Source organism: Pseudomonas sp., assembly GCF_002796985.1.
Classification (GTDB): domain Bacteria; phylum Pseudomonadota; class Gammaproteobacteria; order Pseudomonadales; family Pseudomonadaceae; genus Pseudomonas.
The window spans coordinates 424284-478548 of the sequence record NZ_PEKX01000007.1 but is presented as its reverse complement, the minus strand read 5'-3'; the positions used below and the strand labels follow the sequence as shown (position 1 = coordinate 478548).

General features: G+C 65.6%; 58 protein-coding genes (1 of these 58 running past the window's edge). 30 read left to right on the top strand and 28 right to left on the bottom strand.

The genetic code is table 11. The features are described from left to right. From purT to CTR55_RS07725, 4 genes are all read right to left on the bottom strand, one after another. Positions 1-739: the 5' portion of a formate-dependent phosphoribosylglycinamide formyltransferase gene (gene purT / locus CTR55_RS07740; RefSeq protein ID WP_296285336.1), read on the bottom strand. Its footprint begins 443 nt before the window's first position; the window shows 739 of its 1182 coding nt (coding positions 1-739); it begins with the start codon at positions 737-739; the stop codon falls past the left edge of the window. Positions 740-805: 66 nt separating this feature from the next. Further along, positions 806-994, bottom strand: a complete 189-nt coding sequence (locus CTR55_RS07735) for a DUF1289 domain-containing protein (RefSeq protein WP_296285335.1) — start codon at positions 992-994, stop codon at positions 806-808. After that, entirely contained in the window at positions 987-1514 is a 528-nt protein-coding gene (locus tag CTR55_RS07730; RefSeq protein ID WP_296285334.1) for a gamma carbonic anhydrase family protein, read from the bottom strand. The genes CTR55_RS07735 and CTR55_RS07730 overlap by 8 nt, the downstream gene beginning before the upstream one ends. Positions 1515-1555: 41 nt before the next feature. Beyond that, the gene (locus CTR55_RS07725; protein ID WP_296285333.1) at positions 1556-2161 is read right to left on the bottom strand and encodes a CoA pyrophosphatase; all 606 of its coding nucleotides are present in this window, start codon (positions 2159-2161) and stop codon (positions 1556-1558) included. A 142-nt stretch (positions 2162-2303) separates the two neighbouring features. Here CTR55_RS07725 and CTR55_RS07720 point away from each other — a divergent pair, with 142 nt between their 5' ends. The 7 genes from CTR55_RS07720 to nagE all read left to right on the top strand — a co-directional run bounded on the left by CTR55_RS07720 (position 2304) and on the right by nagE (position 10871). After that, entirely contained in the window at positions 2304-2855 is a 552-nt protein-coding gene (locus CTR55_RS07720) for an NUDIX hydrolase (RefSeq protein ID WP_296285332.1), read from the top strand. 69 nt (positions 2856-2924) lie between these two features. After that, entirely contained in the window at positions 2925-3425 is a 501-nt protein-coding gene (locus CTR55_RS07715; protein ID WP_296285331.1) for a L,D-transpeptidase family protein, read from the top strand. A 242-nt stretch (positions 3426-3667) separates the two neighbouring features. Next, the gene (locus CTR55_RS07710) at positions 3668-4429 is read left to right on the top strand and encodes a GntR family transcriptional regulator (RefSeq protein ID WP_296285330.1); all 762 of its coding nucleotides are present in this window, start codon (positions 3668-3670) and stop codon (positions 4427-4429) included. A 17-nt stretch (positions 4430-4446) separates the two neighbouring features. Further along, positions 4447-5553: an N-acetylglucosamine-6-phosphate deacetylase gene (nagA, locus tag CTR55_RS07705; protein ID WP_296285329.1), complete on the top strand. Its 1107-nt coding sequence runs from the start codon at positions 4447-4449 to the stop codon at positions 5551-5553. Continuing rightward, positions 5534-6556, top strand: a complete 1023-nt coding sequence (locus tag CTR55_RS07700) for an SIS domain-containing protein (RefSeq protein WP_296285328.1) — start codon at positions 5534-5536, stop codon at positions 6554-6556. The genes nagA and CTR55_RS07700 overlap by 20 nt, the downstream gene beginning before the upstream one ends. Positions 6557-6567: 11 nt before the next feature. Further along, a complete protein-coding gene (gene ptsP, locus CTR55_RS07695; RefSeq protein ID WP_296285327.1) occupies positions 6568-9081 on the top strand; it encodes a phosphoenolpyruvate--protein phosphotransferase in 2514 nt (837 codons plus the stop codon). Positions 9082-9110: 29 nt separating this feature from the next. Next, positions 9111-10871, top strand: a complete 1761-nt coding sequence (gene nagE, locus CTR55_RS07690; RefSeq protein WP_296285326.1) for an N-acetylglucosamine-specific PTS transporter subunit IIBC — start codon at positions 9111-9113, stop codon at positions 10869-10871. Between the two features lie 46 nt (positions 10872-10917). Here the strand turns inward: nagE and CTR55_RS07685 are convergent, their stop codons facing one another. From CTR55_RS07685 to CTR55_RS07675, 3 genes are all read right to left on the bottom strand, one after another. Then, entirely contained in the window at positions 10918-11235 is a 318-nt protein-coding gene (locus CTR55_RS07685) for a YqfO family protein (protein WP_296285325.1), read from the bottom strand. Between the two features lie 183 nt (positions 11236-11418). Then, positions 11419-11679, bottom strand: a complete 261-nt coding sequence (locus tag CTR55_RS07680; RefSeq protein WP_296285324.1) for a CDGSH iron-sulfur domain-containing protein — start codon at positions 11677-11679, stop codon at positions 11419-11421. Between the two features lie 211 nt (positions 11680-11890). Beyond that, positions 11891-12493 (bottom strand): peroxiredoxin C, encoded by a 603-nt coding sequence (locus tag CTR55_RS07675; protein ID WP_296285323.1) that lies wholly within the window; start codon positions 12491-12493, stop codon positions 11891-11893. 278 nt (positions 12494-12771) lie between these two features. Here CTR55_RS07675 and CTR55_RS07670 point away from each other — a divergent pair, with 278 nt between their 5' ends. Beyond that, positions 12772-12987 (top strand): bacterioferritin-associated ferredoxin, encoded by a 216-nt coding sequence (locus tag CTR55_RS07670; protein ID WP_296285322.1) that lies wholly within the window; start codon positions 12772-12774, stop codon positions 12985-12987. A gap of 220 nt (positions 12988-13207) precedes the next feature. After that, on the top strand, positions 13208-13684 hold the full coding sequence (gene bfrB, locus CTR55_RS07665; RefSeq protein WP_296285321.1) for a bacterioferritin BfrB: 477 nt from the start codon (positions 13208-13210) through the stop codon (positions 13682-13684). A 47-nt stretch (positions 13685-13731) separates the two neighbouring features. Here the strand turns inward: bfrB and CTR55_RS07660 are convergent, their stop codons facing one another. The 3 genes from CTR55_RS07660 to CTR55_RS07650 all read right to left on the bottom strand — a co-directional run bounded on the left by CTR55_RS07660 (position 13732) and on the right by CTR55_RS07650 (position 17508). Beyond that, positions 13732-14895, bottom strand: coding sequence for an MFS transporter (locus tag CTR55_RS07660; RefSeq protein WP_296285320.1), 1164 nt, complete (start codon positions 14893-14895; stop codon positions 13732-13734). Positions 14896-14955: 60 nt separating this feature from the next. Continuing rightward, on the bottom strand, positions 14956-15282 hold the full coding sequence (gene grxD, locus CTR55_RS07655; protein ID WP_296285319.1) for a Grx4 family monothiol glutaredoxin: 327 nt from the start codon (positions 15280-15282) through the stop codon (positions 14956-14958). Positions 15283-15414: 132 nt separating this feature from the next. Beyond that, the gene (locus tag CTR55_RS07650; protein ID WP_296285318.1) at positions 15415-17508 is read right to left on the bottom strand and encodes a molybdopterin oxidoreductase family protein; all 2094 of its coding nucleotides are present in this window, start codon (positions 17506-17508) and stop codon (positions 15415-15417) included. A 314-nt stretch (positions 17509-17822) separates the two neighbouring features. On the opposite strand from CTR55_RS07650, the gene argF reads away from it, so the two are divergent. Further along, positions 17823-18740: an ornithine carbamoyltransferase gene (gene argF / locus CTR55_RS07645; protein ID WP_296285317.1), complete on the top strand. Its 918-nt coding sequence runs from the start codon at positions 17823-17825 to the stop codon at positions 18738-18740. 16 nt (positions 18741-18756) lie between these two features. After that, complete coding sequence (locus CTR55_RS07640; protein WP_296285316.1) at positions 18757-19818, top strand: ABC transporter ATP-binding protein; 1062 nt, start codon at positions 18757-18759, stop codon at positions 19816-19818. Here the strand turns inward: CTR55_RS07640 and CTR55_RS07635 are convergent. The 3 genes from CTR55_RS07635 to ybaK all read right to left on the bottom strand — a co-directional run bounded on the left by CTR55_RS07635 (position 19815) and on the right by ybaK (position 22302). Next, positions 19815-20771, bottom strand: coding sequence for an FAD-binding protein (locus CTR55_RS07635; RefSeq protein ID WP_296285315.1), 957 nt, complete (start codon positions 20769-20771; stop codon positions 19815-19817). The two genes, CTR55_RS07640 and CTR55_RS07635, sit on opposite strands and share 4 nt — an antisense overlap. An 86-nt stretch (positions 20772-20857) precedes the next feature. Further along, the gene (locus CTR55_RS07630; RefSeq protein ID WP_296285314.1) at positions 20858-21643 is read right to left on the bottom strand and encodes a PhzF family phenazine biosynthesis protein; all 786 of its coding nucleotides are present in this window, start codon (positions 21641-21643) and stop codon (positions 20858-20860) included. A gap of 188 nt (positions 21644-21831) precedes the next feature. Then, positions 21832-22302: a Cys-tRNA(Pro) deacylase gene (gene ybaK / locus CTR55_RS07625; RefSeq protein ID WP_296285313.1), complete on the bottom strand. Its 471-nt coding sequence runs from the start codon at positions 22300-22302 to the stop codon at positions 21832-21834. A gap of 171 nt (positions 22303-22473) precedes the next feature. On the opposite strand from ybaK, the gene glpK reads away from it, so the two are divergent. The 4 genes from glpK (at position 22474) to CTR55_RS07605 (ending at position 27137) form a co-directional block, all read left to right on the top strand. Beyond that, positions 22474-23985 (top strand): glycerol kinase GlpK, encoded by a 1512-nt coding sequence (gene glpK / locus CTR55_RS07620; RefSeq protein ID WP_296285312.1) that lies wholly within the window; start codon positions 22474-22476, stop codon positions 23983-23985. A gap of 272 nt (positions 23986-24257) precedes the next feature. Then, complete coding sequence (locus tag CTR55_RS07615) at positions 24258-25013, top strand: DeoR/GlpR family transcriptional regulator (protein WP_296285311.1); 756 nt, start codon at positions 24258-24260, stop codon at positions 25011-25013. Positions 25014-25165: 152 nt separating this feature from the next. Beyond that, on the top strand, positions 25166-26707 hold the full coding sequence (glpD, locus tag CTR55_RS07610) for a glycerol-3-phosphate dehydrogenase (protein WP_296285310.1): 1542 nt from the start codon (positions 25166-25168) through the stop codon (positions 26705-26707). 103 nt (positions 26708-26810) lie between these two features. Beyond that, positions 26811-27137 carry a GlpM family protein gene (locus tag CTR55_RS07605; protein WP_296286486.1) on the top strand — a complete coding sequence of 109 codons (327 nt, stop codon included), beginning with the start codon at positions 26811-26813 and terminating at the stop codon, positions 27135-27137. 23 nt (positions 27138-27160) lie between these two features. Here CTR55_RS07605 and CTR55_RS07600 read toward each other — a convergent pair whose 3' ends face one another. Further along, entirely contained in the window at positions 27161-28171 is a 1011-nt protein-coding gene (locus tag CTR55_RS07600) for an alpha/beta hydrolase (RefSeq protein ID WP_296285309.1), read from the bottom strand. Positions 28172-28374: 203 nt separating this feature from the next. Between CTR55_RS07600 and CTR55_RS07595 the strand changes: the two genes are divergently transcribed. The 3 genes from CTR55_RS07595 to CTR55_RS07585 all read left to right on the top strand — a co-directional run bounded on the left by CTR55_RS07595 (position 28375) and on the right by CTR55_RS07585 (position 30970). Further along, complete coding sequence (locus CTR55_RS07595) at positions 28375-28818, top strand: hypothetical protein (RefSeq protein ID WP_296285308.1); 444 nt, start codon at positions 28375-28377, stop codon at positions 28816-28818. 115 nt (positions 28819-28933) lie between these two features. Continuing rightward, a complete protein-coding gene (gene metR / locus CTR55_RS07590; RefSeq protein WP_296285307.1) occupies positions 28934-29854 on the top strand; it encodes a transcriptional regulator MetR in 921 nt (306 codons plus the stop codon). Positions 29855-29971: 117 nt separating this feature from the next. Further along, on the top strand, positions 29972-30970 hold the full coding sequence (locus CTR55_RS07585) for a tellurite resistance/C4-dicarboxylate transporter family protein (RefSeq protein ID WP_296285306.1): 999 nt from the start codon (positions 29972-29974) through the stop codon (positions 30968-30970). A 264-nt stretch (positions 30971-31234) separates the two neighbouring features. Here CTR55_RS07585 and CTR55_RS07580 read toward each other — a convergent pair whose 3' ends face one another. The 3 genes from CTR55_RS07580 to CTR55_RS07570 form a co-directional block, all read right to left on the bottom strand. After that, positions 31235-31879, bottom strand: a complete 645-nt coding sequence (locus CTR55_RS07580) for a glutathione S-transferase family protein (RefSeq protein WP_296285305.1) — start codon at positions 31877-31879, stop codon at positions 31235-31237. A gap of 57 nt (positions 31880-31936) precedes the next feature. Further along, positions 31937-33259, bottom strand: coding sequence for an APC family permease (locus tag CTR55_RS07575; protein ID WP_296285304.1), 1323 nt, complete (start codon positions 33257-33259; stop codon positions 31937-31939). A 156-nt stretch (positions 33260-33415) separates the two neighbouring features. Then, on the bottom strand, positions 33416-34234 hold the full coding sequence (locus tag CTR55_RS07570; protein WP_296285303.1) for a carbon-nitrogen hydrolase family protein: 819 nt from the start codon (positions 34232-34234) through the stop codon (positions 33416-33418). 150 nt (positions 34235-34384) lie between these two features. On the opposite strand from CTR55_RS07570, the gene CTR55_RS07565 reads away from it, so the two are divergent. From CTR55_RS07565 to CTR55_RS07545, 5 genes are all read left to right on the top strand, one after another. After that, a complete protein-coding gene (locus CTR55_RS07565) occupies positions 34385-35164 on the top strand; it encodes a helix-turn-helix transcriptional regulator (protein ID WP_296285302.1) in 780 nt (259 codons plus the stop codon). A gap of 287 nt (positions 35165-35451) precedes the next feature. Continuing rightward, the gene (locus CTR55_RS07560; RefSeq protein WP_296285301.1) at positions 35452-36831 is read left to right on the top strand and encodes an L-serine ammonia-lyase; all 1380 of its coding nucleotides are present in this window, start codon (positions 35452-35454) and stop codon (positions 36829-36831) included. Between the two features lie 344 nt (positions 36832-37175). Then, positions 37176-38786: an FMN-binding glutamate synthase family protein gene (locus tag CTR55_RS07555; protein WP_296285300.1), complete on the top strand. Its 1611-nt coding sequence runs from the start codon at positions 37176-37178 to the stop codon at positions 38784-38786. A 109-nt stretch (positions 38787-38895) separates the two neighbouring features. Then, positions 38896-39732, top strand: coding sequence for an AraC family transcriptional regulator (locus CTR55_RS07550; RefSeq protein WP_296285299.1), 837 nt, complete (start codon positions 38896-38898; stop codon positions 39730-39732). Between the two features lie 52 nt (positions 39733-39784). After that, positions 39785-40393: a LysE family translocator gene (locus CTR55_RS07545; RefSeq protein ID WP_296285298.1), complete on the top strand. Its 609-nt coding sequence runs from the start codon at positions 39785-39787 to the stop codon at positions 40391-40393. A 3-nt stretch (positions 40394-40396) separates the two neighbouring features. On the opposite strand, the gene CTR55_RS07540 is transcribed toward CTR55_RS07545, so the two are convergent. Continuing rightward, complete coding sequence (locus tag CTR55_RS07540) at positions 40397-41305, bottom strand: LysR substrate-binding domain-containing protein (RefSeq protein ID WP_296286484.1); 909 nt, start codon at positions 41303-41305, stop codon at positions 40397-40399. Positions 41306-41423: 118 nt separating this feature from the next. On the opposite strand from CTR55_RS07540, the gene CTR55_RS07535 reads away from it, so the two are divergent. Both CTR55_RS07535 and CTR55_RS07530 read left to right on the top strand, forming a co-directional pair. Beyond that, entirely contained in the window at positions 41424-43181 is a 1758-nt protein-coding gene (locus CTR55_RS07535; protein ID WP_296285297.1) for an amidohydrolase, read from the top strand. 150 nt (positions 43182-43331) lie between these two features. Beyond that, on the top strand, positions 43332-44075 hold the full coding sequence (locus CTR55_RS07530; protein ID WP_296285296.1) for a TorF family putative porin: 744 nt from the start codon (positions 43332-43334) through the stop codon (positions 44073-44075). On the opposite strand, the gene CTR55_RS07525 is transcribed toward CTR55_RS07530, so the two are convergent. From CTR55_RS07525 to CTR55_RS07495, 7 genes are all read right to left on the bottom strand, one after another. Beyond that, positions 44072-44464, bottom strand: coding sequence for a DoxX-like family protein (locus CTR55_RS07525; protein ID WP_296285295.1), 393 nt, complete (start codon positions 44462-44464; stop codon positions 44072-44074). The two genes, CTR55_RS07530 and CTR55_RS07525, sit on opposite strands and share 4 nt — an antisense overlap. Next, entirely contained in the window at positions 44457-44885 is a 429-nt protein-coding gene (locus CTR55_RS07520; RefSeq protein ID WP_296285294.1) for a thiol-disulfide oxidoreductase DCC family protein, read from the bottom strand. Before CTR55_RS07520 ends, CTR55_RS07525 begins: the two co-directional genes overlap by 8 nt. Before the next feature lie 69 nt (positions 44886-44954). Next, the gene (locus CTR55_RS07515; RefSeq protein WP_296285293.1) at positions 44955-45410 is read right to left on the bottom strand and encodes a DUF3237 domain-containing protein; all 456 of its coding nucleotides are present in this window, start codon (positions 45408-45410) and stop codon (positions 44955-44957) included. A gap of 69 nt (positions 45411-45479) precedes the next feature. Then, the gene (locus tag CTR55_RS07510) at positions 45480-46301 is read right to left on the bottom strand and encodes a class I SAM-dependent methyltransferase (RefSeq protein WP_296285292.1); all 822 of its coding nucleotides are present in this window, start codon (positions 46299-46301) and stop codon (positions 45480-45482) included. 1 nt (position 46302) lies between these two features. Continuing rightward, on the bottom strand, positions 46303-46674 hold the full coding sequence (locus tag CTR55_RS07505; RefSeq protein ID WP_296285291.1) for a nuclear transport factor 2 family protein: 372 nt from the start codon (positions 46672-46674) through the stop codon (positions 46303-46305). Between the two features lie 90 nt (positions 46675-46764). After that, positions 46765-47589, bottom strand: coding sequence for an aldo/keto reductase (locus CTR55_RS07500; protein ID WP_296285290.1), 825 nt, complete (start codon positions 47587-47589; stop codon positions 46765-46767). A gap of 100 nt (positions 47590-47689) precedes the next feature. After that, complete coding sequence (locus tag CTR55_RS07495; RefSeq protein ID WP_296285289.1) at positions 47690-48118, bottom strand: VOC family protein; 429 nt, start codon at positions 48116-48118, stop codon at positions 47690-47692. Positions 48119-48289: 171 nt separating this feature from the next. Here CTR55_RS07495 and CTR55_RS07490 point away from each other — a divergent pair, with 171 nt between their 5' ends. Continuing rightward, complete coding sequence (locus CTR55_RS07490) at positions 48290-48658, top strand: cupin domain-containing protein (protein WP_296285288.1); 369 nt, start codon at positions 48290-48292, stop codon at positions 48656-48658. A gap of 11 nt (positions 48659-48669) precedes the next feature. On the opposite strand, the gene CTR55_RS07485 is transcribed toward CTR55_RS07490, so the two are convergent. Both CTR55_RS07485 and CTR55_RS07480 read right to left on the bottom strand, forming a co-directional pair. Further along, positions 48670-48996, bottom strand: coding sequence for a helix-turn-helix transcriptional regulator (locus CTR55_RS07485; protein ID WP_296285287.1), 327 nt, complete (start codon positions 48994-48996; stop codon positions 48670-48672). Then, the gene (locus tag CTR55_RS07480) at positions 48980-49234 is read right to left on the bottom strand and encodes a type II toxin-antitoxin system RelE/ParE family toxin (protein ID WP_296285286.1); all 255 of its coding nucleotides are present in this window, start codon (positions 49232-49234) and stop codon (positions 48980-48982) included. Before CTR55_RS07480 ends, CTR55_RS07485 begins: the two co-directional genes overlap by 17 nt. Before the next feature lie 284 nt (positions 49235-49518). Between CTR55_RS07480 and CTR55_RS07475 the strand changes: the two genes are divergently transcribed. Then, positions 49519-49818 carry a DUF3303 family protein gene (locus CTR55_RS07475; RefSeq protein WP_296285285.1) on the top strand — a complete coding sequence of 100 codons (300 nt, stop codon included), beginning with the start codon at positions 49519-49521 and terminating at the stop codon, positions 49816-49818. Here CTR55_RS07475 and CTR55_RS07470 read toward each other — a convergent pair. Further along, entirely contained in the window at positions 49808-50773 is a 966-nt protein-coding gene (locus tag CTR55_RS07470; protein ID WP_296285284.1) for a GlxA family transcriptional regulator, read from the bottom strand. The two genes, CTR55_RS07475 and CTR55_RS07470, sit on opposite strands and share 11 nt — an antisense overlap. A 142-nt stretch (positions 50774-50915) precedes the next feature. On the opposite strand from CTR55_RS07470, the gene CTR55_RS07465 reads away from it, so the two are divergent. The 3 genes from CTR55_RS07465 (at position 50916) to CTR55_RS07455 (ending at position 54209) form a co-directional block, all read left to right on the top strand. Next, the gene (locus CTR55_RS07465; RefSeq protein WP_296285283.1) at positions 50916-51464 is read left to right on the top strand and encodes a cysteine hydrolase family protein; all 549 of its coding nucleotides are present in this window, start codon (positions 50916-50918) and stop codon (positions 51462-51464) included. A 216-nt stretch (positions 51465-51680) separates the two neighbouring features. Next, positions 51681-52277, top strand: coding sequence for a LemA family protein (locus tag CTR55_RS07460; protein WP_296285282.1), 597 nt, complete (start codon positions 51681-51683; stop codon positions 52275-52277). Between the two features lie 21 nt (positions 52278-52298). Next, the gene (locus CTR55_RS07455; protein WP_296285281.1) at positions 52299-54209 is read left to right on the top strand and encodes a M48 family metallopeptidase; all 1911 of its coding nucleotides are present in this window, start codon (positions 52299-52301) and stop codon (positions 54207-54209) included. Positions 54210-54265: the final 56 nt, after the last annotated feature.

The following is a 54265-nucleotide window of genomic DNA, read 5'->3' as shown; positions in this document are numbered from 1 at the left end:
ACTCGGCCAGCGCTTTCGGGCTCATGGCCTGGGGCTGCCAGGACTCATGGTAGTCACCCTTCACCTGGCGGTGACCGATGGGCGCGCAGAAGGTGGTGCCACCGATGTGACGCACGGTCAGCAGGGTGATTTCGTAGTCGAAGTCGATGAAGCCCTCGACGATGACCCGGCCCTTGCCGGCGCGGCCGCCTTCCTGGGCATAGTCCCAGGCGGTCTTCAGATCGGCATCGGACTTCAGCACGCTCTGGCCCTTGCCCGAGGAGCTCATGATCGGCTTCACCACGCACGGGTAACCCACGGCGGCGACGCCAGCAGCGTAGTCCTCGTAGGTGTCGGCGAAGTGGTAGGGCGAGGTCGGCAGGCCCAGCTCCTCGGCGGCCAGGCGACGGATGCCCTCGCGGTTCATGGTCAGCTGCGCGGCACGGGCGGTGGGAATGACGGTGTAGCCTTCGCTCTCCAGCTCGACCAGGGTCGCGGTGGCGATGGCTTCGATCTCCGGCACGATGTAGTGCGGCTTCTCCTGCTCGATCACCGCGCGCAGGGCAACACCGTCGAGCATGCTGATCACATGGCTGCGGTGCGCGACCTGCATGGCCGGTGCATCCTCGTAGCGGTCGACGGCGATGACTTCGCAGCCCAGGCGCTGCAGCTCGATCGCCACTTCCTTGCCCAGCTCACCGGAGCCACAGAGCAATACGCGGGTCGCGCTCGGCGACAGGGGAGTTCCAATACGGGGCATTGCGGGAAACCTCGGGGAAAGAAAGTTCGAAACGGGTGGTTCGTAAACGGAAAAGCTCGCGGGCGGCTAGACCAGCACGCCCTGCTCGCGGGCACGCTGTTCGCAACGCAGGAGCACCTCGCGGCGCTCGGCGTTGCCCATCAGGCCCCAGCGGGTGATTTCGGCGGCGCTGCGCTGGCAGCCCAGACAGATGTCGGCGTCGTCCAGCGCGCAAACGTGCACGCAGGGCGAGGCGACGGGGCGTTCTTCAGTCATCTTCCTGCTCGGCCAGGTCTCGGGCGTAACGCTGGGCGTTGTGCACGTAATGGGCGGCGCTGGCTTCGAGCATCTTCTTCTGCGGCTCGGTAAGTTCACGCACCACCTTGCCAGGCGAGCCCATGACCAGCGAGCCATCGGGAATTTCCTTGCCCTCGGGGATCAGCGCGTTGGCGCCGATGATGCAGTACTTGCCGATCTTCGCGCCGTTGAGGATCACCGCGTTGATGCCGATCAGGCTGTAATCGCCGACCGAGCAGCCGTGCAGCATGGCGTTGTGGCCGATGGTGACGCCCTTGCCCAGAGTCAGCGGGAAGCCCATGTCGGTGTGCATGACGGTGCCATCCTGCACGTTGCTGTGCTCGCCGATATGGATCAGCTCGTTGTCGCCGCGCAGCACGGCGTTGAACCAGACACTCGCGCTGGCGTCGAGGCGCACCTTGCCGACTACCGTGGCATTGGGGGCAATCCAGCTTTCCGGATGGGTTTCGACTCGGGACGAGCCCAGGCGGTACTTCATGGGTTTCTCCTCAGGCGGGGGCCGCTCTTTATTATCGAGTCTCAGCTCAGCTTGATGAACGTCGACGGCGGCTGGTGCAGGTCGATGCCGCTGTCGTACAGCAGGTTCAGCAGCTCGACCAGCATGATCGCGGACAGGCCCCAGATCTTGTACCCCTCGAACAGATAGCTCGGGACGTACCAGCTGCGGCCGAAATAATCGATGCGGTGGGTGGTTTCCCGCGGGTCGCCGCGGAAGAAATCCAGCGGCACCTTGAAGACGGCGGCAATCTCGCCGTCATTGGGGCGGTACTCCACGAAATCGGGGACAAAACCGACATACGGCTTGACCAGGATGCCGTGCCGCGAGACCAGGGTGCTCAATGGCCCGACGACCTCCACCAGGCCCGGCGGCAGGGCGATCTCCTCCTGGGCCTCGCGCAGGGCGGTGTGGATCAGGTCCACATCCTCCGGATCGCGGCGCCCACCCGGGAAGGCGACTTCGCCGCTGTGAGTGGAAAGCCCGGTCGCGCGCAGGGTGAGCACGAGCTCTTCCTGGGGAGTGATGGGGAGCAGGACCGCCGCTTCGGGGAAGCTGTGATCCGTTTCAAGGTCGCGTGGTGTGTGCGTCTGTATGCGTTGGCGCAGCTGGTCCAGCATGCCGAACATCCTGCGGGGGGCCGATTCTTCTAATGGAAGGATCATGGCACGAAAGACACGCCCTGCCCAACCCCCGCCCCTTGCTGGTCGCCTGGCGCTGCGCGCAAGATTGACGCACTTTCCAACCAAGAATCGATAACAAGGAAGCGGCATGAAATTCTGCAGTCAGTGCGGCGCCGGCGTCAGCCTGCGCATTCCCAGCGGCGACAATCGCCCGCGCTACGTCTGCGACCAGTGCCATGTCGTGCATTACCAGAACCCGAGGATCGTCGCCGGCTGCCTGCCGGCTTGGGAGGGCCGCATCCTCCTCTGCCGCCGCGCCATCCAGCCGCGCCAGGGCTTCTGGACGTTGCCGGCGGGCTTCATGGAGAACGGCGAGACGCTGGAACAGGCCGCCGCCCGCGAGACCCTCGAGGAGGCCAACGCCCGCGTCCACGGCCTGCAGCTTTATACGGTCTTTGATCTACCGCATATCAGCCAGGTTTATATCTTCTTCCGCGCCGAACTGGCCGACCTGGACTTCTCCGCCGGCGAGGAAAGCCTGGAGGTGCAACTCTTCGAAGAATCCGACATTCCGTGGGGCGAGCTGGCTTTCCCCACCGTGGGCCGTACCTTAGAATATTTCCTGGCGGATCGGATCGTTCAGAACTTCCCGATACGCAACGAAGGGATTCTCCCAATGCCTGTACAGAAAAAGAACTAATAAGCTCATTTACCGCCTCTAAGGCTTCAGGCCTCTAGAACTTTAGGAATTACCGGGGAACACCACTCGATGCGCTGGTTGATTGCCGTACTTTGCCTGACCTTCGCAGCGTTCTCGCATGCCAATGCGACGCCCACGCTCGACGGTCACATCGACAAGATTCTCGTGCTCAAGTCCGAGCGCAAACTGCACCTCATGAGCAACGGCAAGGTTCTCAAGAGCTATCGTGTGTCCCTGGGCAAACGCCCGCAGGGCCCGAAACTCGCCGAGGGCGACAACCGCACGCCGGAAGGCTTCTACTGGCTCGACTGGCGCAAGACCAGCGACAAGTACAACCTCTCCATGCACATCTCCTACCCCAACGCGCGCGATGTCGCCAAAGCGCGGGAAAAGAGCCTGCCGCCGGGCGGCATGATCATGATCCACGGCACGCCAATGGATGAGAACTACCCCGAGTGGTACTTCTCGACCCTGGACTGGACCAATGGCTGCATCGCCATGACCAACGCCGATATGCGCGAGGTCTGGAGCCTGGTCAAGGACGGCACGCTGATCGAGATCCGCCCCTGACACGAACCACATCGATACCAGTTCAAACGCCGCCACGGCCCTGCCCTGGCGGCGTTTTTCGTTGTGCGCCCCGGACTACTGCCGCTCCCTGCAATCCTTTTCCGTACTTACCCCCTGATTTTTGGCTATCTGCGACACCGATTACAGTTCGTCGGCTAGCGCCTGTCGATCTTATGACTGGCGTTGACGTGGTATTTAAGTGGTATTAGCGTAAATCCCACTCTATTGCCATCGAGCCAGCCATGAGCAGTCAGCGCCCCCTGATCAGCGCCGAGCAACGCCTGCAGGCCCTGCGCCCGGACGAAACCCTGTCCACCCCGCTGTACCTGCAACTGGCCCGCAGCCTGGAAAGCGCCATCCATGCCGGCCACTGGCGTGCGGAAGAAGCCTTGCCGTCGGAGCGCAACCTGAGCGAGTTCCTCGGGCTGTCGCGGGTCACCGCTCGCAAGGCGCTGGAGGTCCTGCTCGAACAGGGCCTGGTACACCGCATCCAGGGCTCCGGAACTTTCATCACGCCACGCCTGGAGCAGCCGCTGTCGCGCCTTTCCAGCTTCAGCGAGATGCTTCGCCTCAAGGGTTTCACCCCCAGTTCCACCTGGCTGGAGCGCGAAATCAGCCTGCCGACCCACGAGGAGGTCATCCGCCTGGGCCTGTCGCCCACTGAGAAGGTCGTGCGCATGAAGCGTCTGCGCAAGGCCGACGGCGTGGTCATGGCCATCGAGCAGAGCTGCCTGCCAGCCCGCCTGATGGGTGACCCCACCACCGTAGGCGACTCCCTCTACGCCCACCTGGATCGTATCGGCCGCCCGGTGGTTCGCGCCCTTCAGCACGTACAGGCAGTCAATGCCTCGGCTGAAGAGGCGGCGCTGGTGGGCATCAAGCCCGGCACCGCGATGCTGCTGATGACCCGCATTGGGTACCTCGAAGACAACACCGCCATCGAGCTGACCGACACCTACTGCCGCAACGACTACTACGACTTCGTCGCCGAACTGCGGCGCTGACTCCGGGAAGCCACCCCATGCTCGAAGGCAACATCCTCACCCCCCAGGGCTGGATCGTGGGCCGCCTGCACCTGCAGGAAGGCCGCATCCAGCGCATCGAAGGCTCGCTTGGCGACCCTTCGCACAACGACCTGCCCTACCTGCTGCCCGGCTTCATCGACCTGCATGTGCATGGCGGTGGCGGTCACGACATCATGGAAGGCGCCGATGCCTTCTCAGCCATCACCCGCACACACCTGCGCTTCGGCACCACCTCGCTGCTCGCCACCACCATGACCGCCCCAAGGGACGAGATTGCCGGCGTGCTCCGCGCGCTGGGCGAGTATTGCCAGGCACCTCGCGGTCAATCAGCGCGGGTATTGGGCGTGCATCTGGAAGGCCCGTTCATCAACTCCGGCAAGCTCGGCGCGCAGCCCAACTTCGCCCATACCGCCGCGCTCGACGAAGTGGACGGGTTCCTGCGCCTGGCGCCGATCCGGGTCATCACCATTGCCCCGGAGCTTGCCGGCCACCTGCCGCTGATCCGCTCCCTGGCCGAGCGCGGCGTACGCCTGCAGATCGGCCACAGCCTGGGCAGTTATGAAGACGGCGTGGCGGCCATGGAAGCCGGCGCCACCAGTTTCACCCACCTGTACAACGCCATGACCGGCCTGCATCACCGCGAGCCCGGCATGGTCGGCGCGGCCCTGGCCCATGCGCAGTACGCCGAACTGATCCCCGACCTGCTGCACGTACACCCCGGTGCGATCAAGGTCGCCCTGCGCTCGATTCCCTGCCTGTACTGCGTGACTGATTCCACTGCCGCCGCCGGGATGCCCGACGGCGAATACAAGCTGGGCAGCCACACCGTCACCAAATGCCTGGGCGGCGTGCGCCTGCCCGACGGCACCCTGGCCGGCAGCACCCTGACCATGGACCAGGCGCTGCGCAACCTGGTGAAAATCGGCCTGCCCATCGCCGAAGCCTCACAACGCCTCTCGCAATTCCCCGCCGACTACCTGGGCATCGCCGATCGCGGTCGCCTCACCCCCGGAGCCTGGGCCGACATCGTTCGCCTGGACCGTTCCCTGACCCTCGAGACCGTATGGGTCGAAGGAGACCTGATTGACCTCGCTGATGCTTGAAGAAGCGCTGTCCGCCGCCGATGTGGTGGCACGCCAACTGACCGTACTGGACACTCGCCTGCCCGCTCTCGGCGAGCGCCTGCGCGCCGTCGCGCCGAAGTTGGCGATGACCGTGGCCCGTGGCAGCTCCGACCACGCCGCCAGCTACTTCGCCTACCTGACCATGCAGCACGCCGGCCTGCCGGTGACCTCACTGCCGATGTCGGTGGTCACCCTGCGTCAGGCACCGCTGCAGGTGGACGGTCAAGTCGCTTTCGCCTTTTCCCAGTCCGGCCAGAGCCCGGACCTGGTCGACACCCTGAGCCGCCTGCGTGAGCGCGGCGCCTTGAGCGTCGCCCTGGTGAACGCCGAAGACTCGCCGCTGGAAGCCACCGCCGAGTTCACCGTGCCGCTTTGCGCCGGCCCGGAGCGCAGCGTCGCCGCCACCAAAAGCTTCATCGCCACCCTCAGCGCCTCCACCCGCCTGCTTGCCCACTGGCAGCGCGACCAAGCCCTGCTCGATGCCGGTGCCTGTCTCGCCGCCGACCTCAAGCGCGCCGCCGCCCTCGACTGGACGCCAGCCATTCAGTCGCTGCGCGACTGCCAGCGGCTGATGGTCATCGGCCGTGGCACCGGCTTCGCCGTGGCCCAGGAGGCCGCGCTGAAATTCAAGGAAACCTCGGCCATCCAGGCCGAAGCCTTCAGCAGTGCCGAAGTCCGTCACGGCCCGATGGCGCTGGTGGACGAACACTACCCGCTGCTCATCCTCGCTCCACGCGGCCCCGAACAGGCCGGCCTGCTGGCCCTGGCCGAGGACATGCGCCAGCGCGGCGCCCGTGTCCTGCTGGCTGCCCCCGACGACGTCGCCGGGCGCGATCTGCCGCTGGCCACCGCCGCCCACCCGGCGCTGGACCCGATCCTCGCGATCCAGAGCTTCTACGTCATGGCTGCCGGCTTGTCCGAAGCGCGCGGCATGAACCCGGACCAGCCACGGCACCTGAGCAAGGTCACCCGTACCCACTGAGCGCAGCCACCATGAACAACAACAATCTGGCCCTCAAAGCCCCCTTGAGCGGCCCCGTGATGCCACTCAGCAGCGTCCCCGATCCAGTGTTCTCCAGCGGCGCGATGGGCGATGGCATCGCCATCGACCCGCTGAACGATTGCCTGCATGCGCCCTGCAGCGGGGTGGTCATGCACCTCGCGCGGACCCGGCATGCCCTGACCCTGAAGGCCGACAACGGCGCCGAGCTGCTGCTGCACCTGGGCCTGGACACCGTCCAGTTGCAGGGCGAAGGCTTCGAAGCGCTGGTGCAGGAAGGCGCACGGGTCACTGAAGGCCAACCGCTGCTGCGCTTCGACCTGGACAAGGTAGCGCGCGGCAGCAAGAGCCTGATCACCGTACTGATCCTCACCAATGGCGAAGGCTTCCAGCTGCACCCGCTGACCACCACCTCCGTGGACGTCGGCGCGCCGCTGCTGCAACTCAGCCGAATCGGCACGGCGGCTGTGGCCAACGAACAACAGGCCAGCGGCAGCGAAGCCCGCGGCCGCGTACGGGTGGCGTTGCACGGCGGCCTGCACGCGCGCCCCGCTGCCCTGCTACGCAAGACCGCACAGGAGTTCTCCAGCCGCGTCGAACTGCACTTCGATGGCCGCTCCAGCAATGTCGACAGCCTGGTTGGCATCATGGGCCTGGGTGTCGCCGAGCAGGACGAAGTGGAAGTCACCTGCCGCGGCCAGGACAGTGAAGCGGCACTCCACGCACTACTGAAGACCCTTGGTACCGCCGATGGCGAACCGCGCCTGGTCGTTACCGCCAGTGTTCCCGTGGCCTTGCCGAACGCTGCGCAAGAACCCGGTGTCCTGAGTGGCGTCTGCGCCTCGCCCGGCCTGGCCAGCGGCCCGCTCGTACGGCTCGGCGCTATTCAACTGCCGGAACACACCAGCAACCATCAACCGGATGAACAGCACCGCGCCCTCGACCTGGCACTGGAACAGGTTCGCGGCGATGTTCGAACCACGCTGCAACAGGCCGGAAAGGCCGGTCACACGGACGAGGAAGCGATCTTCTCCGCCCACCTCGCCCTGCTGGAAGACCCTGGCTTGCTGGATGCCGCCGACCTGCTGATCGAGCAGCGCGCCAGTGCCGCCCATGCCTGGCACCGCGCCGTGCAGGCCCAGTGTGGCGTTCTCCAGGCACTGGGCAACCCGTTGCTGGCCGAACGCGCCAACGACCTGCGCGACCTGGAAAAGCGCGTGCTGCGCGTCCTGCTTGGTGCCGAAGGCGAGCAGGCAGTTCCTGCCGGCAGCCTGGTCGCCGCCGACGAAATCACCCCGTCGGATCTCGGCCCGCTGGTCCGTGCCGGCGTTGCCGGGCTGTGCATGGCCGAAGGTGGCGCCACCTCCCACGTCGCCATTCTCGCCCGCGCCAAGGGCCTGCCCTGCCTGGTGGCCCTCGGCCCGCGCCTGCTGGAGCTGGACGAAGGCCGCACGCTGGTCCTGGACGCCGACCACGGCCGACTCGAATACAGCCCCAGCGCGGAACGGGTTGCGCAGGTTGCCGCCAGCCGTGAACAACGCCAACTGACCCGTGAACGCCAACGCGTGGCAGCCCAGCAACCGGCGCTGACCCGCGACGGTCGGCACATCGAGATCGGCGCCAACGTCGCCAGTCCGCAAGAGGCCGCCGAAGCCTACGCCGCTGGCGCCGACGGCGTGGGCCTGCTGCGTACCGAATTCCTCTTCCTCGACCGCCAACAGGCGCCGAACGAGCAGGAGCAGCAGCGCGCCTACCAGGACGTACTGGATGCCATGGGCGAGCGACGCGTCATCATCCGGACCATCGATGTCGGCGGCGACAAGCACCTCGCCTACCTGCCGCTGCCCGCCGAGGAAAACCCGGCCCTGGGCCTGCGCGGTATCCGCCTGGGCCAGGCACTGCCGCACCTGCTCGACCAGCAGTTGCGCGCGCTGCTTCAGGTATCGCCAACACGCCGCTGCCGCGTGCTGCTGCCCATGGTCAGCGAGGTGGATGAACTGATCGCCATCCGCCAGCGCCTGGACCGACTGGCGCAGGAACTGGGTATCGAGGAACGCCCCGAGCTGGGTGTGATGATCGAAGTGCCCTCCGCCGCCCTGCTGGCCGACCAGCTCGCCGAGCACGCCGATTTCCTGTCCATCGGTACCAACGACCTTTCGCAGTACGCCTTGGCCATGGACCGCTGCCACGCAGGGCTGGCTGCACGCATTGATGCGCTGCACCCCGCGCTGCTGCGGCTGATCGCCCAGACCTGCGCCGGGGCCGCCCGCCATGGCCGCTGGGTCGGCGTCTGCGGGGCCCTGGCTTCCGAAGCGCTGGCCACGCCGGTGCTGATCGGCCTGGGCGTGCAGGAACTGTCGGTCAGCCCCGGACTGGTCGGTGAGATCAAGGCGCGGGTGCGCGAACTCGACGCCGAAGACTGCCGCCAACGCAGCCAGGAACTCCTGGCCCTGGGTAGCGCCCGTGCCGTGCGCGAAGCCTGCGCCCGCTTCTGGCCGCAGCCCTGATGCCCCAAGACAAGAATCGGAGTCATACCATGACCACTGAGCTGATCCAGACAGCGCAAGGCCCGCGCCAATTGCTCGCGCAGCTATACGGCGCCTTCATCGAAACCCTTCAGCGCCTGGGCCGCGCCCTGATGCTGCCGATCGCCATCCTGCCCATCGCCGGGCTGTTGCTGCGCCTGGGCGACAAGGACCTGCTGAACATCCTGCTGATCCACGATGCCGGCAACGCGATCTTCGCCAACCTGGCACTGATCTTCGCCATCGGCATCGCCGTCGGCTTCGCCCGTGACAACAACGGCACTGCCGGCCTTGCCGGGGCCATCGGCTACCTGGTCATGATGTCGACCCTGAACGCCATCGACCCGCACATCAACATGGGCGTGCTCTCGGGGATCATCAGCGGCCTGGTGGCCGGCGCGCTGTACAACCGCTTCAAGGACATCGCCCTGCCGCAGTACCTGGCCTTCTTCGGTGGCCGGCGCTTCGTACCCATCGTCACCGGCTTCGCCGCGCTGGGCCTGGGCGCGCTGTTCGGTCTGATCTGGCCGCCGGTCCAACAGGTCATCGACAACCTGGGCAACCTGCTGGTCGGCAGCGGCAGCCTCGGCGCCTTCGCCTTCGGCGTGCTCAACCGCCTGCTGATCGTCACCGGCCTGCACCACATCCTCAACAACCTGATGTGGTTCGTCTTCGGCGCCTTCTCCGACCCGGAAACCGGCCGCCAGGTCACCGGCGATCTGGCACGCTATTTCGCCGGCGACCCGAAAGGCGGCCAGTTCATGGCCGGCATGTTCCCGGTGATGATGTTCGGCCTGCCCGCCGCATGCCTGGCGATGTACCGCAACGCACGCCAGGAGCGACGCAAGCTGGTCGGCGGGCTGTTGCTGTCAATGGCGCTCACCGCCTTCCTGACCGGCGTGACCGAACCCATCGAATTCGCCTTCATGTTCCTCGCGCCGCTCCTGTACCTGGCGCACGCGCTGCTGACCGGGCTGTCGATGGCGATCACCGATCTGCTGAACATCCGCCTGGGCTTCACCTTCTCCGGCGGCGCCATCGACCTGGCGCTGGGCTGGGGCAAGTCCACCAACGGCTGGATGCTCTGGCCGCTGGGCCTGTGCTACGCCGTCGCTTACTACTTCGTGTTCGACTTCTGCATCCGGCGCTTCCAGTTGAAGACTCCCGGACGCGAGGAAATCGACGAAAGCACTGACAGCGAGACGACCGCCAGTTCGTCCGAACAGCGCGCACCGGCCTTCATCAAGGCCCTGGGCGGCACCGCCAACCTGGAAGTAGTGGACGCTTGCACCACCCGTCTGCGCCTGAAACTGGTGGACCGTAACAAGGCCTCCGACGCGCAGCTCAAGGCACTGGGCGCCATGGCCGTGGTGAGGCCTGGCAAGGCGGGCAGCCTGCAGGTCGTGGTGGGCCCGGAAGCCGACAGCATCGCCGATGAAATCCGCCGCGCCCTGCCGGCGGGAGCTCTGCAGGCTAACCTCGCCACGCCCCACGGCGAGGACTTGGTGGAACAGCCCGCCGAACTCGTCACGCCGCAGGAGGCCAGGCAATGGCTGGAAGCGCTGGGTGGCCGGGACAATCTGCGCAGTGTGGAGAGCGTGGCACTGACGCGTCTGCGGGTCGCCGTAAAGCACGGCGAGCAACTGCAGCACAGCCACCTCAGCGACTTGGGTTGCCAGGGAATCAGCCCGTTGGCGGATGGTGTCTACCACCTGCTGGTTGGGCCCCGCGCCAGTGCGCTGGGATCATCACTGAGCAGTCTGCACGGCTGATACCGAGCCATGAAAAAGGCGCCTGCGGGCGCCTTTTTCATTTCTGTCAGAACACCATGTCGGACAACCGCCAGACCTCGAAGGCCGGCGTTTCGTAAGGATGGGCCTGTTTGAGCGCCTTCACCGAGTCATGGATCAACTCGTCGGCCACCACCATCTCCACCTTCCACTCGGCAACCTGCTCGACGCTGCCGGCCTGGCCGATGAATGGATTGCTGCCCGCCAGCGGGCGGAACTGTCCCTGTCCGAGCGCCTGCCAGCAACAGCTGTCATACGCACCGATGCGTCCTGCACCGGCAGCGAACAGCGCTTTCTTGACCGGTTCCAGATGGCTTTCCGGCACGTAGAAACACAGTTTGTACATCGGAGACTCCGATCGAAACAGGGACACGACCCTGGCGTTGTATGCCACGGGGGACAAATGCTGCCATAAATAGTGGCACTTTGCCTCTTGTGACTTGCAGGTCGTCGTGGAAGTTCGACCGTCCGGTTCCGGGGTTGTTCGCCCATGACCGACTTTGTACGAAATCTGTGACGGACTTCGACTTCACCTTCCGGCGAAGCGGCGCCAGCGCCCCATCAGACCTGGCGCCACAGGGGCGTGGGATCCGTCGCAGTGCGGCAGCTTCGCCGACCGGCCGCAGCGGCACAGCAGCAGATGGCGCTCACGCCTGACCGTCAGCTCCAGCACATCGGCACAATCGGCAGCGGCATCCGGCAGGCTGGCGCACCGCCCGCAACCACACAGGCGCAGGACCTGCCCGGGCTCGACCGCGCGGACTTCCGGAAGAATCTCCTCGTCAGCCAAGACGCTCCCCTTGATGGGCTGGTAAGCATGGGTTCTAGGAAGAAGTTGCGCAGTATCTCCATAAGCCTGCGCCTGTGCCATCGCTGAACGAAGGCAGGAGTGACTGGCGAGTTTCACTTCAGACGCCCAGCCAGTTGGTAACGCTCATCCCGCTGCCCTGCCCCCATGAAAAAGCCCCGCCTAGGCGGGGCTTTTTCATGCACGAGCAGCCTTACAGCTTGCCGGCGTTCTCGGCCAGGTAGGCGGCGACGCCTTCGGGCGAGGCGGTCATGCCCTTGTCGCCCTTCTTCCAGTTGGCCGGGCAGACTTCGCCGTGCTCCTCGGTGAACTGCAGGGCGTCGACCAGCCGCAGCAGTTCGTCCATGTTGCGGCCCAGCGGCAGGTCGTTGACGATCTGCGAACGCACCACGCCGTTCAGGTCGATCAGGAAGGCACCACGGAAAGCCACGCCGCCTTCGGACTCGACGTCGTAGGCCTTGGCGATCTCGTGGGTGATGTCAGCGGCCAGGGTGTACTTGACCTGGCCGATACCACCCTTGTCCACCGGGGTGTTGCGCCAGGCGTTGTGGGTGAAGTGGGAGTCGATGGAAACACCGATCACTTCGACGTTGCGCGCCTGGAAGTCAGGGATGCGGTGGTCCAGGGCGATCAGCTCGGACGGGCAGACGAAGGTGAAGTCCAGCGGGTAGAAGAACACCAGGCCGTACTTGCCCTTGATGGCTTCGGACAGCACGAAGCTGTCGACGATCTCGCCGGTGCCCAGCACGGCGGCCACGTTGAAATCGGGGGCTTTCTTACCTACGAGTACGCTCATTTCGCATCTCCTTTCGTGAGGCCTTGATGGTGAGGCGCTTGGGAGCGAGAAGCCCACTACCCGGTCGAAACTGCCGGGCTTGAGGGGCTGCCACTCCAGTGGGGCAGCCATCATACACCCCGAGCGCAACGCCTTCATCCACGCGGCCCCGGTGCTGACTCCCCGAGCCTGTTAACCATTTATCGGGAGGCAGGGATGAGACCTCGGTAACTTTTGACAATCATTCTCATTATTATTAGTATCGCTTCCAACAACCCCACAGCGACTGTAGTGCAACCATGTACGTCTGCCTCTGCAACGGTGTTACCGATACCCAGATTCGCGATGCGATCTACGACGGCGCCTGCAACTACCGCGAGGTACGTGAATGCACCGGCGTCGGCACCCAGTGCGGCAAGTGCGCCTGCCTGGCCAAACAGGTGGTTCGCGAGACCCTTGGCGAGCTGCAAAGCGCCCAGGCGGTGAACTACAACCTGGCCTATGCGGCGGGTTGAGAAAAAAGACCGCTGATCAGTTCAGCAAGCATTCCGAAGAAACCGGGCCACAGCCCGGTTTTTTTATGCCTGAAATTCAGTGATTTACCGCCAAGTTGCGGAATGAAAACATTCGCATTCATATTCCTTTTTATAGCAGATTCAAGGGCTTACGTTTGACAGGCAGTTATAAGGGCGCGAGAATTTCAATCTCTCCCACTCCACACGGCAGGACTCCGGCATGAAAGGCGACAAGAAAGTCATCCAGCATCTGAACAAGATCCTCGGCAACGAGCTGATCGCCATCAACCAGTACTTCCTGCACTCGCGCATGTGGAACGACTGGGGCCTGAAGCGCCTCGGCGCGCACGAGTACCACGAGTCCATCGATGAGATGAAACACGCCGACAAGCTCATCGAACGCATCCTGTTCCTCGAAGGCCTGCCCAACCTGCAGGACCTGGGCAAGCTGCTGGTCGGCGAGAACACCCAGGAAATGCTGCAGTGCGACCTGAACCTGGAACTCAAGGCCTGCAAGGACCTGCGCGACGCCATCGTGCATTGCGAAAGCGTGCATGACTACGTGAGCCGCGACCTGCTCAAGAACATCCTCGAATCCGAGGAGGAGCACATCGACTACCTGGAAACCCAACTGGGCCTGATCCAGAAAGTCGGCCTGGAGAACTACCTGCAGTCGCACATGCACGAAGACGACTGATCGAAAAAAGGCACCGGCGCTGTTGTGGACGCCGGTGCCCTTCCTTCCTAGGCGTTCGCCTTCGGCGGACGGCGCACCAGCGGCGCCTTCAGCACCAGCCCGGCACACAACCCCACCACCACCAGCAATGACAGACGCAAGCCCACGTGCTCGGCGAGGAAGCCGATCAACGGCGGGCCCATCAGCAAGCCGCCATAACCGAACGACGCCACCGCCGCCACGCCGCGTGAAGGCTCTACTCCCGGACGGTTGCCCGCCGCGCCGATCAGGATCGGCACCACCACCGACAGTCCCGCACCCACCAGGGCAAAACCGGCAATCGCACCGGCGACCCAGGGGCTGAACAGCGCCAGCAGCATCCCCACGATGGCCAGCCACGCCAGGTTGCGCACCAGCACCTCGTCGGCGAAGCGTACGCGCAGACGGTCACCAAACAGCCGGCCCAGCACCATGGTCGCGGAGAACGCCGCGAAGCCCAGCGCCGCCAGGCGTTCAGAGGCACCCAGCACCTGGTGCAGCAGCAAGGCGCCCCAGTCGGCGACCGCCCCTTCGGAAACGAACGCGCACAGGGTCAGCAAACCCAGGCCGATCAAGGCCGGTGGCGGCAGGCGCCAGCCACGTTGGGCTGGCGCCTCCTCCTCCAGGGGTTCCGGCCGACCCTCGAACAGGTGGCGGGCGAAGAACGGCAGGATCGCCACCGCGATCACCGCCAGCAGACTGAAGTGCCATATCGGTGCCAGATCAGCAAAGGCTGCGGCACCAACAGCCCCCACCAATCCGCCCAGGCTGTACATGCCATGCAGGCTGGAAATGCAGGGGCGGCCGAGGCGCCGCTCCACTTCCACCGCCTGAGTATTCATCGCCACGTCCATGGTCGCGAAGGTCAGGCCGAGGGCCAGAAAAGCCGCCGCCAGCCCCCAAACATCCTGTGCCAACCCGAGCAACGGGAAGGTCGCCATCAGGGCCAACCCCGAGATGACGGTGACCGCCCGGCTGCCGTAACGGCGCACCAGGGCCCCCGCGAAAGCGAACGCCAGCAATGCGCCAAAGCCCGCGCCCAGCAGGGCCTGGCCGAGTTGCTGCTCGTCCACCCCGGTCATGCTCTTGAGCGCAGGCACCCGGCCCATCACGCTGCCATGGACCATCCCGCCCATGGCGAAGCAGTATCCGCACGCCCAGCGCGCGGCGTTGGCCCGCGTCTGTTCAGTCATTTTTTCTTCCCAAAAACAAAGCCCCGCCAAGGCGGGGCTTTGTGCGACAGCACGAAAGACTCAGGCGTTGGCCTTGCTCACGGCGTCCTTGATCAGTGGTTGCAGTTCACCCTTGTCGAACATCTCGGCCAGGATGTCGCTGCCGCCGACCAGCTCACCACCGACCCACAGTTGCGGGAAGGTCGGCCAGTTGGCGTACTTGGGCAGGTTGGCACGGATTTCCGGGTTCTGCAGGATGTCGACATAGGCGAACTTTTCGCCACAAGCCATCAGCACCTGCGCGGCGCGGGACGAGAAACCGCACTGGGGAGCATTCGGCGAACCCTTCATGTACAGCAGAACGGGGTTGCTGGAGATCTGCTCTTTGATGGTATCGATGATATCCATGAACTTCCTCGGCTTAACTATCAGACACTGACCCGGCAGTCGCCTCTGGGGGCATAGGCCGGCACGGTACCGCGCATTGTACTGCAAAGCCGAGTACAACGCTCGGCTTTGCAGGTGACGTGCGTCAGCTTGTCAGGCCGCCTCGACCTCCACCGGCACGCCGTTGAGCGCGGTGTTGCCGGAGAGCGCATCCAGATGGCGCTCATCGGTCAGATCGTTGGCACTGGCGCCGCCCTGCTCGCGGGCGATGGACAGCTGCACGCCCGGCCGGCCGTGTCCCCAGCCGTGAGGCAGGCTGACCACACCAGCCATGACTTCATCGCTGGAAGTCACCTCGATCTCGATGCTGCCGACCCGCGAACGTACGCGCACCATCTGCCCGTCCACCAGCCCGCGCGAGGCCAGGTCCTGCGGATGCATGAGCAGTTGATGGCGCGGCTTGCCCTTCACCAGGCGGTGATAGTTGTGCATCCACGAGTTGTTGCTGCGCACGTGGCGACGGCCGATCAGCAGCAGTTGATCGACGGCGGGGGACTGGGTATCGGCAAAGCGGCGCAAGTCACCGAGGAAGATGTCCGGTGCCGCCTCGATGCTGCGGCTGGCGGTTTTCAGGCGCGGCGCCAGGTTCGGCTGCAGCGGGCCCAGGTCCAGCCCGTGCGGATGTTCGCGCAGCCGCGCCAGGTTGAGCTTGTGTTCGCTGGCGTCGCCGTAGGGGCCGAAGCGCAGGCCCATCTCGATCATCTGCTCCGGCGCCAGGGTCGGCTTGAGCTCGGTGCCCAGGCGCGCGGCGTAGGCCTTGGCCAGGCCGACGAAGATTTCCCAGTCGTGCAACGCCCCGTCGGGCTTGGGCAGAATCGCCTCGTTGAAGCGGGTGACATTGCGCACCGCGAACACGTTGAAGGTGGTGTCGTAGTGATCGTGCTCCAGCGGCGCGGTGGGCGGCAGGATCAGGTCGGCATAGCGGGTGGTTTCGTTGATGTAGAGGTCGATGCTGAGCATGAACTCCAGGCCATCCAGCGCCTGCTCCAGGCGGCGGCCATTGGGCGTGGACAGCACTGGATTGCCGGCCACCGTCACCAGCGCGCGCACCTGCCCTTCCCCTTCGGTGAGCATCTCCTCGGCCAGCGCCGCCACCGGCAGTTCGCCGCCATATTCCGGCAGGCCGGACACGCGGCTCTGCCAGCGATTGAAGGCACCGCCTGCGGTCGTCGCCACCAGATCGACCGCCGGCGTGGTGCACAGGGTGCCACCCACGCGGTCGAGGTTACCGGTGACCAGGTTGATCAGCTGCACCAGCCACTGGCACAGGCTGCCGAAGACTTGCGTCGAAACACCCATGCGCCCGTAGCAGACGGCCTTGTCCGCCGCAGCAAAATCTCGCGCCAGCTGGCGGATCGCATCGGCCGGCACACCGCAGCGCGCGGCCATGGCCTCGACCTTGAACGGCGCCAGAGCCTTGCGCACCGCCTCCAGCCCGTTTACCGGCAGGGAGGTATCGCGGGTCAGCCCTTCGCCGAGCAGCGTGTCGAGGATGCCCAGCAGCAGCGCCGCATCCTCGCCGGGACGGACGAACAGGTGCTGGTCCGCCAGCACCGCTGTCTCGGTGCGGCGCGGGTCGACCACCACCAGCTTGCCGCCGCGCGCCTTCAGCGCTTTCAGGCGTTTCTCCACGTCCGGCACGGTCATGATGCTGCCGTTGGAGGCCAGCGGGTTGCCACCGAGGATCAGCATGAAATCGGTGTGATCGATGTCGGGAATCGGAATCAGCAGGCCGTGGCCGAACATCTGCTGGCTGACCAGGTGGTGTGGCAGTTGGTCTACCGAAGTCGCCGAATAGCGGTTGCGGGTCTTCAACTGACCGAGGAAGTAGTTGCTGTGGGTCATCAGCCCGTAGTTGTGCACGCTGGGGTTGCCCTGGTACACGGCCACGGCGTCATTGCCATGGCGTGAACGGATCTCCGCCAGGCGCGTGGCAACCAGCTCGAAGGCCTCGTCCCAGCCGATCGGCTGCCACTCGTTGCCGACACGGCGCACCGGTTGGCGCAGGCGGTCCGGGTCGTTCTGGATGTCCTGCAGGGCCACCGCCTTGGGGCAGACGTGACCGCGGCTGAAGCTGTCCAGGGCGTCGCCCTTGATCGAGAGGATGCGTTCATCCTCGGTCTCGATGGTCAGGCCGCAGATGGCCTCGCACAGATGGCACGCACGGTGGTGGAGGGTCTTGCTCATGGCTCGCCTCGGCAGTGTTGTCGCCGGCCATTCGGGGGGCCGGTCGCAGGGTCACAAGCACTATGAGACCTGGCCTTGCGCAGCACCACCGGCTTACGTCGGGTGAATCCTGCGGCATCAGGAACGACCATGTTGAAGCCCCGCCCGACGGGCCTTCCGGGCGAAACTTGCGTAGATCCGTCATTTCCTTATAGGATCGCGCCTTCCCCCATTTTCCGCTCCATGCGGTCCCGCCGCAGGTTCAGCCCGTTTTTTCTCACGAAAGCCGGTCGGTACCTCGGCCTGATTCTGAGAATAAGTAGTAGGTACGAACCATGAGCGCACGTCACTTCCTCTCGATGCTGGATTACACGACCGACGAACTCCTCGGTCTGATCCGCCGCGCCACCGAGCTGAAGGACCTGCGGGACCGAGGCGTGCTCTACGAACCGCTGAAGAACCGCGTGCTGGGGATGATCTTCGAGAAGGCCTCGACCCGGACGCGGATTTCCTTCGAAGCTGGCATGATCCAGCTCGGCGGCCAGGCCATCTTCCTCTCCCCGCGCGACACCCAACTGGGCCGTGGCGAGCCGATCGCCGACGCCGCACGGGTGATGTCGCGGATGGTCGATGCGGTGATGATCCGCACCTTCGCCCACAGCAACCTGATCGAATTCTCCGAGAACTCCCGCGTGCCGGTGATCAACGGCCTGTCGGATGATCTGCACCCTTGCCAGTTGCTGGCCGACATGCAGACCTTCCTTGAGCACCGCGGCAGCATCGCCGGCAAGACCGTGGCCTGGATCGGCGACGGCAACAACATGTGCAACAGCTACATCGAGGCGGCGATCCGCTTCGACTTCCAGCTGAATGTGGCGTGCCCGGAAGGCTACGAGCCCAATGCCGCTCTCATGGAACTGGCCGGCGAGCGCGTGAAGATCTTCCGCGACCCGCGCGAGGCAGTGGCTGGCGCGCACCTGGTGAGCACCGACGTCTGGGCCTCGATGGGCCAGGAAGACGAAGCGGCCGCGCGCCTGCGCCTGTTCCAGCCATATCAGGTAACACGTGCGCTGCTCGACGGCGCAGCGGCAGATGTACTATTCATGCACTGCCTGCCAGCCCACCGTGGCGAAGAGATCAGCGAAGACCTGCTGGACGACACGCGCTCGGTAGCCTGGGACCAGGCGGAAAACCGTCTCCACGCCCAGAAGGCGCTGCTCGAACTGCTGGTCGAGCACGCCCACTACGCCTGAATCCGTTCCGAGTCCGATGACCCAACCGCTGCTGCTCACCCTCGACGATCTTTCCTGTGGCTATGAACAGCAGCGCGTGGTGCAAGGCGTCAGCCTGCACCTGAACGCCGGCGACATCGGCTGCCTGCTCGGCCCCTCGGGCTGCGGCAAGACCACTACCCTGCGCGCCATCGCCGGTTTCGAGCCGGTGCAGGGCGGCCGCATCGAACTGGCCGGCGAAGTGATTTCCCGCCCCGGCTTCACCCTGTCGCCGGAGAAGCGCCGGATCGGCATGGTGTTCCAGGATTACGCGCTGTTCCCGCACCTGTCGGTGGCGGACAACATCGTCTTCGGCATCCCTAAGCACCCCGAGCGCGAGCGCATCGTCGGCGAACTGCTGGAACTGGTGAAACTCGACGGCCTCGGCCTGCGCTTCCCCCACGAACTCTCCGGCGGCCAGCAGCAACGCGTGGCGCTGGCCCGCGCGCTGGCGCCGCAACCGCAACTGCTGCTGCTCGACGAACCCTTCTCCAACCTCGACGTGGAACTGCGCCGGCAGCTCAGCCATGAGGTGCGCGACATCCTCAAGGCACGTGGCACCAGTGCGATCCTGGTCACCCACGACCAGGAAGAAGCCTTTGCCGTCAGCGATCACGTCGGTGTTTTCCGCCACGGCGTGCTGGAGCAGTGGGATACCCCGTTCAACCTCTACCACGAGCCGCAGACGCCCTTCGTCGCCAGCTTTGTCGGCCAGGGCTATTTCATTCGCGGGCAGATGCACGGTAGCGACTCCGTACAAACCGAACTGGGCCTGCTGCGCGGCAACCGTGCCTACAACCTGGCGGACGGCAGCGCAGTGGATGTATTGCTACGCCCGGACGACCTGGTCCCGGCCGCCGACGGCCCGTTGAAGGCGCGGATCATCGGCAAGTCGTTCCTCGGCGCCGCAACGCTCTATCGCCTGCAACTGCCCACCGGTACCCAGCTGGAATCGCTGTTCCCCAGCCACGCCGACCACCAGCCCGGCGACGAAGTGGGCATTGGCGTAGCCGCCGAACACCTGGTGCTGTTCCCGGCCCAGGGCAGCGTGGCGCTCTAGTCGAGCGCGCTGTCCAGCTCGCGCAGCAGTTCGGGCAGCAACTCGAACAGGTCGCCCTGCAGGCCGTAGTCAGCGATCTCGAAGATCGGTGCATCCGGGTCGAGATTGATCGCGGCGATGACCTTGGCGTCCTTCATGCCCGCCACATGCTGCACCGCACCGGAAATCCCCACCGCCAGGTAAAGCTCCGGCGCGACGATGCGCCCGGACTGGCCGATCTGCAGTTCCGCCGGCGCAAAGCCCGCATCCACCGCCGCCAGCGAAGCGCCGACCGCACCGTGCAGGCGATCCGCCAGGGGATAGAGCGCCGCGAAGCCTTCCGCAGTTTGCAGGCCGCGACCGCCGGCCACTATCACCCGCGCAGATTCCAGCGCAGGCCGCTCGAAGTCCGGATATTCCTCGCCCTGCCATGACGAGAGCGCCAGATCGCCAGCCCCGCTGACGTGCTCCAGCTCGGCGCTCCCGCCCTGAGCAGGAACGGGGTCAAAAGCCGTGGCGCGGATACCCAGCACCTTAACCGGCCCTGCGCAGCGCACCGTAGCGATGGCGTTACCGGCGTAGATCGGGCGCTGGAAAGTCTCGCTATCGATGACAGCGATCACATCGGAGACCGCATCCACATCCAGCAGCGCAGCGATTCGCGGCAGGCAATCGCGGCCCATTGCCGTGGCTGGCGCAAGGATGTGGCTGTAGCCAGAAGAAAGCCGAATGACCAGCACAGAGAGATTCTCCGCCAGCAAGTGGTCGTAGGCGGAATCGTCCACCAGCATGACCCGCGAGACGTTTTCGATGCAACGTGCCTGCTCGGCGAGTTGTGTCAGGCCGCTGCCGGCCAGCAGCAGATGCGCGTCACCGCCAATCTGCCGCGCAGCCGCCAGGGCGTTCAGGGTCGCCGGGGCGAGAACGGCGGAGCCGGTGTGGGTGTGGTAGTCAGCGATGACCAGGATTGCCATGGGCCTGCCTCCGAGCCGCGCCGGGTGCGCGGCAGCCAATGGGAAGCAAGCCTAGGCCAGGGGGCGAAAATCGCCCCGGTCACAGATCAAACAACCAGCAGACGACCGCTGGCCACCAGGTGCGCGTAACCGGCGATGCTCACGCGGTCGCCCTCCAGACGGCACCACAGCTCGCCGCCGCGCTCGGAGCACTGGAAGGCGCGCATCTGCAGCTTGTTCAGGCGAGCCGACCAGTAGGGGATCAGGTTGCAGTGAGTCGCTCCGGTGACCGGGTCCTCATTGATGCCGATTGCCGGGCAGAAGAAACGCGACACGAAATCGTAGTCGTCGCCACGCGCGGTAACGATCACCCCCAGATAAGGCATACGTGCCAACGCCGCGAAATCCGGCTTGCACTCACGCACCGCCTGCTCCGACTCCAGCAGAACCATCAGGTGCTTGGCGGTGGACAGCGCATCTACCACCGGCAACCCCAGCGCCTGCTCCAGCTCCACGGTCGCGCCCAGCTCACTGGGTGGCTGAGACGGGAAGTTCAGCGCCAACCTGCCTTCCTCGCGGGTCACGCGCAGCGGGCCGGACAGCGAATTCAGCTCCAGCACCTCGCCCGGCTCATCGAACACCTCGAACAGCACGTGGGCGCTGGCCAGGGTGGCATGGCCGCACAGCGGCACCTCGGCAGTCGGGGTGAACCAGCGGATGCGCCAGCCCTCGGGTTCCTTCACCAGGAAGGCGGTTTCCGAGAGGTTGTGCTCGGCGGCGATCTTCTGCATCAGTTCGTCGCCCAGCCAGGCGTCGAGGCGGTAGACCATGGCCGGGTTGCCGGCGAAGGGACGGTCGGTGAAGGCGTCCACCTGATGGAAGTCGAGCAGCATGGCGATCTCCTTGTAAGTGATGGCCGAGCATGACAGAAGCCGGCAGGCGGTGAACCGTACAGTGGGGAGCACACAGTGGCACTGAGATGCCCCTCGGCTAGGCCCCTCTCCCTTCAGGGAGAGGGTTAGGGAGAGGGAAATCTTCGCGCCGGGATTTCAGAAGAAGACAATTGCTCCTACCGGCAAAACTACCCACGCCCGATAGGCGCAAACTTCGCCGAGGTCAGCCCGGCCAGGGTCTCGGCGCTCAGTTCCACTTCCAGGCCGCGCCGGCCGGCGCTGACATGGATGGTCGGGAAGCCCTGGGCGGATTCGTCGATGAAAGTGCGCAGGCGCTTCTTCTGCCCCAGCGGGCTGATGCCGCCCACCAGGTAGCCGGTGGCGCGCTGCGCGGCATTGGGGTCGGCCATGTCCGCCTTCTTCACGCCCGCCGCATGGGCCAGCGCCTTGAGGTCCAGGGTGCCCACCACCGGCACCACGGCCACCAGCAGTTCGCCCTTCTCGCTCGCCGCCAGCAAGGTCTTGAATACGCGCGCCGGGTCGAGGTTGAGTTTCTCGGCGGCCTCCAGGCCGTAGGACGGCGCCTTGGGATCGTGCTCGTAGCTCAGCACATGGTGTTCGGCGCGGTTCTTCTTCAGCAGGTCGATGGCGGGGGTCATGATCGGCGGGCGTCTCGCAGGCGGCTTTCCAGCGCATAACAGTAAGCCAAGGTGTGGCGCACTGCACGGTGTTCGCTTCACCGACGCGGATGAATCCCGTATGTTCACCGCCAATCCCCACCCGGCCCTGCCGCCGGGGTTGCCGAACGGAATCCGCACAAGGCCGCCGCCATGACGAACCTTACGAACAAGAAATACGTCGTCGCCCTCGACCAGGGCACCACCAGCTCGCGCGCCATCATCTTCGACCACGATGCCAACGTGGTCTGCTCGGCCCAGCGCGAATTCGCGCAGATCTACCCGCAGCCGGGCTGGGTCGAACATGACCCGATGGAAATCTGGGCGACGCAAAGTTCGACCCTGGTGGAAGCCCTCGCCCAGGCCAGCATCAGCGTTGCCGAGGTGGCCGCCATCGGCATCACCAACCAGCGCGAAACTACCCTGGTGTGGGACAAGGCCACCGGCCGACCGATCCACAACGCCATCGTCTGGCAATGCCGGCGCAGCGCGGCGATCTGCGAGCAGCTCAAGCGCGACGGCCTGGAACAGCACATCCGCGACACCACCGGACTGGTCATCGACCCCTATTTCTCCGGCACCAAGCTGAAGTGGATCCTCGACAACGTCGAAGGCGCCCGCGAGCGCGCCCAGCGCGGCGAGCTGCTGTTCGGCACGGTCGACAGCTGGCTGATCTGGAAGCTCACCGAAGGCGAGGTGCACGTCACCGACTACACCAACGCCTCGCGCACCCTGATGTTCGACATCCACAAGCGCGACTGGGACGAACGCCTGCTCGCCGCGCTGGACGTACCGCGCGCCATGCTGCCGACGGTGCGCCCGTCTTCCGAAGTGTATGGCCATGCCAAGGTCGGCGGCCTCGGCGTACACCGCACGCCGATTGCCGGGATCGCCGGCGACCAGCAGGCCGCGCTGTTCGGCCAGATGTGCGTGGAGCCGGGCCAGGCGAAGAACACTTACGGCACCGGCTGCTTCCTGCTGATGAACACCGGTGCCAACGCGGTGAAGTCCACCCACGGCCTGCTCACCACCATCGCCTGCGGCCCGCGTGGCGAAGTGGCTTATGCGCTGGAAGGCGCGGTGTTCAACGGCGGCTCCACCGTGCAGTGGCTGCGCGACGAACTGAAAGTGATCAACGACGCCCACGATTCCGAGTACTTCGCCACCAAGGTGAAGGACAGCAACGGCGTCTACCTGGTCCCCGCGTTCACCGGCCTCGGCGCGCCCTACTGGGACCCGTACGCCCGCGGCGCGCTGTTCGGCCTGACCCGTGGGGTGAAGGCCGACCACCTGATCCGCGCCACCCTGGAATCCATCGCCTACCAGACCCGCGACGTGCTCGACGCCATGCAGCAGGATGCCGGCGAACCGCTGCGCGCCCTGCGCGTGGACGGCGGCGCGGTGGCCAACAACTTCCTCATGCAGTTCCAGGCCGACATCCTCGGCACCCCGGTGGAGCGCCCGCAGATGCGCGAAACCACCGCTCTCGGCGCCGCCGTGCTGGCGGGCCTGGCCTGCGGCTTCTGGGGCAGCCTGGCGGAGCTGAAGAACAAGGCGGTGATCGAGCGGGTGTTCCAGCCGGCTTGTGACGAGGCTGAGCGTGCGCGGTTGTATGCGGGGTGGAAGAAGGCCGTGGAGCGCACTCGGGGCTGGGCCGAAGACTGACGTATTCGGCACGGTAGGATGGCGTGGAGCGAAGCGATACCCATCGATGTTCATGCGAGCAATGCTGATGGGTATCGCAAGCTCCCCCATCCTACGGACTGGCGCCATTGAGCTTTTCGTAGGAGCGAGCTTGCTCGCGAACCTCGCTTGGCACCGCGTCATCCGGCGGTTCGCGAGCAAGCTCGCTCCTACAGGTACACCCCGCACCGCATGACAGCAAGGCCCCCACTCCGGCATCCTTGCCCCTTCGCCCGTCCGCACGAGCACAGCGCATGAACCTGCCACCCCGACAGCAAAGCATCCTCGACCTGGTCCGCGAACGCGGCTACCTGAGCATCGAAGAGCTCGCCCAGCAGTTCGCCGTGACCCCGCAGACCATCCGCCGCGACATCAACCAGCTCGCCGAACAGAACCTGTTGCGCCGCTACCACGGCGGCGCGGCCTGGGATTCGAGCATCGAGAACACCGCCTACAACACCCGCTCCGACCAGATGCGCGACGAGAAGCAGCGCATCGCCGAGGCCATCGCCGCGCACATCCCGGACAACGCCTCGCTGTTCATCAACATCGGCACCACCACCGAAGCCATCGCCCGCGCCCTGCTCGGCCACCGCAACCTCAAGGTCATCACCAACAACCTGCACGTCGCCAGCATCCTCGCCGGCAAGGACGACTTCGAAGTGCTGATCGCCGGCGGCACTGTGCGTGGCGACGGTGGAGTGGTCGGGCAAGCGGCGGTGGACTTCATCGAACAGTTTCGCGTCGACTTCGCCGTGGTCGGCATCAGCGGCATCGACGAAGACGGCAGCCTGCTGGACTTCGACTACCAGGAAGTGCGCGTCTCCCGCGCCATCATCGACAACGCCCGGCAGGTGTTCCTCGCCGCCGACTCCAGCAAGTTCGGACGCAACGCCATGGTGCGCCTGGGGCCGATCTCCCTGGTCAGCCGGGTGTTCACCGACAACCCGCCGCCCGCCGCCGTGGTGCGCCTGATGCACCAGCACAAGGTCCAGCTCGAGCTGGTCTGAGCGTAACGCCGCCCAAAATATTCATTTTCGAACATTCAGACGAAAGCCTGCGCGAAATCGCGCCGAAGGCTGGTCATATTTCATTCATTGAACTAGTATATTTTCGAAAACGAACATCAAAATATTCACATTCACTCTTCCAGGCGGCCCCCATGAACCCAACCAGCAAGCGCCACGCGCCCCTGGCCGAAGTCTATGACCTGGCCGTCGTCGGCGGTGGCATCAACGGCGCGGGGATTGCGGCGGACGCCGCCGGGCGTGGGCTGTCGGTGTTCCTTTGCGAACAGCACGACCTCGCCGCCCACACCTCCTCCGCCAGCAGCAAGCTGATCCACGGCGGCCTGCGCTACCTGGAACACTACGAATTCCGCCTGGTCCGCGAAGCCCTCGCCGAGCGCGAAGTGCTGCTGGCCAAGGCCCCGCACATCGTCCACCCGCTGCGCTTCGTGCTGCCACACCGCCCGCACCTGCGCCCGGCCTGGATGATCCGCGCCGGCCTGTTCCTCTATGACCACCTGGGCAAGCGCGAGAAGCTGCCGGCCTCCCGCGGGGTGCGCTTTGACCAGGGCAGCCCGCTGAAGGCCGAGATCACCCGCGGCTTCGAATATTCCGATTGCTCCGTGGATGACGCGCGCCTGGTGGTTCTCAACGCCATGGCTGCCCGCGAAAATGGCGCCCATGTACACCCGCGGACCCGTTGTGTCAGCGCCCGGCGCAGCAAGGGCCTGTGGCACCTGCACCTGGAACGCCGCGACGGCAGCCTGTACTCGGTGCGCGCCCGCGCCCTGGTCAACGCTGCCGGCCCCTGGGTCGACCGCTTTCTGCGCGAGGAACTGCGGCAGAAACCGCCCTATGGCATCCGCCTGATCCAGGGCAGCCACCTGATCGTGCCGCGCCTCTACGAAGGCGAGCACGCCTACATCCTGCAGAACGAAGATCGGCGCATCGTCTTCGCCATTCCCTACCTGCGCCAGTTCACCCTGATCGGCACCACCGACCGCGAATACCAGGGCGACCCGGCGAAGATCAGCATCAGCGAAGAAGAAACCGACTACCTGCTCGACGTGGTCAACGCGCACTTCAAGCATCAACTGGGCCGCGAGGACATCCTGCGCAGCTTCTCCGGCGTGCGCCCGCTGTGCGACGACGAGTCCGACGATCCCTCCGCCGTCACCCGCGACTACACCCTGGCGCTGGACAATACCCCCGGCGAAGCGCCGCTGCTGTCGGTGTTCGGCGGCAAGCTGACGACCTACCGCAAGCTCGCCGAGGCCGCGCTGGAGCAACTGGCGCCGCACTTCGCCGGCGTGATGAAAGCCAGCTGGACCGCCAGCGCCCCGCTTCCCGGTGGTGAAGCCATGACCTGCGTGGACGACCTGGCCGTCCAGCTCATGGACCGCCTGCGCCAGCTCGACCCGGCCCTCGCCCGGCGCTGGGCCAGCACTTACGGCAGCCGCATCTGGAAAGTGCTCGACGGCGCGCACAACCTCAGCGAGCTGGGCGAACACCTGGGCGCCGGACTCTATGCGCGGGAAGTGGAATACCTGGTTCACCAGGAATGGGCGCGCGACGCCGACGACATCCTCTGGCGCCGCACCAAGCTCGGCCTGTTCCTCAATGCCCGGCAGCGCGAGCGCCTGGAGCAGTTCCTCAGCAGCGAAAGCCCGCTGGAGCCCAGTACGCAAGTCGCCTGAAGGTCGACTTGGAGCCAGTAGCCACTCTTGCGGATACTCCACCGACAATCCCCCGACGCCACTGCCCCGGTGGAGTCACCGCATAGAGAAAGACGTGGACCTGATCCTCAAGGCAACTATCGGCGCCGGCGTGGTGCTGATCCTCGCCGCGCTGTCGAAGACGCGCAATTACTACATCGCAGGCCTGGTGCCGCTGTTCCCCACCTTCGCCCTGATCGCCCACTACATCGTCGGCAAGGGCCGTTCGCTGGACGACCTGAAGACCACCATCCTGTTCGGCATGTGGTCGATCATCCCCTACTTCGTCTACCTCGCCGCGCTCTACCTGATGGTGGATCGCCTACGCCTGGAACTGTCGCTGGCAATGGCTGCACTCGCCTGGCTGGTGGCCGCATCGTTGCTGGTGTTCGTCTGGGTGCGCTTGCACTGAAGCCCAGAGGGTGACGCTTCGCGTCAGAGCTGCGCGACGTGCCCGCCGCCCTGATGTTCGCGCAGGTACGGCAGCACCGCACCCAGCAGCGGCTCCTTGAAGTCTTCCTGGAAGCGGTGCGCCATGCCGGGGATCAGCTTGAGCACCGAGCCGCGCACGTGCGCCGCTACGTGCACACCATGCATGACTGGCAGCAGCGGGTCGGCGGTGCCGTGGACCACCAGGGTCGGCACGTTCAGGCGGTTGAGCAGCTCTACGCGGCTCGGTTCGGCGAGGATCGCCAGCATCTGCCGCTGCACGCCTTCGGGGTTGAAGGCGCGGTCGTAGGAGCGCGCCGCCTGCTCCAGCAATTGCTGACGGTCGTCACGCACTTCCGGGCTACCGAGCGCGGCCAGCAGGTCGGCCTGTTGCTCGATGGCCCGTTCACGGCTGGCCGCTTCGCGCCGGGCGAGCAGGCGCAGCAGCGATTCACTGGGAGCCGGCAGGCCTTCGGCGCCGGAGCTGGTCATCACCAGGGTCAGGCTGATCACCCGCGCGGGCGCCATGTCAGCCACGTGCTGGGCAATCATCCCGCCCATGCTCGCGCCCAGCACGTGGGCGCGTTCTACGTGCAAGGCATCCAGCAGGTGCAGCGCATCGCCGGCCATGTCGGTCAGGCTGTAGGGCGCACTCACGGGCAGGCCGAGGCGATAGCGAATGACTTCGTAGGTCAGGTTGCCGCTGGGCGTCGGAACCCGCCAGGACGACAGGCCGACATCGCGATTGTCGTAGCGGATCACCCGGAAGCCCTGTTGGCAGAGCGCCTCGACCACTTCGTCAGGCCAGTGGATCAGTTGCCCGCCCAGGCCCATGACCAGCAGCAGCGTCGGGTCCTGCGGACGGCCGATGCTCTGATAGGCCAGGCGCACGTCGCCCAGGTCGACCAGTTCGGTCGGCACCCGCGCATCGCAGCGATCCGCGGCAACGGCCTGATTGGCAATAGAGAGAGAGGACAGGCTGCAGCAAAGAGCGACTGCCAGCAGAAAAGCACGCATGAATGAAAATCCGGAACGCAAAACCCCAGTTGGGAGCGATTCTGATGAATTTCCGTCGTTCGCTCTGCCACAGGTCCGTGACAGTTTGATGAAAGGCGCTGAGCGGTCACCAACGGTTCTTCCCATGCTTCCCATGACAGGGATCAAGGGCAATCAGCCCCAACACTCGCGAAGATAGGAACCCCCCGCTCGGAAGTTCCGCCATGGCCTACCCCATCCTGCTGGTGCTGCACCTGTTCGCCGCGATCATGTTCGTCGGCACGGTGTTCTTCGAAGTGCTGATCCTGGAAAGCATCCACCGCCATGTGCCGGCGCGGGCGATGAAAATGGTGGAGGGTGCGCTGGGCCGTCGCCTGCGCCGGGTGATGCCCTGGGTGATCCTGACCCTGTTCGGTAGCGGCCTGAGCATGCTGCACCTGCGTTATGCGCCGCTGCTGGCCGATCCGCTGGCGTCGCCCTTCGCCACCCTGCTCAGCCTCAAGCTGCTGCTGGCCACCAGCGTCCTCGGCCATTTCATCTTCGCCATGTACTCCTTCCGTGTAGGACGCATGACCGGCCAGCGCTCCCGGCGCATCCACTACAGCGTGTTCATCCACGTGGTGCTCATCGTCCTGCTGGCCAAGGGCATGTTCTACCTGAGCTGGTGAGATTCGGGCGGATCAAGTCGCGCTGGTGAAGCGCCAGCGGCCGGCTTATCATGAACCCAGCTCAACTGATCCGTCGTTTCATCAAGATTTCCTCATACTGAGGCGAGGCCGCGCCATGCTTGAACTCCGTCACCTGAAAACCCTGCATGCCCTGCGCGAAGCCGACAGTCTGGTGGAGGCCGCCGAGCGCCTGCACCTCACGCAGTCCGCCCTGTCCCACCAGTTCAAGGAACTGGAGGAGCGCCTCGGCCTGTCGCTGTTCATCCGCAAGACCAAACCGGTGCGCTTCACCAGCGCCGGCCTGCGCCTGCTGCAACTGGCAGACGCCGTGCTGCCGCAGTTGCGCGGCGCCGAGCGCGACCTGGCGCGCCTGGCCGGCGGTACCGCCGGCCGCCTGCACATGGCCATCGAGTGCCACAGCTGCTTCCAGTGGCTGATGCCGACCATCGACCAGTTCCGCGATGCCTGGCCGGAAGTGGAGCTGGACCTCGCCTCCGGCTTCTCCTTCGCCCCGCTGCCAGCACTGGCCCGCGGTGACCTGGATCTGGTGGTGACCTCCGACCCGGTGGACATGACCGGCATCACCTACGTCCCGCTGTTCACCTATGAAGCGCTGCTGGCGGTGGACAACCACCATGCGCTGGCCGGCAAGTCCTGCATCGTCCCGGAAGACCTGGCCAACCTGACGTTGATCACCTACCCCATCGAGCGCGATCGCCTGGACATCTTCACCCGCTTCCTCGAGCCCGCCGACATCGAACCGGCACAAGTGCGCACCTCGGAGCTGACCGTGATGATGATGCAGTTGGTGGCCTCGGGGCGGGGCGTCTGCAGCCTGCCCAACTGGGCGCTGCACGAATACAGCTCGCGCGGCTACGTGACCGCCAAGCGCCTGGGCGAGAAAGGCCTGTACTGCACCCTTTTCGCCGCCATCCGCGCCGACATGCTGGATGCGCCGTTCATGCGCGATTTCCTGCTGACCGCGAAGGACACTTCCTTCGCCACCCTGGAAGGCGTGAGCGCGGCAAAACATTGATCTGACACCGGGCGCTCTTCGCAGAGTGGCCTCCGCGCAACGCCGACACCACACCAACGCTGGCGCCTGGCGAGAGCACCGCTATAAGGAAAGCCACCCAACTTCTGGAGAAGCCCGGTGCTCAAGGACTTTCCGCCAAGCTACTTTTCGCTGGTCATGGCGACCGGCATCGTATCCCTGGCCTGCCACCTGATCGGCTTGCAACCGGTAGCCCTCGGCCTGTTCTACCTCAACATCCTGCAGTACGCGCTGTGCCTCTCGTGCAGCCTTTATCGTCTGGCCCGCTATCCGCAGCTGATGTGGCAGGACCTCACCCACCACGCACGCGGGCCGGGCTTCCTCACGCTGGTCGCAGGCACCAACGTGCTCGGTGTGCAATTCATCCTGCTGGCCGACCTGCCCGTCATCGCCCACGCACTGTGGCTGTTTGCCGGGCCGCTGTGGCTGCTGTGCATGTACGCGATGCTCGCCGGCGTCACCCTTACCCAGCACAAGCCCACGCTGGAACAGGGCCTGAACGGCACCTGGCTGCTGTGCACGGTGTCCAGTGCCTCGGTCTGCGTGCTCGGCAGCTACCTGGCGCAGCGCTTTGCCGATCCGGAGCTGATCCTCTTCGTCTGCGTGGCGGCCTACATGGTCGGCATCATGCTGTACGTGCTGATCATGTCGCAGATCCTCTACCGCTGGCTGTTCCTCGACCTGGAGGCCGGGGAGCTGTCGCCGTCCTACTGGATCAACATGGGCGCCCTGGCAATCTCCACGCTGGCCGGCGCGCGCCTGCTGACCGCGGGGGCCGACAGCGCTCTGATCCAGTCGCTCGCGCCCTTCATCCTCGGCCTGTCAGTCTTCGTCGGCGCCTTCGCCTGTTGGTGGATTCCGTTTCTCGTGCTGGTGTTCGTCACCCATCGAGTGCGTTACGGCATCGGCATCCATTACGACCTGCAGAACTGGGCCGTGGTGTTCCCACTGGGGATGTTCTGCGTCGCCTCGTTCAACTTCCTGCCGCTGGTGCATCAGCAGGTGTTCCTGCCGGCCATCCAGATGATCGCCTACGTCGCCCTGGCCGCCTGGACGGCGACTTTCTTCGGCCTGGTGCGCCAGCTCGTCCGTCGTTGAAGCCCAGAAAAAAGGCCCATCCTTGCGGATGGGCCATGGGGACACGATCAAGACGTTGTGAGGATCTTATGGTTCCAGCGGCGCCGTGTGATGGGGGTACGCGGCGTTGGGGCAATCATTGACCAGCGACTTTCGCTGGGAAATAAAGCCACGCGAAGAAACGAATATTCCCACACGACATGCGACTGAATCCGCAAAACGCTCCAGAAGCACCGCGCTCGCCTGAAACCGTTCTATGGCTCTATCCCGGTACTTCGCCAGGACTCAGGGGGCTTTTTCCTCCGCCACCTTGGCGTGCTCCTCCGCCCAGTGCGTATCACGCTCCCACACACGGGTGAAGGCAGGACGCGAGGTCACCAGCTCCACATAGCGCTCGAACACCGGCAGCTTGGGTACCACGCCAAAACCAATGGTCCAGCGCAGCGCAGCCCCCCACAGGACATCGGCGGCAGTCATGCGGCTCCCCAGCAGGTAGGGGCCCGCTTCCAACTGTTCGGCGATGGCGCGCATCACGCTGTCAAAATCACCGTAGGGGCTCATGCCAGGCGGCGCGGGGTCGCGATTCAGGGCGCGGTCGACGATGGCCGGTTCGAAGCTTGAGCCATAGAACACCAGCCAGCGTAAATACGGCCCGCGCAGCGGGTCATCGAGGGCAGGGGCCAGGTTCGCTCGGGGAAAGAGATCGGCCAGGTAGATGAAGATGGCGCCCTGTTCGGTGACCAGGGATTCGCCCATGCGGATCGCCGGGACCTTGCCCAGCGGGTTGACCGCCAGGTAGGCCGGCTTGCGCTGGTCGCCGGCCTTCATGTTGATCAGTTCGAGGTCGTACTCGGCGCCCAGTTCCTCCAGCAGTACCAGGGTGCCGCTGGAGCGTGTCTGGGGCGAATGGTAGAGGGTGAGGCGGGGCATGGCGGGATCTCCTCGTGCATCACGGCTCGGAGTCCCCAGCATAGCCCCGCGCGGGGCTCACGCCTCCTCGAAATGCATCTCCGGTGGTTGCTGGCGGAAGCCGCTGGTGATCACCGCCAGGTAGATCACGCCGAGCACCAGCCAGGTAGCGCCGAGCCAGATCGCCCGGTGGTCGAGGCTGACCATCAGCCACAGGTCGGCGAGCAGGCCGATCAGCGGGAACAGCAGGAACAGCACCAGTTCGCGCAGGCCGCGGCGCTCGGCGTTCAGGTAGTAGTGGAAGATCACCGAGAGGTTCACCAGGCTGAAAGCCAGGAAGGCGCCGAAGTTGATGAACGAGGTGGAGGTGGTGACGTCCATGTGCAGCGCCAGCAGGGCCACCACGCCGCACAGCACGATGCTGTTCACCGGGGTTTCGAAGCGCTTGCTGATGCGCCCGAAGAACGGCCGTGGCAGCACGCCGTCGCGACCCATGGCAAACAGCAGGCGCGAGGCGCTGGCCTGGGCCGACAGGCCGGAGGTGAACTGGCCGACGATCAGGCCGATCAGGAAGAAGCTGACGAATACGTCACCGCCGATGTTGCGGGCAATTTCGTAGGCGGCGGAATCGGCGTTCTGGAACTCCACCGACGGGTGCGCCAGCTGTACGAAGTAGCTGGCGGCGATGAAGATGCCGCCACCGATCAGGGTGATCAGCAGGATCGCGCGCGGAATGGTCTTGCGCGGTTCGTGGGTTTCTTCGGTCAGAGTGCTGACCGCGTCGAAACCCAGGAAGGAGTAACAGGCGATGGCCGCGCCGCCCATGATCAGCGGCAGCTGGGTGCCTTCCTTGAGGAACGGCTCCAGGGTCCACAGCGGCCGGCTGCCGTCACCCATGATGTAGTGGATGGCCAGGCCGACGAAGGCAATCAGCACGAGGAACTGCACCAGCATCAACACGCCGTTGATGTTCTTCGCCAGGCGCAGGCCGACCACGTTGATTGCGGTGGTCACGCCGATGAACGCCAGCACCCACAGGGCCTGGGGCACGGCCGGGAAGGCCGAGTGCAGGTAGGCCGCGCCGATCAGCCAGATGGCCATGGGCAGGAACAGGTAGTCCAGAAGAACGGCCCAGCCGGCGAGGAAACCCAGCTTCGGGCTGATCGACTTGCGCACATAGGTGTAGGCAGAGCCGGCGACCGGGAAGGCAGCGGCCATGCGCCCATAACTGAGCGCGGTGAAGAGCATGGCCACGGAGGCGACGAGGTAGGCCGAGGGGACTACGCCGCGGGTGACGTCGGCGAGGATACCGAAGGTGCCGAGGACGATGATCGGGGTCATGTAGGCGATGCCGAACAGCACCACCGAACCCAGCGTCAGGGTTCGTTTCAATCGAGCCATTACTGCTTACTCCGCGTTGTGGTTGTTATGGCAGTGCAAAGTTGCTGGCTTGCGCTCACCCGCAAGCCTCGCGGGCGCTCAGGGCACCCGTCGTTGATGGAGAATCGCTTCGCTGGCGCGGCCCTGCGCCCCGGCTCATGGCAAGCCGGAAGGGAATCAGGCGGGAATGATCAGCTCGCGCAGGCCGCCTTCGTGCTCGCGCATCTCGCCGGGCAGGACGAAGCGGCGCTCGGCCAGGTAGCTGTAGTCGCGGCGCGATTGCGCCAGGCGCTCGAAGTCCAGCTCGACGATCTGCCGGCACTCTTCGCGGCCGGCCTCGACGATCAGTTGGCCGTAGGGGTCGACCACGGCGCTGCCGCCGGCGAACACCAAGTCGTCATCGCCTGCGCCGACGCGGTTGACCATCACCGCGTAGGCCTGGTTTTCCATGGCGCGCCCCATGATCGCGGTGCGATGCGTCGGGCCGTAGGGGTCCATGTTGCCGTTGGTCACGAGGATCAGCTCGGCACCCAGCTGACCCAGGGCGCGGGCGGATTCGGGGAACTCGATGTCGAAGCAGATCACGATGCCGACGCGGATGCCGTTCCACAGGCAAGTGACGTAGCGGTCGCCGGGGGTGAAGATGCCGCGGTCCGACGCCCACAGGTGCGTCTTGCGGTACTTCAGGGCGATACCTTCGGGAGTGATCAACAGCGTGGTGTTGTAGAAGCGCCCATCGGCGGCTTCGGCGAAGCCCACGGTGACAGCGATGTTCTTCTCCCGCGCGGCGCGCTGCACGGCCTGCACGCTGGGGCCGTCCACCGGCTCGGCGATGGCGGCGATGTTCGCCTCGGTGGGGAAGCCGGTCAGTTGAGTCTCGGGGAATACCACCAGCCGGGTGTCGTCGGCGCAGGCATGGATGGCCTCCAGGGTGCGGGCCAGGTTCCAGGCCACATCGCCATCACGGCCGGCGAGCTGGACGAGTTCTACTTTCATGAGGCTTCCTCGGATTCTTGTGTTTCAGTGACCGCGCGGCGCAAAAGAGTCAGAATGCGCACCGCGCCGGCTCAAGGCATTCACCGAGTATGCCGGGCATGCCATCACCGGGTAATTACGCCCGCGTGGTAACCCATCGGGGGTAGAGTCATGAGCCTTTCCCTTCAGGATATCGCCTGGCACCGCTCGGTCGGGCAGCTGATCGAGGCACTGGACAAGCCGACCTTCTGGACCTCGCTGGTGCGCCTGCTGGGCCAGTATGTACCCTTCGACAGCTGGGTCGTGCTGCTCTTCAGTGACGGCCGCCCGCAGGTGTTCGCCGAATGCCCGGGCGAGGACGGCGGCCCCGATTCGCTGTTCCAGGATTACCTCAAAGGCCTCTATCTGCTCGACCCTTTCTACATCGCCAGCCGCGAGGCGCCCGCCAGCGGACTGTTCCGCCTGGACGACGTGGCGCCGGAGATGTTCGAGCAGACCGACTACTACCAGCGCTACTTCAGCCTCAACGTGGTCGCCGACGAAGTGCAGATCAACGTGCAGCTCGATAGCGAACGCACCCTGTGCTGCTCGGTGGGCAGCAAGGGCCGCTTCACCCCGCAGCAGATCGCCCTGCTCGCCCTGGTGCAGCCCTGGGTCGCCGGGCTGATGCGCCAACGCATGGCCTTCGAGCGCGAAGTGCAGGAAGCGCCCCCGCCGCCGCGCTGGCAGAATCGTCTGGAATCCACCGCCCAGCAGATGGAAACCCCGCTCACCGCGCGCGAACTGGAAGTCGGCCGGTTGATGCTCAGCGGCTGCTCGAGCAAGGAAATCGCCCGCAAACTGGCAATCTCCACCGAGACGGTGAAGGTCCACCGCAAGCACATGTACGCCAAGCTGGGGATCAAATCGCAGTCGGAGCTGTTCTCGCTGTTCCTCCAGGCGCAGGGGTGACTCCACTTTCGTAGGATGGCGTGGAGCGCAGCGATACCCATCGCGGCGGATAACGCTGCGCGTTATTCGCCCTACGGGCTGACGCCGCCGGCCTCGGTGTCCGCGTCGAGCCATCGCGGATGAATCCGCTCCTACAAGAGCGATGCCTCCCGCACCGTAGGAGCGGACTTCGTCCGCGATAGGTCACCCTTCGCTCCGGTCTTCCCCATAAAAAACGCCCAGCCGTCGAGCGGCCGGTGAGCATTCGCGGCCGCGCGGGTCCATGCTGGAGGACAGGAGGAAACCCCATGAGCCTCAGCGTCTTCGACATGTTCAAGCCCGGCGTCGGGCCATCCAGCTCCCACACCGTCGGGCCGATGCGCGCCACCCGCGAGTTTGCCGACCGCCTGCGCGACGACGATCTGCTGCCGCGCACCAGCACCGTGGAGGTCCACCTCTACGGTTCCCTCAGCGCCACCGGCAAGGGCCACGCCACTGACCGCGCCTGCCTGATCGGTCTGCTCGGCATCGACCCGGCCGAAGCCGACCCCGCCGCCCTCGCCCCACAAGTGGACGACATCCTGCTGCGCCATCGTCTGCGACTGGGCGGCGTGCAGGAGATCGACTTCGACCCGGCGCGCCAACTGGTCTTCCACGACGACAGCCTGCCGGCCCACCCCAACGGCCTGCACCTGCGGGCGTTGGACGACAACGGCGAGCTGCTGGCCGAGCGCGTCTGTTATTCGGTCGGCGGCGGCTTCGTGGTAGATGCAGCGGACTTCAACACCGACCGCGCCCTGCCGGGCAGCCCCATGCCCTACCCCTTCCACAGCGCCGAGGAACTGCTGCGTCTGTGCCACGAGCAGGGCTTCCGGCGCATCAGCGACCTGATGTGGGCCAACGAACGCACGCTGCGCAGTGACGCGGAAATCCACGCGGGCCTTGCGCATATCTGGGAAGAAATGCAGGCCTGCGTGAACCGAGGCCTGGAAACCGAAGGCACGCTGCCTGGCGGCCTCAAGGTGCGACGCCGCGCGCCCATGTTGTTCCGCCGGCTCAATGAAGCGGACAGTGGCAATCTGATCGCCACCACCCTCGGCGCTCTGGATTGGGTCGACCTCTGGGCGCTGGCCGTGAACGAGGAAAACGCCGCCGGTGGACGCGTCGTCACAGCACCCACCAATGGCGCCGCCGGCATAGTCCCGGCGGTGCTGCACTACTACGCGCGCTACGACGGCAATGCCAACGCCGACGGCATCGAACGCTACCTGCTGACCGCCGCCGCCATCGGCATCCTGTGCAAGCTCAACGCCTCCATCTCCGGCGCCGAAGTCGGCTGCCAGGGGGAAGTCGGCTCGGCCTGCGCCATGGCTGCCGGCGGCCTGGCGGAAGTCCTTGGTGGCAGCCTGGAACAGGTGGAGAACGCCGCCGAGATCGGCCTGGAGCATAACCTCGGCCTGACCTGCGACCCAGTGGCCGGGCTGGTCCAGGTGCCCTGCATCGAACGCAACGCCATGGCCTCGCTCAAGGCCATCAATGCCGCCCAGCTCGCCCTGCGCGGTGATGGCCAGCACCTGGTTTCGTTGGACAAGGCCATCGACACCCTGCGCGATACCGGGCGCGACATGATGGACAAGTACAAGGAGACGGCGAAGGGCGGGCTGGCGGTCAATGTGATTGCCTGCTAGCTGGAGCGAATGCAGGTTCGCGAGCAAGGACCAGGCGTCCCCCTCGGTCCTACGAAGAGCGCACCACAGTCAGGCCTGTAGGAGCGAGCTTGCTCGCGAACATCCCAGACACGAGATTCCTTGCACCGCCCGAAACAAGCTTTCTCAGCCCCCGGGAAAATCGTTAGCTAGCTTTCTTTTCATCCCGCTTCGGGCTACCGTCGATGCCCACCACCACTAGAAAATCTTCCGAAAGTCCGCCGCATTGACGTTCGCCCGGGCACGTTCGCGCAATGCCTGCCATGCTCTGTGGCGGCCCTTTTGGCCAACCTTACCGTGATCGAAGCCCGACGACTGGAGACTCCATGAACCTGTCGCTGTTAAGTCGCTATGCCTTTTTCGCCGCCTGCGTCCTGTTCACCGTGTTCAGCCTGCCCTTCCTCGGGCATGACTGGGTGTGGCCCTTCACCCTGCTGACCTTTGCCCTGAGCGTGCTCGGGGTCCTCGACCTGCAGCAGGAGCGCCACGCCGTCAGGCGCAACTACCCGATCCTGGGCAACATCCGCTACCTGGTGGAAGCCATCCGCCCGGAAATCCGCCAGTACCTGCTCGAAGGCGACCAGGAGGCCCTGCCCTTCTCCCGCGCCCAGCGCGCCCTGGTTTACTCGCGGGCGAAGAACGAAACCGCCGACAAACCCTTCGGCACCCTGATCGATGTCTACCAGTCGGGCTTCGAGTTCATCGCCCACTCCATCCGCCCGGCGCCGGTGGCCGACCCCTGCACTTTCCGCGTCAGCGTCGGCGGCCCGGCGTGCCAGCAGCCCTACTCCATCTCGGTGTTCAACATCTCGGCGATGAGCTTCGGCTCGCTCAGCGCCAACGCCATCCGCGCGCTGAACAAGGGCGCCAAGCTGGGCGGTTTCATCCATGACACCGGCGAGGGCAGCATCAGCCCCTACCACCGCGAATACGGCGGCGACCTGACCTGGGAACTGGGCAGCGGCTACTTCGGCTGCCGCAACGACGACGGCACCTTCAGCCCCGAGCGCTTCGCCAAGCAGGCGGTCGACCCGCAGGTGAAGATGATCGAGATCAAGCTCAGCCAGGGCGCCAAGCCCGGCCACGGCGGCATCCTGCCCAAGCACAAGGTGACCCCGGAAATCGCCGCCACCCGTGGCGTGCCCATGGGCCAGGACTGCATCTCGCCCTCCTCCCACAGCGCCTTCGACTCGCCCCACGGTTTGCTCGACTTCATCGTCCAACTGCGCGAGCTTTCCGGCGGCAAGCCGGTGGGCTTCAAGCTGTGCATCGGCCACCCGTGGGAATTCATGGGCATCGCCAAGGCCATGCATGAGACCGGCATCCTCCCCGACTTCATCGTCGTCGACGGCAAGGAAGGCGGCACCGGCGCCGCGCCCCTGGAGTTCACCGACCACATGGGCCTGCCGATGCGCGAGGGCCTGCTGTTCGTGCACAACACCCTGGTCGGGCTGGGCCTGCGCGACAAGATCCGCATCGGCGCCAGCGGCAAGATCGTCAGCGCCTTCGACATTGCCAGCGTACTGGCCATGGGCGCCGACTGGGCCAACTCGGCACGCGGCTTCATGTTCGCCATCGGCTGCATCCAGAGCCAGAGTTGCCACACCAACAAATGCCCCACCGGCGTGGCCACCCAGGACCCGCTGCGCCAGCGCGCCCTGGTGGTGCCGGACAAGGCCGAGCGCGTCTACCACTTCCACCGCAACACGCTCAAAGGCCTGGCCGAGATGATCGCCGCCGCCGGCATCCAGCACCCGTCGCAGCTGGAAGCCAAGCACCTGGTGCGGCGCATCTCGGCCACCGAGATTCGTCTGTTCTCGCACCTGCACTACTTCCTCAAACCCGGTGAACTGCTCTCGGGCAACATCGAGGGCGAGTTCTACGAGCGCATGTGGCGCATGGCGCGCAGCGACAGCTTCGAGGCCGCCGCCAGCTGACCCTCCCCCGGATCGTGCGGCCATCGGCTCGATGGCTGCACGAATCTTCCAGACAGCCACCCCACGCGCGTTATGCTGGCCGACCGGGCAAGCGGTGCGGAGGCGGCCCATGCACAAAGACAACTGGATCGACCTGCTGCAGGACGCCGACACCGGCATCCAGAGCCTGCGCGCGCACTTCAAGGGCCACGCCTACGACCCGCACTGGCACGACAGCTACCTGATCGGCTACACCGAATCCGGTGTGCAGCAGTTCCGCAGCCGCAACCAGCGCTACGTCAGCACCACCGGCCAGGTGTTCTTCCTCGAGCCCGGCGACATCCACGACGGCGAAGCGCCCACCGAAGGCGGCTTCACCTACCGCACCCTGTACCTCGACGCACCCTGGCTGGAACGCGAGATCGGCACCCTCTTCGAAGAGGCACCCGGCAACTGCCAACTGGCCGTGCCCGAGTTGCTGATCGACGACCCGCGACTGGCGAGACGCATCGACAACGCCTTCCAGGCGGTGCACGGCAACGACCTGAAGATCGTCCGCCAGAGCGCCATCGACGACCTGCTCGACGGCATGACCCGCCACCTGCACTGGCGCCAGCGCAGCACCACGCCAGTACACCTGCCGCTGGTGGCGCAGCGTGCGCGGGACTACCTGCACGCCAACCTGACCGCCGACATCGGCCTCGATGACCTGGCCCAGGCCTGCGGCTGCGATCGCTTCCGCCTGACCCGCGCGTTCAAGCAGGCCTTCGGCCTGCCGCCCCACGCCTACCTGATCCAGCTGCGCCTGGCCCGCGCGCGGCAGTTGCTCGGTCGCGGCCTGGCACCGGCGGATATCGCCGCCGACCTTGGCTTCGCCGACCAGAGCCACCTCGGCCGCTGGTTTCGCCGCGCCTATGGGGTAACGCCCGCCTACTACCGCAAGCGTTGCTCAAAGCTTCCAGACTGAGCCTGCCGCGCTGGCGAAGATGGGCTCCCACGGATTCACCGGAGTTCCCGCCATGCACCTCTCGCAGCTCGGCCAATGGCTGCCCTTCCTCCTCTTCGCCTTCGTCGCCTCGATCACGCCCGGCCCGACCAACCTGCTGATCTTCAGCAACAGCGCGCGCTTCGGCTGGAGTGCCGCGTTGCCGATCATGTTCGGCGGCTGTGCTGCCGCCGCCGCGCTGGTGCTGGCCGTAGGCAGCGGGCTGGGCGAAGTGCTGACCAGCCTGCCGCGCTTACAGCAGGCGATGAGCGTAGTCGGCGTGCTCTGGCTGAGTTGGCTGGCGTGGCAGATCTTCCGCAGCCCGCCAACCGACCTTGCGCGCGATACCGACGCCGCACGCCTGGGCGCGCTCGGCGCCGCCGCACTGCAACTGGTCAACCCCAAGACCTGGATGATGGCGCTGGCGGTGATCAGCGTGTACGCCGGGCACGGCGTCGATCGGCTGGACCGCGTGCAACTGCTGTCGCTGCTGTTCTTCCTCGTGTCGATTCCCTGCACAGCGGTCTGGGCTGGCCTGGGAATCGGCAGCCAACGCCTGCTCTCGCCCCGGCAGCTGCAGCGGCTCAACCAGTTGATGGCGCTCCTGCTGCTGGTGTCAGCTTGGGCCGGGGCGTTGCTCTAGCCCTTAAAGGATGCCGTCGCGCCGCAGGTAGTCGCGCAGATGCTCGATGAACGCGTGGATCTTGCGCGTCGCCCGGCGGTTGCTCGGGTACACCGCGAGAATCTGCGCGCCGAAGGTGTCCGGCTCGAAGAAGAAACTATCCAGTACCGTCACCAGCCGTCCGCTGCGCAAATGCTCCAGCACACTCCAGCGCGGGCACGGCAGCAGGCCGTGTCCGGCCAGGCAGGCGGTGAGCAGCACGGCCTGGTTGTCGCTGTTCAGGCGGCCGTTGCGCGCAGTGGAGAAGCGCTCGCCCTCCACATCGAACCACCAGCGGTCGTCCAGCGCCGGGTGGCGGTAGACCAGGCAGTCGTGGTCGACGATCTCGCTGGGGTGCCGGGGCGTGCCGCGCCGCGCCAGGTAAGCCGGTGCTGCGCAGAGGGCGATCCGGCTCTCGGCCAGCGGTTGGGCGATCAGCCCTGGCAGGTCGCTGTTGCCCATGCGCAGGGCGAGGTCGTAGCGGCCGTCGAGCAAGTCGAGGTAGCTGTCGGAGAGGTCCACCTGCAAGCGCACGTCCGGGTGCAGATCGAGGAATTCGGCGCAGGCCTGGTCGAGGAACACCGGGCCGACGATCAGCGGCCCGGTGATGCGCAGCACGCCGCGCAGGCTGTGCTGCAGCTGGGCGATTTCCTCGGTGGTTTCGCGCATCCGCGCCAGCACCTCGCGGGCGCCATCGAGGTAGAGCTGGCCGGCTTCGGTGAGCGACATGCTGCGCGTGGTGCGTTCGAACAGCCGCGCGCCGACCTCGATTTCCAGCTGTCCGACCGCCTTGGTCACCGCCGAGGGCGTCTTGCCCAGTTGTTCAGCGGCGCGGCTGAAACTGCCGGTCTCGGCGCTGGCGACGAACATTGCCAGGCTGCTGAATCTGTCCATCGTCATTCGTGCCAATCCTTCACAAGTGTTATGCCCGTTCGCGACTTCCACGACTTCCGTCACGCCGTTAGCCTGCGCCGCAGACCAACAATAATCCATCGAAAAGCAAGGGGAAGTCATGCACGGCATGCTCAAGGGCGCGCTGGCGCTCGCCATCGCACTCGGCACTTTTGAAGCTCAGGCACAGGACGCAGACCTGGTCCTGTACAACGCCAAGGTCTTCACCGCCGAGCCAGGCCAGCCGCTGCAGCAGGCCGTCGCGGTCGCCGACGGCAAGGTTCTGCAGGTGGGCTCCAACGAGGACATCCGCAAGCTCGCCGGCAAAGACAGCAAGCAGGTCGACCTGGGCGGCAAGGTGCTGATGCCCGGTTTCATCGACAGCCACTCGCACTCCATCTTCGGCGGCCTGGAGCTGATCTCTGCCAGCCTGCAGGATGAAGAGATGGACCTCGACGCCTTCGTCACCCGCCTGAAGCAGGACCGCGATAGCGGCAAGGCGAAAAACGGTGACGTCGTGGTGATGAACGGCATGAACTCCAGCTACTGGTCCAAGGCCGACGGCCTGGCCCAGCGCCTGAACCACGGCGAATGGGCGAAGGTGCCGGTGATCCTGATCGGCAGCGACCACCACACCGCCTGGGCCAACACCGCCATGCTCAAGCGTGCCAAGCTCGACGCCAAGCGCGTACGCGGACTCAGCGCGCTGGAACAGGGCAACATCACCCACGACAAGAACTTCAACCCCACGGGCTTCCTGGTGGACTCGGGCTTCGACCTGGTGGCCGCGACCCTGCCTGCCGCCAGCACCCAGACCATGGACCGCGCCGGCCGCGCCGCGGTGAAGTTCAACAACAGCCTCGGCATCACCGCCTGGATGGACCCGGCCGCCAACGGCGCGCCCGGCGAGGCAGTGTTCAACATCAAGCCCACCGAGAAGAGCGTCGGCGTATTGCCGGTGTACCGCGACCTGGCTCGTGACGGTGAACTCACCGCCCACGTCGCCGCGCTGCAGGTGGTCAACCCCAGGAGCACTCCGGCCGATCTTGACGTCATCGAGAAGGTCCGCCAGCAGTTCCAGGGCATTCCCAACCTGACGCTGCCGGGCATCAAGGTGTTCGCCGACGGCGTGATCGAGTTCCCGGCCCAGTCCGCCGCCCTGCTGGAGGACTACAAGAACAGCCACAAGCCGGGCGAACTGCTGATCGATCCGAAGCATTTCGGCGAGCTGGTCAGCGCCGCCGATGCCCGTGGCTGGCTGGTGCATATCCACGCCATCGGCGACCGCGCGGTGCGTGAATCGCTCAATGGCATCGAGCAGGCGCGCAAGGACCGCCAGAGCGGTGTCGCCCACTCGATCACCCACCTGCAGCTGGTCACTGCGCAGGATTACCCGCGCTTCAAGCAACTGGGCGTGATCGCCTCGATGCAGCTGGACTGGGCCACCGCGGAAACCTACACGGAAGAGCTGGTGAAGCCCTACATCGCCGACGACGCCTACCGCGGCATGTACCCGGCGAAGTCGCTGCTGGACAACGGCGCCACCATCGCCGGCGCCAGCGACTGGCCGGTGTCCACGCCGGACCCGATGAAAGCCATCTACCAGGCCATCACCCGCAAGGGCGAGATGGGTGTGCTCAACGCCGCGCAAGGCGTCGACCGCGAAACCATGTTCTACGCCTACACCCGCAACGCCGCGCAGGCCATCGGCCTGGATAAGCAGATCGGCAGCCTGGCTCCAGGCAAGCAGGCCGACATGGTCGTGCTCGACCGCGACGTGTTCAACGTATCCAACGAGCAACTGGCGGAAGCCCGCGTGCTCCGCACCCTCTTCGAAGGTCGCGAAGTCTACCGCGCCGACGACGTGCCGGCTCTGTAAGGAGCCGGGCTCCTGCGCCGGGGCCGAACACCCCGGCGCCTTACCCGCCAGCCCAGCCCTTGCCGCCACTTCCCGAGTCGACCGGGAGGGCCGGTGCTGTGCGGGATTTTTCGACTGCCCCACAGACAATCACAACAAAGGGACATCCGCATGAACCGCCCGCAATGGCTCCTCGGCGCACTGCTCGCCTGCGCACCGCTCACTCAAACCCAGGCCGTGGAGCTCAACGAAGACTTCCTCCTGCAGATCGACACTGCGCTGGTCAGCGACTATCGCACCCGCGGCATCTCGCAGACCCAGGGCGACCCGGCCGCCCAGTTCGGCCTCACGCTGCAGCACATCAGCGGCCTGTACGCAGGCGCCTGGACCTCCAACGTCGACTACGGCTACGACACCAACACCCGCCAGGAAGTGGACTACTACGCCGGCTGGTACTGGCAGGCCAACGACGACGTGGCCCTGGACCTCGGCTACGTCAAGTACGCCTACCCCAAGTCCAGCGAGTTCAACCAGAGCGACGTGTACGCCATCCTCTACGCCTACGGCTTCGAGGCAGCGGTCTACTACGGCAACGACTACCCCAACTACTTCGGCGAGAAGAACAGCAACCTCTACAGCTACCTGGCCTACAACGCCGAGCTGCCGGCCGAATTCAAACTGCGCACGCGCTTTGGCCACAACGACGCCAAGGACCCGCTCTATCTCTCCGGCAGCGGCGACACGCGCGACAGCTACAACGAGTGGGAGGTCAAGTTGAGCCATGAGCTGGTGGGGCTGGACTGGTCGCTGAGCTATATCGACACCGACCTTTCGCAGAATGAATGCTTCAACAACAACGGTTACAAGGACGTCTGCACCGCCACTGTGGTGGCCGGCGTGTCGAAGACCTTCTAACGCACGGCGTTCGAGTGGGGCGGCCGCGCGCCCCGCTCGCCCTGCAGGGCAATCAGGCACAGCGCCAGCGCGGCAACATTGGTCGTGACCGGGTTGAAAGCGCCCAGCAGCAACGCCGGCGAGAACAACGCCACGTCCACCAGCAGGGCCACCAGGGCCGCGGCGGCAATCCTCAACGGCCACTGGCTGCGGCGCAGCAACAGAATGCACAGCGCCAGGACGATTTCGGCAGCGCCGGCAGCCTGGGCAATGCGCAGGGTCGAGAGTGGCCAGTCGTGGGCCTCGATCATCCGGACTTCGTCGGGGCTGAGGAACAGCAGCTTGGGCACCAGGCCGTGGTAGAGGAACACCACGCCCAGCGTCAGGCGCGCGATGGACGCACTAGTCATTGCCGAGGAAACGCCCACGGTACTGCGGCGACGGCACCAGGCAGATAGCCTCGCGGCCGAACAGACGATAGCGGTTCAGCGCGATGCGGTCGTAGCCCCAGTCGCGCAGCGGCCGGGGAATCAGCCAGAGCACACGCAGCCAGTTCCACGGCGCCGGCAACTGGCCGATCACCCGCAGAAAGGCGTCGCTGCGCTCGGCACCTTCGCAGCCATCGACGTAGAGCATGGTGTCGAAGTATTCGGTGGGCAGGCCGAACCAGTCGAGGATCGCCTGGCCCTCGGCGGACTGCACACTGCACAGCTTGATTCGACGGTCCCGGTCGTGCCGCAGAAGGAAGCGGCTCCAGCCGTTGCACAGGCGGCAGGTGCCGTCGAACAGCACCACCTTGTCATCGGGCTGCATATGCGGGGGCAGAGCCATCGGGTCATCTCCTGGTCCCTGACGCTTCAACTGTGCCCGCCGTGTGTGACAAGTCTTGCTGTTCATCGCTCATCCATTGGCAAGTGAGTACAAACGGTATTCGACCCAGCCCGGCCCCAGCCGGCCCTCGCCCACCGCCAGTTGGTGATTGAGCCAGCGGTAGCGATCGTCGCCCACTTCGAAGCGCGGCTGGATCATGAAATAGGTGTCGCCGAATTCGGTGCTGTCGCCCCGCGAAACAGCGTTGATGATGCGGGGGTTAGCCACCAGCAAGCCGTTGTGCTGCATGAGGATTCGCGCACCATCGTCAGTGCGCAGCACCAGCCGCACTTCCAGGTGCCAGCCGCCATCGCTGTCCACCAGGATCCAGTCGCCGCCGCCGGGCAGTACCTCACCACTCAGTCGCTGGCCCTTGAAAGTGCCGCCGCCGGCCGCCGAGATCAGTCGCTGGCCCTGCGGCACACGGCCGATTTCCAGCGGCACGCTGGCCTTCACGTTCATTTCCATCAACGGCTCGAGCTTCATCGCCAGCTCCTGAACAAGGTCGTCGTAGACGCATCAGTAAAGCAGCCGGGGCGCGGTGCGGCCATCTGCTCAGGATGACGGGCCGAAGCGATAGCGCAGCAGACGGCCCATGCGGCGCATCGCCGGAATGGCCAGGGTGATCTCGTAGAGCAGGCGCATGCCCAGGGACAGCCGCGCGATCTGCCCGCGGTCGTAGGCAGCAACGGCATCGACAAAACGCAGGGCCGGCACCCGCTGTTCCAGCTCCTGCGGTTCATCGATGCCCCAATGCAGCACGGCGCCGGTGCGGCGGATCATCGGGTTCCATTGCAGCAGACGGATACCCAGGCGACTGTAGCCGTCGAACAACAGCTCACCCTGGCCGAAGTGCGCCGTCAGCGCGCCCAGCAGGCGGAATACCTCGTCGGTTTCCACATAAGGCAGCACGCCCTCGGCGATCATCAGCAACGGCTGCCCGCTCGGTACGGTGCGCCACCAGTCCGGCGCGGTCAGCGAAGAAGCCAGCAAGTGGCAGTTCTCCCGTTCCGGATACAGGCGCTCGCGCAACGCGATCACCTGGGGGAAGTCCACCTCGAACCACTGCACGGTGGAGGGCGGATCGATGCGAAAGACCCGGCTGTCCAGCCCGCAGCCCAGTTGCAGGACCACGCAGGTCGGATACTGCGCAAGGAAATCGCGCACCCAGTCGTCGAACAGCTTGGCGCGCAGGGCGATACCCACCTGCTCGGCGCGGCCGATGTGCAGGCGGGCGAAGTCGTAGTCGATCTGCTCCACGGCATGCTGTGCGAAGTGGTCGTGCAGCAGGCTGTCCACCAGCTCGCTTTCCCTCGCCTTGGCGTAGAGGGTGATCAGCAGGGTTTCCGGTGTACCGTGCAGGGCAATGCGTTCCACGTCATTCGTGCAGGTAGTAGAGCTTGTTGACGATCTGCCAGCCGTTGCCGCTACGCAGCAGCGCAAGGTAGTCAGTGAAGCGCATGCCAAGGAACTCGTCGGTGACCTTGGCCACCGCGCTGTCGCCCGTGATGTCCAGCGACTTCAGCTCCCACGCTGGCGGTGCACCTTCGGCGGGCGGCGACTCGGCCTTGATGGCGCCGATGAACTCGTCCAGCGACGCCCACTCCAGCGCGCCGTGGTAGTTGCCAATGATCTTGCAGGACGGATGGAACGCCAGGCGCAGCCGCGACTCGTCACCGAAGGTCATGCCCTCGACGTAGTCCTTCAGCACGCGGTTGATGGCGGCGCTGTCCGCCGTGTAGTTGCTCATCGCTGCAGCCCTCTCCGGTCGGTGACCATGGGGCAAGGCTAGCACCGCGCTCCGGCTGCGCCCTGGCGAGCGACGACTGGGGCTCGGGCTTCAGACCACCGCCAGATGCCGCTTGCGGGTCGGCGGCGGGAAGGCGGCGTCCAGTGTTTCGAGGTCCTCGGGCGTCAGGCGCAGTTGCAGCGCGGCGGCGTTGTCGCGCACATGCAGCGGCTCCACGGCCTTGGGGATGGCGATCACGCCCGGCTGGTGGATCAGCCACGCCAGGGCCACGCGTGCCGGGGTGGCGTCGTGGCGACCAGCAATCTCGGCCAGCACGCGATGACGCAACAGGCTGCCGCCCTGCCCCACCGGGCAGTAGGCCATCAGCGGCATGCGTGCTTCCTGGCACCAGGGCAGCAAGTCCCACTCGATACCGCGCTCCTCCAGGCTGTACTGCACCTGGTTGGTGGCGCACGCCGGTTCGTTCAGTTCCTGCATATCGTCGAGGTCGAAGTTCGACACGCCCCAGCGCTTGATCTTGCCCGCCTCGCGCAGACGCTCGAACGCCTCGACGGTTTCCGCAAGCTCGTACTGGCCACGCCAGTGCAGCAGGTAGAGGTCCAGGCAGTCGGTGCGCAGGCGTTTGAGGCTGCGCTCGCAGGCTTCGGGAATGCCGCGCCGGCTGGCGTTGTGCGGGTAGACCTTGCTGACCAGGAAGACCTGGTCGCGCAGCCCGGCCAGTGCTTCACCGACTACCTCTTCCGAGCCGCCCTCACCGTACATCTCGGCGGTGTCGATCAAGGTCAGGCCGCGCTCGATGCCTTCGCGCAAAGCTGCAACTTCGCGGCTGCGCTGGGAACGATCCTCGCCCATGCGCCAGGTACCCTGGCCAATGGCGGGCACGGCAGTGCCGTCGGCAAATACCACAGTGTTCATCTCGTGCTCCTTGTCGAAGGGTTGGAGGTCACGGGGCCGGCCGCCCATCGGGGCAGCGGGCTGGACAGGGTAGCGCAGTCGACGGGATTGCGTGTGGGGATCAGTGCCAGGGATCGTAGGTGCCGAAGCTCCAGATATGCCCTTCCGGATCGCGACAGGTGAAGCCCTGGCCGCCGTAGTCCTCGTCCTTGATGTCGATGACGATCTGCGCGCCGCCATCCACTGCCGCGCGGTACAGCGCGTCGGCATCCTTCACCACCACGTAGATGCTCTGGGTGCAGCCACCGATCTCGTCGGGCTGGCGCATCAGCCGGCCGTACTCGTTGTCGTGCAGCGAGCCGAGCATCAGCAGCCCGCTGCCGTCGGCCAGGGCCAGTTGCGCATGGGCGATGCCGCCGTGGTCATCGGCGACCACCAGCTGGCGCTGGAAGCCAAAGGTCGCGCACAGCCAGTCGATGGCCTGGGGCGCATCGCGGTAGCGCAGGCAGGGGATGACGCTGGGGCGAGTGGTGGGAACAGGCGTGGACATGGCGATCTCCGGGGCAGCGGGCGCGATGTTCTGAGCATAGTCGCCCGCGTTTCGCTCCCCGGTGCTACACGGCGACCAGCAGCAACAGCGACACCGAAGCGCAAGTTCCTGCAAGACCGTTGACCAGGTTGGCCGTAGTTTCAACCGACCCATTCCAAGGAGAAAAACACCGTGACTCAACGCCAACCGATCAACCTGCAGGACAAACTCGGCCGCCTCAGCGAAACCTGGCAGCCGCGGGTGATCGCCGAGATGAACGACTACCAGTTCAAGGTGGTGAAGTTGCACGGCGACTTCGTCTGGCACAGCCACGCCGACACCGACGAGACCTTCATCGTGCTGGACGGTGAACTGCGCATCGACTTCCGCGACGGCCCGTTAACGCTGCGCGCTGGCGAACTGTACGTGGTGCCCCGTGGCGTAGAGCACAAGCCGTATGCCGAGCACGAGGTGCAGGTGATGCTGATCGAGCCGCGCGGCGTGTTGAACACCGGGGATGAGGGCGGTGAGCGCACGGCGGAGAATGATCGCTGGGTGTGACCGTTCCTTGCTCAGATATCCAGCAGGTCGACGTGAATTCCCAGTGCCTTTGCGACCTTCTCCCGCGTGGGTTTGCGCGGCCGCGTCGCGGCTTCCTGCTGGGCATAGGCGGACTGGCTGATGCCAATGCGCTCGGCCACTTCAGCCTGGGTCAGCCCCAGGTGCCTGCGCCAGGCGCCGACGGCGGTCAGCCCTTCCTTGACCATGAAACCAACCACCTCGTTGGGGACCAGGTCCTCCTTCGGGTGGGTGGCGATGTACTCGGCGTAGGGGATGACCACGAAGGCCGGTACACCATCCGGCCCGTTGATGATCTGCACGCTAGTACGTGTGCTCATCGCGCTTGCTGACCTCTTCGATATTCACGATGCGGATGCCGCCATCCCAGTCGAACAGCACCCGGTATTTGCCCACACGCAGGCGGTAGCCATAGGTGTGGTTGACCAGTCTTTTCACATTCTGGACGTTCGGCATCCGCGCCAGCTCCTGCACGGCGTCGTAGATCACCGGCTGATCCGCCCTATTGAGCCTGCCGAGCTGTTTCACGGCCTTTCGGGTCCAGTTGATCCGGTTCATGACTGCCTCGCTGGGGAGGCAGGAATATAAGCCTTTCGATAAGCATATTAACGCAAGTGCAACGGTTATGGGACCACGTTCCCAGACGCTGACCGTCGATCACCTGCCCTGGCGACCGCCGATCAGCGGCCGCTCCCGCTTCGCTGGTTGCTGCTATGCCTGTCGGAAGAACGCCGCTCCCAGCCGAAGGCTGTCACGCCTGGGATACACAGGCGCGGTTCAGGCGGCGTTGCCGGTTCGGGTCCGCGCATCATCACAGCCCGGAGTCGGGCCGGAGGTGCGACATGCTCTATCTGGTGAGTTGGACTATCCCCATGGAAAACCGCGATGCCGCCATCGAGCGGTTCCTCAGGACTGGCGCGCAGCCCCACGACAAGGTGCAACTGCGCGGCCGCTGGCACGCTGTCGGGCACATGCTCGGCTTCGGGTTGGCCGAAGCCGAGAGCCCCATCGAAATACAACGCTGGATGATGCAGTGGAACGACCTGCTGGATATGCAGGTTCACCCGGCTCTGACTGACAGTGACCTGGCGCCGCTCATGATGGAGCTCATGCAGCAACGCAACGACGCGCTCAATCGCTGAAGGCGTTTGCTCCGGTCTTGGCGCCGAAGCGCTTGCGGTAGTCGCTCGGCGCCATCCCGGTGATCTTGCGGAAGGTGCTGCGGAACGAGCCGGGATCGAGGTAGCCGACCGTGTAGGCGATGTGGTCCACCGTGCCGTTGGTGAACTCCAGCAGCTCGCGCGCCTTGCCTACCCGCAGGTGCTGGCAGTACTCGGTGGGCTTGAGCCCGGTGGCCGCGCGGAAGCGGCGCAGGAAGGTGCGCTCCTCCAGCCCGGCCTGGGCGGCCATGGCAGCGAGGCTGACGTCCACCGCACCATTGCCCTGCAGCCAGTGCTGCACTTTGAGGATGGCCGCGTCGCCATGCCCCAGCAGCGGTGCGAAGTTGCTGCCGCATTGCTGGGCGCTGTCGCTGTGTTCGACCACCAGGAAACGTGCGGTGCGGTTGGCGATGCTCGGCCCGAGCAAGCGGTCGACAATGCGCAGGCCGAGGTCCGACCAGGCCATCAGCCCAGCGGAGGTGATCAGGTCGCCGTCGTCCACCATCGGCTTGTGCGCTTCCAGCCGCACACGCGGGAAGCGTTTGCCGAAGGCCTCGGCGCCGCTCCAGTGGGCGGTGGCACTGCGCCCGTCGAGCAACCCGGCCTCGGCCACCAGCAGGCCGCCGATGCACACCGAGCCGACAATGGCGCCCTCGCCGTGGCGCGCGGCGAGCCAGTCAGTGAGGTTGCGCAGCGGCGCGGCATCCGGCAGGCCGAACAGCGACGGCGGGACCAGCACCGCGACCAGCCGGCTTTCGGCATCAGGATGCGTATCAAAGATGCGCTGCGGCTCGCCGCCGCCTTCGCCAGACCAGTGGCTGACGCGCAGCGCTGGCAGCTGCTGCGCGGCTTCTTCGCCAGCGATGCGCTCGGCCACCGCGAACAGATCGGTCAGCCCATGCAACGCCGCCGCTTGCACGCCGGGATAGATCAGCAATGCGATCTCGACGACGCGCCTTTGCCCAGTTGTCACTTTAGCCCCCGTTATTGTCGTTCCGACTGATCCCCGGTTTTCGCCCGGCGCCCCATACTGGTTCCACTTCCCCACATCACCTCCCCACACGAAGAGGACTTCGGACATGGCCAAGCAAGCGCTCATCCTAGTGGATATCCAGAACGACTACTTCCCTTCCGGCAAGTGGCCGCTGGTCGGCATCGAAACCGCCGCCGACCAGGCCGCCAAGGTGCTCGCCGCGTTCCGCGAGCGCGGTGACCTGGTGGTGCATGTGCGCCACGAATTCGAAAGCGCCGACGCCCCGTTCTTCGCTCCCGGCAGCGACGGCGCGAAGATCCACGGCAAGGTCGCCAACCTGCCCGGCGAGCCGGTGGTGCTCAAGCACTTCGTCAACTCCTTCCGCGACACCGACCTGAAGGCCATCCTCGACCAGCACGGCGTGGAATCGCTGGTGGTGGTCGGCCACATGAGCCACATGTGCGTGGATGGCGCAGTACGCGCCGCTGCCGACTTCGGCTACCCGGTGACCGTGCTGCACGACGCGTGCGCCACCCTGGACCTGGAGTTCAACGGCGTGAAGGTTCCGGCAGCGCAGGTGCATGCGTCCTACATGGCCTCCCTGGCTTTCGCCTATGCCGAGGTGGTGTCCACCGCCGAGTACCTGAACCGCTGATCCGGGGCGCTCCCACAAGGAAATCTGACGCTGGGCGATACCTGTAGGAGCGAGCTTGCTCGCGAACCGCTTGATGCCGAAGGTGCCAGGCGGGTTCGCGAGCAAGCTCGCTCCTACAACAGCGGTCAGTTCTACGTTTCGAGGAAAAGGATGAGGCCCGTTTTGCTGGCTTTCCGCTATGATCGACGCTCGATCGCCTGCCGATAAGGACATCCCATGAGCGTTTCTTCGATCATCACCCTCGCCATCATCGCTGGTGTCATCTTCCTGCTGATCAGCGTATTCAACCGCCTGGTCGCGCTACGCAACCGCTACCAGAACGCCTTCGCGCAGATCGAAGTGCAGCTCAAGCGCCGCTACGACCTGATCCCCAACCTGGTGGAAACCGCCAAGGCCTACCTCAAGCACGAGCGCGAGACCCTGGAAGCGGTGATCGCCGCGCGTAACGCTGCAGTCGCCGGCCTGAAGGCCGCTTCCGAGCAACCCGGCGACGCCGGCCGCATGGCGCAACTGGCCGCTGCCGAGAATGCCCTGGGCGGCGCCATGGGCCGCCTGAACGTGACCCTGGAAGCCTACCCGGACCTCAAAGCCTCGCAGAATCTGCAGCAAGTCAGCGAGGAGCTGTCGAGCACCGAGAACAAGGTCGCCTTCGCCCGCCAGGCCTACAACGACGCGGTGATGGAGTACAACACCTACCGCCAGTCGTTCCCCGCCAACTTCCTGGCCGCCACCTACGGCCACAGCAAGGACGCCAGCCTGCTGGAGTTCGAGGACAGCAAGGCCATTCAGGCCGCGCCGAAAGTCGCCTTCTAAAACCTCGGCGCAGGACGCGCGATGAACTTCTTCGAACACCAGGACCGCGCCCGCAAGCAGACCGGACGCCTGGTCCTGCTGCTGAGCGTCGCGGTGGTCTGCCTGGTCACCATCACCAGCTTCGCCCTGGGCTGGCTCTGGCGGCACCTGGGTGAGCCGGCGCTGCACCTGACTTCGCGCGCGTCCCTGCCCGACCCGGAGCTGTACCTGTCGGTGGCCGCCGTGATCGTCGGCGTAGTCGTGCTCGGCGCGCTGTACAAGCAGGTGCAACTGAGCGCCGGCGGCAAGGTAGTGGCCGAGAACCTCGGCGGCCGTTTGCTCAACCTCAGCGCCAGCAACGCCGACGAGCGCCGCCTGCTCAATGTCGTCGAGGAAATGGCCCTGGCCTCCGGCTCGCCGGTGCCGCCGGTGTATGTGCTGGAAGACAGCTCGATCAATGCCTTCGCCGCCGGCCTGACGCCGCGCGATGCGGTGATCGGCATTACCCGTGGCGCCATCGAGCAACTCGACCGCAACGAGCTGCAGGGTGTGATCGCCCACGAATTCAGCCACATCCACCACGGCGACATGCTGCTCAACACGCGGCTGACCGCCCTGCTCCACGGCATGCTCCTGCTCGGTTTGATCGGCGGGATGCTGCTGCGCGGCTGGAGCGAAACCAGCAGCGGCATCCGCGTCAGCAGCCGGAGCAGCAGCAACGACAAGAACGGCGGCGGCAGTGTGGTGCTGCTGGTGATCGGCGCCGGCGTGGTGCTCTACGTGCTGGGCTACGTCGGCACCTTCTTCGGCCAGTTGATCAAAGCCTCGGTCAGCCGCCAGCGCGAGTACCTGGCCGACGCCTCGGCGGTGCAGTTCACCCGCGATCCCTCGACCATCGCCGGCGCGCTCAAGAAGATCGGTAGCAACCCGCTGGGCGCCCTGCTCAGCGCGCCGCGCGCGGCCGAGTTCAGCCACCTGTACTTCGGCGACGGCGTGGGCAGCAGCTGGTTCGACACCCACCCGCCGCTGAAGGATCGCATCCGCCGCGTCGATCCGGGCTGGGACGGCCGCTACCCGAAGTTAGAGCCGCGTCTGGACGTGGCGCTGATGAACCAGGACGCCTGGACCGCCGCCGTCACCGGCCAGCCTTACCAGCCCAGCGCCGTGGAAGTGGCCGTGGCCGCCGTGGGCGCACCGACTGCCGCTCACCTGCTGGAAGCGCGCAGCACCCTGCAGCGCCTGGACGAACGCCTGCAACGCGCCGCCCATGACAGCGAAGGCGCCGAGGCACTGATCTACGGCCTGCTGCTGGACAGCGAACCCGGCCTGCGCGCGCGCCAACTGGAAGAGATCAAGAAGCGCCTGAACCTGAGCCTGGCGCTGCAACTGGACCTGCTGGAAGAGTGGCTGCTGCGGCTCGACCCCGGCCAGCGCCTGCCGCTGCTGGACCTGGCGATGCCGGCGCTCAAGCAACGGGACGCCCCGGCCTTCCTCGCCCTGCGCGAGAACATGGCGCTGCTGATCAAGCTGGATGGCAAGGTGAAGCTGCTGGAGTGGACCCTGCTGCGCATCGTCGAGCGCAACCTGCGGCCGGGCAGCGGGAGGATCGGCCATGTGGCGCTGGCGGAGCTTTCCGAAGCATCCGCGACGCTGCTGGCCTTCCTCGCCCGTGTCGGTGAAGCCAGCGAGATGGAAACCGCACAGGCGTTCGCCGATGCCTGGAGCGGCCTGCCCTTCGCGCCTCGTCCGTTGCCGGCGGAAGGCAGCCTGCGTGACCTGGAAGGCGCCCTGAAGAAGCTCGAGCAACTGCGCCCGCTGCAGAAGCCGCAACTGCTCAAGGCGCTGGCTCGCTGCATCGAACACGACGGGCGCATCAGTACCGGCGAGGCGGAGCTGATGCGCGCGGTGGCGGATATCCTGGACTGCCCGATGCCGCCGTTGCTGGGGGCCTGACGCGCTCCCGATTCAATCTGTAAGAGCAAGGGGCGCCATCGTTTTTGCTCGCGAAC

Excerpts from the sequence above, each read along its gene's own strand:
- CTR55_RS07735 (WP_296285335.1), bottom strand. The coding sequence starts at position 994 with ATGACTGAAGAACGCCCCGTCGCCTCGCCCTGCGTGCACGTTTGCGCG.
- CTR55_RS07730 (WP_296285334.1), bottom strand. The coding sequence starts at position 1,514 with ATGAAGTACCGCCTGGGCTCGTCCCGAGTCGAAACCCATCCGGAAAGC.
- CTR55_RS07725 (WP_296285333.1), bottom strand. The coding sequence starts at position 2,161 with ATGTTCGGCATGCTGGACCAGCTGCGCCAACGCATACAGACGCACACA.
- CTR55_RS07720 (WP_296285332.1), top strand. The coding sequence starts at position 2,304 with ATGAAATTCTGCAGTCAGTGCGGCGCCGGCGTCAGCCTGCGCATTCCC.
- CTR55_RS07715 (WP_296285331.1), top strand. The coding sequence starts at position 2,925 with ATGCGCTGGTTGATTGCCGTACTTTGCCTGACCTTCGCAGCGTTCTCG.
- CTR55_RS07710 (WP_296285330.1), top strand. The coding sequence starts at position 3,668 with ATGAGCAGTCAGCGCCCCCTGATCAGCGCCGAGCAACGCCTGCAGGCC.
- nagA (WP_296285329.1), top strand. The coding sequence starts at position 4,447 with ATGCTCGAAGGCAACATCCTCACCCCCCAGGGCTGGATCGTGGGCCGC.
- ptsP (WP_296285327.1), top strand. The coding sequence starts at position 6,568 with ATGAACAACAACAATCTGGCCCTCAAAGCCCCCTTGAGCGGCCCCGTG.
- nagE (WP_296285326.1), top strand. The coding sequence starts at position 9,111 with ATGACCACTGAGCTGATCCAGACAGCGCAAGGCCCGCGCCAATTGCTC.
- CTR55_RS07685 (WP_296285325.1), bottom strand. The coding sequence starts at position 11,235 with ATGTACAAACTGTGTTTCTACGTGCCGGAAAGCCATCTGGAACCGGTC.
- CTR55_RS07675 (WP_296285323.1), bottom strand. The coding sequence starts at position 12,493 with ATGAGCGTACTCGTAGGTAAGAAAGCCCCCGATTTCAACGTGGCCGCC.
- CTR55_RS07670 (WP_296285322.1), top strand. The coding sequence starts at position 12,772 with ATGTACGTCTGCCTCTGCAACGGTGTTACCGATACCCAGATTCGCGAT.
- bfrB (WP_296285321.1), top strand. The coding sequence starts at position 13,208 with ATGAAAGGCGACAAGAAAGTCATCCAGCATCTGAACAAGATCCTCGGC.
- CTR55_RS07660 (WP_296285320.1), bottom strand. The coding sequence starts at position 14,895 with ATGACTGAACAGACGCGGGCCAACGCCGCGCGCTGGGCGTGCGGATAC.
- grxD (WP_296285319.1), bottom strand. The coding sequence starts at position 15,282 with ATGGATATCATCGATACCATCAAAGAGCAGATCTCCAGCAACCCCGTT.
- CTR55_RS07650 (WP_296285318.1), bottom strand. The coding sequence starts at position 17,508 with ATGAGCAAGACCCTCCACCACCGTGCGTGCCATCTGTGCGAGGCCATC.
- argF (WP_296285317.1), top strand. The coding sequence starts at position 17,823 with ATGAGCGCACGTCACTTCCTCTCGATGCTGGATTACACGACCGACGAA.
- CTR55_RS07640 (WP_296285316.1), top strand. The coding sequence starts at position 18,757 with ATGACCCAACCGCTGCTGCTCACCCTCGACGATCTTTCCTGTGGCTAT.
- CTR55_RS07635 (WP_296285315.1), bottom strand. The coding sequence starts at position 20,771 with ATGGCAATCCTGGTCATCGCTGACTACCACACCCACACCGGCTCCGCC.
- CTR55_RS07630 (WP_296285314.1), bottom strand. The coding sequence starts at position 21,643 with ATGCTGCTCGACTTCCATCAGGTGGACGCCTTCACCGACCGTCCCTTC.
- ybaK (WP_296285313.1), bottom strand. The coding sequence starts at position 22,302 with ATGACCCCCGCCATCGACCTGCTGAAGAAGAACCGCGCCGAACACCAT.
- glpK (WP_296285312.1), top strand. The coding sequence starts at position 22,474 with ATGACGAACCTTACGAACAAGAAATACGTCGTCGCCCTCGACCAGGGC.
- CTR55_RS07615 (WP_296285311.1), top strand. The coding sequence starts at position 24,258 with ATGAACCTGCCACCCCGACAGCAAAGCATCCTCGACCTGGTCCGCGAA.
- glpD (WP_296285310.1), top strand. The coding sequence starts at position 25,166 with ATGAACCCAACCAGCAAGCGCCACGCGCCCCTGGCCGAAGTCTATGAC.
- CTR55_RS07600 (WP_296285309.1), bottom strand. The coding sequence starts at position 28,171 with ATGCGTGCTTTTCTGCTGGCAGTCGCTCTTTGCTGCAGCCTGTCCTCT.
- CTR55_RS07595 (WP_296285308.1), top strand. The coding sequence starts at position 28,375 with ATGGCCTACCCCATCCTGCTGGTGCTGCACCTGTTCGCCGCGATCATG.
- metR (WP_296285307.1), top strand. The coding sequence starts at position 28,934 with ATGCTTGAACTCCGTCACCTGAAAACCCTGCATGCCCTGCGCGAAGCC.
- CTR55_RS07580 (WP_296285305.1), bottom strand. The coding sequence starts at position 31,879 with ATGCCCCGCCTCACCCTCTACCATTCGCCCCAGACACGCTCCAGCGGC.
- CTR55_RS07575 (WP_296285304.1), bottom strand. The coding sequence starts at position 33,259 with ATGGCTCGATTGAAACGAACCCTGACGCTGGGTTCGGTGGTGCTGTTC.
- CTR55_RS07570 (WP_296285303.1), bottom strand. The coding sequence starts at position 34,234 with ATGAAAGTAGAACTCGTCCAGCTCGCCGGCCGTGATGGCGATGTGGCC.
- CTR55_RS07565 (WP_296285302.1), top strand. The coding sequence starts at position 34,385 with ATGAGCCTTTCCCTTCAGGATATCGCCTGGCACCGCTCGGTCGGGCAG.
- CTR55_RS07560 (WP_296285301.1), top strand. The coding sequence starts at position 35,452 with ATGAGCCTCAGCGTCTTCGACATGTTCAAGCCCGGCGTCGGGCCATCC.
- CTR55_RS07555 (WP_296285300.1), top strand. The coding sequence starts at position 37,176 with ATGAACCTGTCGCTGTTAAGTCGCTATGCCTTTTTCGCCGCCTGCGTC.
- CTR55_RS07550 (WP_296285299.1), top strand. The coding sequence starts at position 38,896 with ATGCACAAAGACAACTGGATCGACCTGCTGCAGGACGCCGACACCGGC.
- CTR55_RS07545 (WP_296285298.1), top strand. The coding sequence starts at position 39,785 with ATGCACCTCTCGCAGCTCGGCCAATGGCTGCCCTTCCTCCTCTTCGCC.
- CTR55_RS07540 (WP_296286484.1), bottom strand. The coding sequence starts at position 41,305 with ATGGACAGATTCAGCAGCCTGGCAATGTTCGTCGCCAGCGCCGAGACC.
- CTR55_RS07535 (WP_296285297.1), top strand. The coding sequence starts at position 41,424 with ATGCACGGCATGCTCAAGGGCGCGCTGGCGCTCGCCATCGCACTCGGC.
- CTR55_RS07530 (WP_296285296.1), top strand. The coding sequence starts at position 43,332 with ATGAACCGCCCGCAATGGCTCCTCGGCGCACTGCTCGCCTGCGCACCG.
- CTR55_RS07525 (WP_296285295.1), bottom strand. The coding sequence starts at position 44,464 with ATGACTAGTGCGTCCATCGCGCGCCTGACGCTGGGCGTGGTGTTCCTC.
- CTR55_RS07520 (WP_296285294.1), bottom strand. The coding sequence starts at position 44,885 with ATGGCTCTGCCCCCGCATATGCAGCCCGATGACAAGGTGGTGCTGTTC.
- CTR55_RS07515 (WP_296285293.1), bottom strand. The coding sequence starts at position 45,410 with ATGAAGCTCGAGCCGTTGATGGAAATGAACGTGAAGGCCAGCGTGCCG.
- CTR55_RS07505 (WP_296285291.1), bottom strand. The coding sequence starts at position 46,674 with ATGAGCAACTACACGGCGGACAGCGCCGCCATCAACCGCGTGCTGAAG.
- CTR55_RS07500 (WP_296285290.1), bottom strand. The coding sequence starts at position 47,589 with ATGAACACTGTGGTATTTGCCGACGGCACTGCCGTGCCCGCCATTGGC.
- CTR55_RS07495 (WP_296285289.1), bottom strand. The coding sequence starts at position 48,118 with ATGTCCACGCCTGTTCCCACCACTCGCCCCAGCGTCATCCCCTGCCTG.
- CTR55_RS07485 (WP_296285287.1), bottom strand. The coding sequence starts at position 48,996 with ATGAGCACACGTACTAGCGTGCAGATCATCAACGGGCCGGATGGTGTA.
- CTR55_RS07480 (WP_296285286.1), bottom strand. The coding sequence starts at position 49,234 with ATGAACCGGATCAACTGGACCCGAAAGGCCGTGAAACAGCTCGGCAGG.
- CTR55_RS07475 (WP_296285285.1), top strand. The coding sequence starts at position 49,519 with ATGCTCTATCTGGTGAGTTGGACTATCCCCATGGAAAACCGCGATGCC.
- CTR55_RS07465 (WP_296285283.1), top strand. The coding sequence starts at position 50,916 with ATGGCCAAGCAAGCGCTCATCCTAGTGGATATCCAGAACGACTACTTC.
- CTR55_RS07460 (WP_296285282.1), top strand. The coding sequence starts at position 51,681 with ATGAGCGTTTCTTCGATCATCACCCTCGCCATCATCGCTGGTGTCATC.
- CTR55_RS07455 (WP_296285281.1), top strand. The coding sequence starts at position 52,299 with ATGAACTTCTTCGAACACCAGGACCGCGCCCGCAAGCAGACCGGACGC.